A 52,845-nucleotide genomic window follows, 5' to 3' on the forward strand; every position below is an offset into this window, starting at 1 on the left:
GGCGGGCTCGCGCTGTCCGGTGGCGGCCCAGCGAGCGCGGCGCCGCACCGGACCGGCCCGTTCTTCGACGTGCGCGAGTTCGGCGCGCGGGGCGACGGCACCACGATCGACTCGCCGGCGATCAACCGGGCCGTCGAGGCCGCCGCCCGCGCGGGCGGCACGGTGTTCTTCCCGGCCGGCACCTACGCGAGCTACTCGGTACGGCTGCGCAGCAACGTCACCCTGCACCTGGACCAGGGAGCGTGCCTGTTGGCCGCGCAACCGAAGGACGGCAAGGGTTTCGACGACCCTGGCGTTGGCGCCGGCAACCCGTACCAGGACTTCGGACACAGCCACTGGCGGGCGAGCCTGATCTGGGGCGAGGAACTGGAGAACATCCAGATCAGCGGACCAGGGCTGATCGACGGCGCCGCGCTGGTGCGGAACATGTCGGCGGACAGCCCATCGGGCACCGGGGACAAGGCGATCGCGCTCAAGCTCTGCCGCAACGTGGTGATCCGGGACCTCACCATAGTGCGTGGCGGGCACCTGTCGATCCTGCCGACCGGGGTGGACAACCTGACCATCCACAATGTCCGGATCGACACCATCCGCGACGGCATCAACATCGACTGCTGCCGCAACGTCCGCATCGCCGACTGCACCGTGAACACCCACGGCGACGACGCGATCGTGCTCAAGAGCTCCTACGCCCTCGGCTTTCCCCGGGCGACCGAGAACGTCACCATCGCCGACTCGATGGTCAGCGGGTACGACGTCGGCACGCTGGTCGACGGCACCTACGGGCGCGACGACCCGGCGGCCGCCGACCGGGACGGCCCGACCGGGCGGATCAAGTTCGGCACCGAGTCCAACGGCGGGTTCCGCAACATCGCGATCTCGAACATGATCTTCGAGCGCTGTCGTGGGCTGGCGCTGGAAACCGTCGACGGCGGGCTGCTCGAGGACATCACGATCACCAACATCACCATGCGGGACGTGTCCAACACCCCGCTGTTCCTGCGCATCGGCGCCCGGATGCGCGGGCCGGCCGGCCGGGAGATCGGCAAGCTGCGCCGGATCAGCATCAGCGACCTCACCGTGCACAACGCCGACCCGCGCTACCCGTCGATGATCGTGGGACTCCCCGGCGAGAACATCGAGGACGTGCGGCTGCACAACATCCGGGTGTACACGCGCGGCGGGCTGTCCATGACCGAGGCCGCCGAACAACCGCCCGAGCTGATCAACACCTTCTTCGCCGAGCCGGGCGCGCGCGAGCCCTACGCGGTACCCGACCGGCCGCAGGCCTACCCGGAGCCGTCGATGTTCGGCATCCTGCCGGCCTGGGCGTTCTACGTCCGGCACGTCACCGGCATCCAACTGGACAATGTGGACTGCCGGTTCGACCGGCCGGACACCCGGCCCGCGGTGGTGCTGGAGGACGTGCGGGACGCCGACTTCCACCGGGTACGCCTGCACAAGGCCGACGGCGCCCCGAGCTTCGTGCTGCGCGAGGTCACCGACTTCGCCGTACACCAGGGCAGACCGGTGGCCGAGGTCCGCATTCCCGGCCACGTCAGCCATCGCGAGTTCTGAACCAGGGAGTCGCTCATGCCTCAGCCGTCCCCATCCCGCAGGACCTTCCTGGGCACGGCCGCCGCGGTGGCCGCGTCCCTCGTCGGGCCGGCGCCAGCCGCGACCGCCGAACACAGTGGACAGACGCGGGCAGCGCCCGGGGTGACCCTGGTCCGGGACACCCAGCTCGATCCGGCCGCGCTGTACTTCGTGTCCTACGACGGCCTGGTGAACAACGAGTCCTTCCAACAGGACGCGATCCTCACCCACGCCGGCTACCAGTACACCACCTGGTACACCGCCGACCGTAGTGCCGTGGTCGCCCGCCGCCGGCTGCCCGACGGCGCCTGGCAGAAAGCCGTGCTACCACACAAACTGACCGCCAACGACTCGCACAACGTGATCTCGCTTGGCATCTCCCCCGCCGACGGCCGGCTGCACATCGCGATGGACACCCACAACACCCCGGTGTTCTACGTCAAGTCCGTCGCCGGCCTGGTGTCCACGCCCGCCGCACACGACTGGTCACCCGCCAGGTTCGGCGCCGTGGCGCGCACTCTCGACGGCGTGGACCTCGGTGGGATCAGCTATCCGCGGTTCATCGTCACGCCGGAGCGACGACTCCAGTTCAGCTACCGCACCGGCGGTTCGGGCAACGGCACCCTGGAGTTGGCCGAGTACGACGCCGGCACCTGGCGCAAGCTCGGCAAGTGGTCCTCGGCCACCGGGACCTGGACCGCGCCCAACGGCGTGGCCAGCACGACCCGCAACATGTACCTGCACGGCCTGACCTACGGTCCCGGCGGCCGGCTGCACGCCGCGTTCACCTGGCGGGAGGGCAACGCCGGGGTGCTGTGCAACGCGGGCGGGTTGACCAACCACGACACCGGCTACGTCTACAGCGACGACCGCGGCCGCACCTGGCGCACGAACACCGGCCAACTCGCCGGCACCACCGGCGCCTCCCCGGTCGCGGTGTCCGCCGCGCTGGTCGTCGACCCGCTCGACCCCAACCACGGCCTGATGAACCAGGAAAGCCAGGCGATCGACTCGACCGGCGCCCCACACGTGGTGATCAGCTACGTGCCCGGCCGGTTCACCCAGTGCGTCACCAGCTACGCCGCCGACCGCACCCGCTGGGCCCGGTCGTTCCACGTCTTCCGTGGTGCCAACGGTTCCTGGACCAAACGCGAGGTCCCGATCCAGCCCAACGCCACCGGACGCACCCGGATCCTGTTCGACCGCGCGGACAACGCCTATCTGGTCATGCCCTTCGGCCGGATCGTCAGCGCGTCGAAAGCCAGCGGGTGGACCGACTGGACCCTGGCGTTCGACCGGCCGAGCATGAACATCTTCGGTGAGGTCACTGTGGACCACACCAGGATGGCCAGCGAGGGCGTGCTGTCGGTGCTCTACCAACAGCGGTCGTCCGGCAGCACGCCCTCACCGGTCCACGTCGCCGATTTCCGGCTCGGCTGACCTCAGCCGGTGCCGCAGGCCTGGTCGTTCAGCGTGAAGCCGCTGACCGCGGTGTTGGTCCCGCTGTAGGTGCCGTTGAAGCCGATGCCGACCGAGCCGCCGGGCGCGATGCGCGCGTTGTAGGCGACGTTGGTCGCGGTGACGTCCGCGCTGTTGGCCGCCTGCGTGTACGTCGCGCCCCACCCCGGCTGGGTCACCCGCTGCCCGGCCGGGAAGCTGAACTCCAGCGCCCAGCCCTCGATCGCGGCCGTGCCGGTGTTGGTGATGGTGATGTTCGCGGTGAACCCGCTTGAGCCGCCCCAGTTGCTCGTCTGGTAGCTCACCCGGCAGTCACCGCCGACCGGGCCGGACTGGGTCGTCACCGACGCCGTGCCGGAGTTCCCGGAGACGTTGCCGGCGGCGTCCTTGGCCCGCACGTAGAACCGGTAGGTGGTCTCCGGGGACAGTCCGGTCGCGGTGTGCGAGGTCGTGCCCGAGGTGCTGACCAACGTGAACGCGCCGCCGCTGGCACCGGTGGCGCGGTAGACGTCGTAGCCGCTCACCCCGACGTCGTCGGTGGCCGCGCTCCAGGTGAGGGTGGCCGAGTTGGCGGTCACCGCCGACACGCTCGGCGTGCCGGGGTTGGTCGGCGGCTCCTCGTCCGGCTCGCCGCCACCGCCGTAGATCGTCGCCTCCCGTGCGGTCGCGCGGATTCCGTTGGCACCGTTGAAGATTCGCTCACCCCACGAGGTGAGGCTCGCCGGGTTGAAGCCGGTGACCATGTCCAGGTACTCGACGCCGCCGCTGTTGCCGCTCCACGACCAGCCGATGTAGCCGAGTCCACGCGACTGCGCCTGCGCCATGATCGTGTCCTCGTCCGGGTTCCCGTCGGAGTGGTTGTGCCCGAACTCGCCGACCACCAACGGCAGCCCGGCGGTGCGGAACGCGTCGAAGTAGGCGTTGATCTCCGCTGCGGTGTCGTACACGCCGTACATGTGGACGGAGAAGACCGTGTTGCGGTCCGGGTCGCTGGCGAACACCGAGGCGGCGTTGTCCCGCATGATGTTGCCCCAGTCCTGTCCCCACATCGGCGCGTCAGCCATGATCAGATGGTTGAAACCGTTGCTGCGCAACCGGTTGATCGCGTTCGAGGTCGCCGTCGCCCAGGTCGCGCTGATCTGGGCGTTGTTGCCGAACGGCTCGTTGCCGATGTTGATGACGACGTAGTCCTCCTGGCCGACCAGCGCGCTCTTCTGGCTGATCCAGTACGAGACCGCCTGGTCGAGCGTCGCCGCCGCGCCCTCCTCGCCGTAACCGGTGGTGTCGTGCACTTCCAGCACGCAGATCAGCCGCGACTGCTTGCACAAAGACACCACGTTGCCGACGTCGGTCGACGGCCCCCAGCGTTGCCCGCTGCCGAGTACGACCCGGACGGTGTTCGCGCCGTGGGACTTGATGCCCGCGAAGGACGCCGTTTCGTTCTGGTACCAGACATGCGCGTGGCTCACCCCGCGCATGACGAACGCCGAGCCGTTGGCCTCGACGACACGGGTGCCGTTGACCCGCAGGCCGGTCGGCGCGGACTGCGCCGGCACCGGCAGGAACAACATCGAGAGCAGGACCGCGAGTAGCGTGGAAATCGCGAAAGTGCGCCGAGTCTTCACGTCTTCCCTCCCACTTGTCAGCCCACGGCGTCGACCACCGCGGGGTACCACCTGTCGGAGATCTTCTGGTCTCCGGCCGCGTTCGGGTGCACGCCGTCGTAGGTGTCGGCGGCGGTGGAGAATCCAGTCCACTGGTCGACGACCGTGATCGGTGACTGGACAGTGCTCTTCGCGCTCGCCCAGCCGGGGATCGCGGCGTTGAGGTTCACCACGCGGGCGGCGCATTCCTGGCAGGAGCCGGGACTCATCGGAATGATCTGCGCGACGATGATCTTCATCGCGGGGTTGTTCGCGCGCATCTGGTCGACCAGCGTGCTGTACGCGTCGAGAATGGCCGAGGTCGCGCGGTTGCTCCAGACATCGTTGGTGCCGAAGTGCATCACCACGACGTCCGGACTGGTCGCCGACAGCCAGCCGGTCAGTTGGTTCTGTGCGGCGACATTGGTGACCAGCGCGCCGCCGTGACCCTCGTTGTCGCCGTCGTAGGGCACCCCGCAGCCCTGCGGGCCCAGCGTGCCGACGAAGTCGATGTCGGTGTATCCGTTGTCCTGCAAGCTATTCCACAGCAGTGATCGCCAACATCCTGGCGAGCCGGTGATCGAGTCACCCAGTGGCATCACGCGCACGGGTGCTGGTTGCGCGGAGATCGTCTGACCGGCGGCGAAACCGCTCGCGGCGACGATGAGCACGGCGAGAACCATGCGGAGAACGACTCTGTTCATGGGAAACCAATCCCTCTGCTCGCGGCCCTGGGAGCGCTCCCAGGGTAGCTTCGCAAGAATTTCCCCGCAACAGCGCCATTCGGGTGGTCCGCTACCGGGAGCGCTCTCAGGCCGACGACAGGCTGGACCGGCGGACGATCAGCTCCGGAGTGAACAGCACCTGCTCGTGCCGGTGGTTTTGATCGTTGGCCTCCGACAACAGCAACCCGGCCGCGGTACGGCCGAGCTGGCGCCGTGGCTGGCGCACCGAGGTCAACGGAATCGCCGACGCGGCGGCGAAGTCGATGTCGTCGTAGCCCACGATCGCCAGATCCTCCGGCACCCGCAGGCGAATGCTCACGCACTGCTGCAGCAGGCCGAGCGCGAGCAGGTCGTTGGCGCAGAACACCGCCGTCGGGCGCACCCGCGCCGACAGCCCGGCCAGCCGCTCCCCCGCGTTGCGTCCTTCCGCGACAGTCAGCGCGGTGGTTTCCAGGTGGGTCAACCGTTCCGGGTCGAGCCCGGCGCGGGTCAGCGCGGCGAGCGCGCCGTCGCGGCGGTCGCGGACCTGGCCGAGCGCGAGCGGACCGCCGATGAACGCGATCCGCTCATGACCGAGCTCGAGCAGGTGGTCCACGGCGAGCTCACCGCCGAGCACGTCGTCCACGGCGACCGAGCAGTGGGTGCCGGCCGCCCGGGTGCGGTCGACGATGACCAGCGGGGTGCCCCGGCGGGGCAGCTCGTCGAGGATCGCGGCGTCCGCGTCGGCCGGCGTGATCAGCACGCCCTGCACCCGCTGCTGTTCGAGCCGGCTGAGGTAGGTCAGCTCGCGCTCGACCCGGTTGTCGCTGTTGCACATGTACAGCGACAGGTCGTTGGCCTCCGCCTCCTCCTCGATCCCCTTGGCGACGTCGGTGAAGAACGGGTTGCTGCCGTCGAGCATGACGTAGGCCATGGTCCGGCTGCGGCCAGCGCGCAGTTGGCGGGCGGACTCGTTGCGCACGAAGCCGAGCTGGGACATCGCCGCCCGGACCCTGGCCAGGGTGGTGGCGCTGACCGTCTCCGGCCGGTTGAGCACGTTGGAGACCGTGCCGAGGGAGACCTCGGCGAGCGCGGCGACCTCGCGGACGCTCACCGACCGCTGCGGCTCTGCGGTCACGGAACCCCCCGAGCTGAAACGTTACCTGGATGGCCGAAGTGTAGCCCCTGGTGACGGGTGTCTTGACGCCTGGGAACGCGGCCGATACGTTCCCCGACGACGGACCTTGAAACCTTTCATTCCGGGAGGTGCCCGCGATGACGCAGGCCACCACGCCGCTGTTGGAGGTCCTCGACGTCGCCAAGTCGTTCGGCAGCGTGGCCGCCGTTCGGGGATGCTCGCTGCGGTTGCTCGCCGGCGAGGTACACGCGCTGGTCGGGGAGAACGGCGCCGGCAAGTCAACGATCGTGAAGATGCTGGCCGGGGTGCACCGGCCGGACACCGGCAGCCTGCTGGTCGACGGCGAGCCGGTCGAGTTCGGTGGGCCTGGCGATGCCATGGACGCCGGCATCGCGGTCATCTACCAGGAGCCGACCCTGTTCCCGGACCTGTCGGTGGCCGAGAACATCGCCATGGGGCGCCAGCCGCGCGGCCGGTTCGGGATCATCGACCGTGGCCGGATGCGCCAGTCGGCCACGGAGTTGTTCGATCGACTGGGGGTGCACCTGGACCCGGCGCGGCCCGCGCGCGGGCTGTCCATCGCCGACCAGCAGATCGTCGAGATCGCGAAGGCGATCGGCGGCCGGGCCCGGGTGCTGATCATGGACGAGCCGACCGCCGCGCTCTCCTCGGTCGAGGTCGCGCGGCTGTTCGCGGTGGTCCGCGCGCTGCGGGACGAGGGAGCCGCGGTGCTGTTCATCTCGCACCGGTTCGAGGAGATCACCGCGCTGTGTGATCAGGTGACGATCATGCGTGACGGTGGGCACGTGTCGACCGACCCGATCGGTGAGCTGACCGTCGAGGAGATGGTGCGGCGGATGGTCGGCCGGGACCTCGACGCGCTGTTCCCCAAGCAGGAGGTCGAGCCGGGGGCGGTCGTCCTGGAGGTCGACGGCCTGACCCGGGCCGGGGCGTTCCGGGACGTGACGTTCGAGGTGCGGGCCGGGGAGATCGTCGCGCTCGCCGGGCTGGTCGGCGCCGGCCGGTCGGAGGTCGTCCAGGCGGTGTTCGGAGTGGACGGTCGGGACGCGGGGACCGTGCGGGTCAACGGGAAGCGGGTCCGGCCGCGGTCGTCTCGGGCGGCCATGGCCGCCGGGATGGCGTTGGTGCCGGAGGACCGGCGCCAGCAGGGGCTGGTGATGGACCTGTCGATCCAGCGCAACGTGACGCTGCCGCGCGCGGGTGCGCTGGCCAGGCTGGGACTGCTCGGCGGGGGTGCCGAGCGGCGGGAGGCGGCGCGCTGGACCGAGCGGTTGCGGACCAGGTACGGCAGGCTGGCCGATCCGGTGCGCACGCTGTCGGGGGGTAACCAGCAGAAGGTCGTGCTGGCCAAGTGGCTGGCGACCACGCCGGGGGTGCTGATCGTGGACGAGCCGACCAGAGGCATCGATGTCGGCACGAAGGCCGAGGTGCACCGGCTGATGTCGGCGCTGGCCGAGGAGGGGGTGGCGGTGCTGATGGTGTCCTCGGAACTGCCGGAGGTGCTCGGCATGGCCGACCGGGTCCTGGTCATGCGCGAGGGCCGGATCGTCGCCGAACTCCCCCGCGCCGAGGCCACCGAGGAGTCCATCATGTTCGCCGCCATGGGCCAGGGAGCAACCCCATGACCCCCCCTCCTCGCACTCGACGCAGCGAAGGGTCCCTTCACTGCACTGCACGCAGCGAAGGAGCCCTTCGCTGCGGGGCGGCGGGCGTGGCGTGAGCACGGTGAGGGCGCCGGTGGCTGGGCCGGACACGGAGGCTGTGACATCGGGTGGGCGGCTGGGGGCGCTGCTGCGGGTGCGGGAGCTGGGGATCGTGCTGGCGTTGGCGGTGTTGGTCGGGTACACGGCCTTCGCCAACCCGCGGTTCCTGTCCGCGCAGAGCATCCGGGACATCCTGCTCGGCACGTCGATCCTCGCGGTGCTCGCGGTCGGCCAGGCCATCGTGATCGTCACCAGGAACATCGACCTGTCGGTCGGCTCGGTGCTCGGGCTCACCGCCTTCGCGGTCGGCACGGTCATGCAGGACAACCCCGGTCTCCCGGTGTTCGTCGCGCTGCTGGTCGGGATCGCGATCGGCGGGGTCTGCGGGCTGATGAACGGCGTGCTCGTGCGCTACGGCCAGGTCCCGGCCCTGGTGGTCACCCTCGGCACCCTCTACGTCTTCCGCGGCATCACCTACAGCTGGGCCGGCGGCCAGCAGATCACCGCCGACGAGCTCCCCCGCCGGTTCCTGTCCTTCGCCGGCGAGTCCGTGCTCGGGATCCCCTGGCTGGTGATCATCGCGCTGGTGGTGGTCGCGGCCGCCGGCGTCATCCTGCGCAACTACCGGGTCGGCCGGGAGCTGTACGCGATGGGCTCCAACCCCGAGGCCGCCTCGCTCGCCGGCATCCGCGTCGGGCGCAACACCCTCGGCGCGTTCGCCGTCAGCGGGGCGCTCGCGGGCCTGGCCGGCGTGCTGTTCGCCGTCCGGTTCGGCACCATCGACGCCGCCGCGGGCACCGGCTACGAGCTCAACGTGGTCGCCGCGGCCGTGGTCGGCGGGGTCGCGGTGTTCGGCGGCAGCGGCACCGTGTGGGGCGCCGCGCTCGGCGCGCTGCTGCTCACCGTGATCGGCAACGCCCTCGCGGTGCTGGACATCAACCAGTTCTGGCAGCAGGCCATCGTCGGCGCGCTGATCCTGCTCGCCATCGGGGTCGACCGGCTGGTCGCCGTGCGCACCGCGCGGGCGTTGAAGAGAAGTGGGGCCGCCCGATGACCGAGCTTGCGAGCAACCGCACTTTCCGCGCACCTCGGCTGGCCAGCTGGGACGTCGCGGTCATCCTGGTCGCCGTCCTGGCCCTGGTGGTGGCCAGCGGCGTGGTGGAGAACTTCGCCACCACCCGCAACGTCGGCTTCCTGGTGCTCGACCTGCTGCCCATCGCGCTGCTGGCGCTGCCGATGACCTTCGTCATCATCACCGGCGAGATCGACCTCTCGGTCGCCAGCACGCTCGGGCTCACCTCCGCGGCCCTGGGCTCGATGTGGACCAGCGGGATGGCCATCGAGACGATCATCCCGCTGTGCGTCCTGCTCGGCGCGGTGCTCGGCGCGGTCAACGGCGTGTTCGTCACCGTCTTCCGGCTGCCCTCGCTCGCGGTCACCATCGGCACGATGGCGCTGTTCCGCGGGCTCGCGTTCGTCGTGCTCGGCGACACCGCGGTGGCCGACTTCCCCGCCGCGTTCACCGGCTGGGCCACCGGCACGATCGGCGATGGGCCGGTGCCCAACGTGTTGCTCCCGCTGCTGGTCCTCGCCGCGCTGTTCGTCGTCGTGCTGCACGCGACGCCGGTTGGCCGCGCGGTGTTCGCCGCCGGCGCCAGCGAGCAGACCGCGCGGTTCTCCGGCGTCCGGGTCGACCGGCTGAAGTTCTGGCTGTTCGTGGTCAGCGGCGCGGTCGCGGGACTGGCCGGCGTGCTGTGGACCCTGCGCTACTCCAGCGCCCGCGCCGACAACGGCCTCGGGCTCGAACTGGCCGTGGTGGCCGCGGTGCTGCTCGGCGGCGTGTCCATCTTCGGGGGCAAGGGCGCCATGCCGGGCGTGCTCGCCGGCGTGCTGCTGCTGGCCACCGTGCAGAACGCGCTCCGGCTGGAGGACGTGACCAACGAGGCGCTCAACATCGTCACCGGCGCGCTGCTGATCGTGTCGGTGCTGCTGCCCAACATCGGCCGCTCGGTGCGCGCCGCCACCCGCCGCAGACGCCTGCGCACCCCAGAACGACAACCGCAGTGATCTTCCCGAGAGAGGCGACATCGATGTCCCGAAACCGAACGTTACGCGTGCTCACCGCCGCGGCCCTCGCGCTCACCCTGGCCGCGTGCGGCGGCACGACCAGGGAGGACACCGCCGACGAGCCGGGCGGCGCGGAGGCCACCGGCACCGCCGACCCGGAGGCCGCCCTGCAGGAGGGCGTCAAGATGGCGTTCCTGCCCAAGCAGCTCAACAACCCCTACTCCGACATCGAGGTGAGCGGCGGCGAGGAGGCCCTCGGTGAGCTGAAGGGCGAGTACAAGCTGGTCGGCCCGAACGACGCGAGCGCCTCCTCACAGGTCAGCTACATCAACACGCTGATCCAGCAGCAGCACGACGTGATCGGCATCGCCGCCAACGACCCCAACGCGGTGTGCCCGTCGCTCAACCAGGCCCGCGACGCCGACATCAAGGTGGTCTCGTTCGACTCCGACGCGGCCAAGGAGTGCCGCGACGTGTTCATCAACCAGGCGTCGACCCAGGGCATCGGGGAGAAGCTGGTCGAGATGACGACCAAGCTCGCCGGCGGCTCCGGGGAGATCGCGATCCTGTCCGCGACGCCCAACGCCACCAACCAGAACGCGTGGATCGAGGTGATGAAGACCGAGCTCGCCAAGCCGGAGAACGCGCAGCTCAAGCTGGTGAAGATCGCCTACGGCAACGACGAGGACCAGAAGTCCTTCCAGGAGGCCCAGGGCCTGCTGCAGTCCTACCCGAACCTGAAGGTGATCGTGTCGCCGACCACGGTCGGCATCGCCGCGGCCGCGCGCTATGTCAGCTCGTCGAGCTACAAGGGCAAGGTGGCGATCACCGGTCTTGGCACGCCCAACCAGATGCGGGAGTACATCAAGGACGAGACGGTCGCCGAGTTCGCGCTGTGGAACCCGGCCGACATCGGCTACCTGGCCGCCTACGCCGGCGTCGCGCTGGTGTCCGGGCAGATCACCGGCAAGGAGGGCGAGACCTTCACCGCCGGCAAGCTCGGCGACTACGAGGTCGGCGCGGACGGCGAGATCGTGCTCGGCCCACCCACCGTGTTCGACGCGAACAACATCGACGACTTCGACTTCTGACCATGAGGTACTGCTTCCGACTGCAGGTCCGGTCAGACCGGTTGGCCGAGTACACCGAACGGCACCGATCGGTCTGGCCGGACATGCTCGCGGCGCTGCGCGACGCCGGCTGGCGGAACTACTCGCTGTTCGTGGACACCGACGGCCTGCTCGTCGGCTACGTCGAGGCCGACTCGCTGGACGCGGCGCAGGCGGCGATGGCGGCCACCGACGTGAACCGGCGCTGGCAGGCCGAGATGGCGGAGTTCTTCACCGGCATCGACGGCCGGCCGCCGGACGAGGGGTTCCGGCTGCTGACCGAGGTGTTCCACCTCGACGACCAACTCACCCAGGAAACGTGATTCCAGTGTCTGACCTGACCGCCGTGCGGCGAGCACTCGCAAGCCAAGAGATCGAGACCCCGTCCTGGGCGTTCGGCAACTCCGGCACCCGGTTCAAGGTCTTCGCCCAGCCGGGGGTGCCCCGCTCGCCCCAGGAGAAGATCGCCGACGCGGCGACCGTGCACCGGTTCACCGGCGTCGCGCCGTCGGTGGCGCTGCACATCCCGTGGGACACAGTGGCCGACTACGCCGACCTGACCAGCTACGCCGGCGAGCTGGGCGTGCGGATCGGCGCCATCAACACCAACGTGTTCCAGGACGACGACTACAAGCTCGGCTCGGTCACCAACCCGGACCCCGGCATCCGGCGCAAGGCGACCGACCACCTGATCGAGGCGATCTCGATCATGGACGCCACCGGTTCGCGCGACCTGAAGCTGTGGTTCTCCGACGGGATCAACTACCCCGGCCAGGACGACCTGCGCGACCGGCAGGACCGGCTGGCCGCCGCGCTGCGGGAGACCTACGACCGGCTCGGCGACGACCAGCGGATCGTGTTGGAGTACAAGCTGTTCGAGCCCGCGTTCTACGCCACCGACATCCCCGACTGGGGTACCTCCTACGCGCACTGCGTCGAGCTGGGCCCCAAGGCGACGGTGTGCATCGACACCGGCCACCACGCGCCGGGCACGAACATCGAGTTCATCGTGGCGTTCCTGTTGCGGCAGAAGAAACTCGGCGCGTTCGACTTCAACTCCCGGTTCTACGCCGACGACGACCTCATGGTCGGTGCCGCGGACCCGTTCCAGCTCTTCCGGATCATGTACGAGATCGTCCGCGGCGACGCGCTGCACCCCGACCGGGGGATCGCGTTCATGCTCGACCAGTGTCACAACATCGAGCAGAAGATCCCCGCGGTGATCCGCTCGGTGATGAACGTCCAGGAGGCGACCGCCAAGGCGCTGCTGATCGACCGGGACGCGCTGGGCGCGGCCCAACGCGCGGGCGACGTGCTGGAGGCCAACGCGGTGCTGATGGACGCCTACAACACCGACGTGCGCCCGCTGCTGGCCGAGGTGCGCGCCGACGCCGGCCTGGACCCCGACCCGATCGCCGCCTACAAACGCAGCGGCTACCAACACGAGATCGAAACCACCCGAGCCGACGGCCAACAGGCAGGATGGGGCGCATGACCGGAAGCGCACGCAGCGAAGGGTCCCTTCGCTGCGTCGAGTGCGGTGAAGGAGCCCTTCGCTGCGTTGAGTGCGGTGAAGGACGCCTTCATCGCGTGGCGGGGCGGGGGTGGGCGTGAGTACTGCGGGGGAGCTGGTGGCGCGGAGCAACGAGCTGGGGGGCGATCCGCGGAACACGAACTTCGCGGGGGGCAACACCTCGGCGAAGGGCACGGCCGTCGACCCGGTGACGGCCGAGGCGGTGGAGCTGTTGTGGGTCAAGGGGTCCGGGGGTGACCTGGGCACGCTCACCGAGGCCGGGCTGGCGACGCTGCGGCTGGACCGGCTGCGCGCGCTGGTCGAGGTGTACCCGGGCGTCGACCGCGAGGACGAGATGGTCGCCGCGTTCGACTACTGCCTGCACGGCCGGGGCGGCGCCGCGCCGTCGATCGACACCGCGATGCACGGCCTGGTCGACGCCGCGCACGTCGACCACCTGCACCCCGACTCCGGCATCGCGCTGGCCACCTCGGTCGACGGCCAGGCGCTGACCAAGGCCTGCTTCGGCGACCGGGTCGCCTGGGTCGACTGGCGACGGCCCGGCTTCCAGCTCGGACTGGACATCGCCGCGGTCAGGGCCGCCAACCCGCGGGCGATCGGGGTGATCCTCGGCGGCCACGGCATCACCGCCTGGGGCGAGACCTCCGAGCAGTGCCGGGACCACTCGCTGGAGATCATCCGCACGGCCGAGCGCTTCCTGGCCGAGCGGGGCGACGCGGCGCCCTTCGGCGCGGCCGTGCCCGGCTTCGCCGCGCTGCCCACCGACGAACGGCACGCCAGGGCCGCCACGCTGGCACCGGTGATCCGCGGCCTGGCCTCCACCGACGCCCGCCAGGTCGGCCACTACACCGACACCGACGAGGTCCTCGACTTCCTCGCCAGCGAGAAGCTCGGGCCGCTGGCCGCACTCGGCACCTCCTGCCCGGACCACTTCCTGCGCACCAAGGTCCGCCCGCTGGTCGTCGACCTGCCGGCGACCGCGCCGGTCGAGGACGTGGTCGCCCGCCTGGCCGAACTGCACCAGGCCTACCGCGCGGACTACCGCGCCTACTACGAGCGCCACGCCGACCCCGACAGCCCGCCCATGCGCGGCGCCGACCCGGCGATCGTGCTCGTGCCGGGGGTCGGCATGTTCTCCTTCGGCAAGGACAAGCAGACCGCGCGGGTCGCCGGCGAGTTCTACGTCAACGCCATCAACGTCATGCGGGGGGCGGAGTCGGTCTCCCGCTACGCGCCGATCGACGAGCGGGAGAAGTTCCGCATCGAGTACTGGTCCCTCGAGGAGGCCAAGCTCCGCCGCCAGCCGGCGCCCAAGCCGCTGGCCGGGCGGGTCGCGCTGGTCACCGGCGCCGGCTCGGGCATCGGCCGGGCCATCGCGCTGCGGCTGGGCGCCGAGGGCGCGTGCGTGGTGGTCGCCGACCTCGACGCGGCGGCCGCGGCGACGGTGGCCGCCGAGATCGGCACCACCGACCGGGCGGTCGCGGTCACCGCGGACGTGACCGACGCCGACGCCGTGCGGGCGGCGCTGGACGCGACCGCGCTGGCGTTCTGCGGGGTGGACCTGGTGGTGAACAACGCGGGCCTGTCGATCTCCAAGTCGCTGCTGGAGACCACCGAGCGGGACTGGGACCGCCAGCACGACGTGATGGCGAAGGGCTCGTTCCTGGTCGCCCGCGCCGCCGCGAAGACCATGATCGACCAGGGGCTCGGCGGCGACCTGATCTACATCTCGTCGAAGAACGCCGTGTTCGCCGGCCCGAACAACGTGGCCTACGGGGCCGCGAAGGCCGACCAGGCCCACCAGGTCCGGCTGCTGGCCGCCGAGCTCGGTGAGCACGGCATCCGGGTCAACGGCATCAACCCCGACGGAGTGGTGCGCGGCTCCGGCATCTTCGCCAAGGGCTGGGGCGCACAGCGCGCCGCGGTCTACGGCGTGCCGGAGTCCGAGCTTGGCGCCTTCTACGCCAAGCGCACGCTGCTCAAGCGGGAGGTGCTGCCAGAGCACGTCGCCGCGGCGGTGTTCGCGCTCACCGCGGGCGACCTGTCGCTGACCACCGGCCTGCACATCCCCGTCGACGCCGGAGTCGCCGCCGCCTTCCTCCGCTGACCCACCGCTGAAAGGGGAGAACCATGACCGACACCCTGGACCGGCAAACCGGCCTCGGCATCACGAGGATCACCCCGCGTAAGACCAAGATCGGGCTCGTGGCCGGCGGGCTTGGGGCCTACTGGCCGCAGTTCCCCGACCTGCTCCCCCAACTGCGGCACTCCGCCGAGCGGGTGTCCGCGCGCCTGCGCGGGCTGGACTGCGAGGTGGTGGACGTCGGGTTCATCTCCGACGAGCGCGACGGCGCGGCCGCGGCGCAGCGGCTGCGGGCGGCCGACTGCGACCTGATCATCGGCTTCCTCACCACCTACATGACCGCCTCGATGCTCGCCCCGGTCGCCCAGCGCACCGGCGCGCCGGTGCTGCTGATCAACCTGCAGCCCACCGAGGTGATGGACCACGCGACCTTCGACACCGGCGCCTGGCTCGCCTACTGCGGCGCCTGCCCGCTGCCGGAGATGGCCAACGCGTTCCGCCGCTGCGGCGTGGAGTTCCGCTCGGTGTCCGGGTATCTCGGCGACGAGCGCGCGTGGGCGCGGATCGAGCGCTGGATCGCCGCGGCGGGGGTGCGGGCCGCGCTGCGGCACGGGCGCCATGGGCTGCTCGGCCACCTCTACCCGGGGATGATGGACGTCGCCAGCGACCCGACGCTGGTGACCGCGCAGTTCGGTGGGCACGTGGAGATCATGGAGATCGACGACGTGCGGGTGCGGGTCGAGCAGGTGACCGACGCGCAGACCTCGGCCAGGATCGAGCTGGCGACGTCGATGTTCACCCTGGACTCCTCGGTGGTCGACGAGGACCTGGCGTGGGCGGCCCGGGTGTCGGTCGCGCTGGACCAGCTGGTCGACGACTTCTCCCTGGACTCGCTGGCCTACTACCACCGGGGCCTCGACGGCGAGACCCACGAGCGCGTCGGCGCCGGCCTGATCCTGGGCGCGTCGCTGCTGACCGCGCGCGGCATCCCGGCCTGCGGCGAGTACGAGCTGCGCACCTCGCTGGCGATGCTGATCATGGACCGGCTCGGCGCCGGCGGCTCGTTCACCGAGTTCCAGGCGCTCAACTTCCGGGACAACGTGGTCGAGATGGGCCACGACGGGCCGGCACACCTGGCGATCAGCGCGCACAAGCCGCTGCTGCGCGGCCTGGACGTGCTGCACGGCAAGCGCGGCTGGGGTGTGTCGGTGGAGTTCGACGTGGCGCACGGGCCGGTGACCGCGTTCGGTCTCGGTCAGCGGCGCGACGGCACGTACACCATGGTCGCCGCCGAGGGCACGGTCGTGCCCGGCCCGCTGCTGCGGATCGGCAACACCACCTCGCGCGTGGACTTCGGCTGCGACCCCGGTGAATGGACCGACGCGTGGTCGGCCTCCGGCGTCGCGCACCACTGGACGCTGGGCACCGGTCACCGGGTGGCCGAGCTGACCGCGGTGGCCGACCTGCTCGGCCTGGAGCTGACGGTCGTCGCCCCGTGACCGTGACCGAACGCGGCGAAGGGTCCCTTCGCTGCGTCCAGTGCAGCGAAGGGTCCCTTCGCTGCAGGGCGGGCGGCCGGAGGGTGCGGTGACGGTCCTGCGGCTCGCGGCGGTTGATCTCGGGGCCAGTAGTGGGCGGGTGATGCTCGGCGAGGTCGACCGGGACTCGGTGGTGCTGCGGGAGATCCACCGGTTCGACAACGGCCCGGTCGAGGTCGGCGGCACGCTGCACTGGGACGTGCTCGGCATCTACCGTGAGGTGCTGGCCGGGCTGCGGGCGGCCGGGCCGCTCGACGGCGTCGGCATCGACTCCTGGGCGGTGGACTACGGCCTGCTCGACGCCGACGGCGTGCTGCTCGGCAACCCGGTGTGCTACCGGGACTCCCGCACCGACGGGGTGGCCGACGCGCTGCGCACCGTGGTGCCGGCGACCGAGCAGTACGCGGTGACCGGGCTGCGGGAGCTGCCATTCAACACGGTCTACCAACTGGTGTCCGAACTGGACAGTGCGCGGCTGCGCGCGGCGGCCACCATGCTGCTGATCCCCGACCTGCTCGGCTACTGGCTCACCGGCGAGCGCGGAACCGAGCGCACGAACGCGTCGACCACCGGCCTCTACGACGCCACGCGCGGCGAGTGGGCGACCGGCCTGGCGCGCCGGGTCGGCGTGCCGACCGGGCTGCTCGCGCCGCTGCGGTCGGCCGGCGAGGTGCTCGGCCCGACCACGCCGGCGGTGACCGCCCAGCTGGGGTTCACCGTGTCGGTGGTCTCGGTCGGCTCGCACGACACGGCCTCGGCGGTGGTCGGTGTGCCGGCCGCGCGGGAGGTGCCGTTCGCGTTCATCTCGTCCGGGACCTGGTCGCTGGTCGGGGTCGAGCTGCCGGCGCCGGTGCTCACCGAGCCCGCGCGGGCCGCCGGGCTCAGCAACGAGTCCGGAGTGGACGGCACGACTCGCCTGCTGCGCAACGTGACCGGGCTGTGGGTGCTGACCGAGTCGGTGCGCGGGTGGGACTCGGTCTCGCTGGCCGACGCGCTGGCCGCGGCCGCCGGCGCGCCCGCGTTCGGCTCGCTGGTGGACATCGACGACCCGGTGTTCCTGCCGCCGGGCGACATGCCGGCCCGCATCGCGGCCGCCTGCCGGGCCACCGGCCAACGCCCGCCAACCGGCGTCGCCGAGATCACCCGCTGCGTGTTGGAGAGCCTGGCACTGGCCTACCGGCGCGCGATCCGCCGGCTCGGCGAGGTGACCGGCCAGCGGGCCGAGGTCATCCACCTGATCGGCGGCGGCGCGCACAACGAGCCGCTGTGCCAGCTCACCGCCGACGCGTGCGGCCTGCCGGTCGTCGCCGGCCCGGTGGAGGCGACCGCGCTGGGCAACGTGCTCGTGCAGGCCCGCGCGCTCGGCGCCGAGCTGCCCGACCGCTGGGCGATGCGCGCGCTGGTGGCCCACGCGTTCCCCACCCGCACCTATCGGCCGGGCCCCGCCGCGACGACGTGGGACGACGCCGAGGCCCGCTGCGTGGCGCTGGGGGTATGGGGCTAGCGCACGCCCAGTTCCAGCGCACGCAGCCGGTCCGGGTCGGCGATCATGTCGATCTCGCTGATCCGGTCGCCGGTGAAGGTGAACGCGAGCACCGCCGCCAGCCTGCCGTGCGGCGCCATGACGATTCCGTACGAACCGTCCACAAGGGCCACCACGGAGACCGCGGCCCGCTCGCCGGAGCGCACCGCGGTCTTGCCGACCGCGCGGACACCGCGCAGTGTGATCGGCTTGGGCGAGGGCACGACCGCCGGGTCGGCGCGCAGCACGACATCCGGGGCGAGCAGGGTGAGCAGTGCGTCGAAGTCGCCGTCGCGGGCGGCGGCGAGATAGGCCTCGACGACGGGCCGCTGGCGGGCGAGGTCGGCGTCGGGCACCCGCGTGGTGCCCCGGACCCTGCGCCGGGCGCGGCTGGCCAGTTGCCTGGTCGCGGCCGGGGTCTTGGCGATCATGGGGGCGATCTCGTCGAACGGCACGGCGAACATGTCGTGCAGGACGAAGGCGAGGCGTTCGGCCGGGGTCAGCGTGTCGAGCACCACCAGCATCGCGAGCCCGACCGAGTCGGCCAGCTCCGCCGCCCGCGCCGGGTCCACAGCGGACTCCGGCACATCCGTCCCGAGTGGCTCCTCGCGCCTGGTCTCCCTGGCGCGCAGCATGTTCAGGCACACCCTGGCCACCACGGTGGTCAACCAGGCGGCCGGGTTCACCACCTCGGCGGTGTCCGCGTGGTTGAGGCGAAGCCAGGTCTCCTGCACGGCGTCGTCGGCCTCGGTGGGCGAGCCGAGCATCCGGTAGGCCACCGCGTGCAGCCGCGCCCGGTGCTCCTCGAAGTCCACCCCACCCGTCACCTGGCCAGACAACCACATCGCCATCGGCGGCGTGGAGGGGCCCGTGGCCCCTCCACGCCGCCCTTCAGCGGGTCAGAGCGCGTTCTGACCCGACGCGAGCCGGTCGACCCAGCCGCCGAAGGAACTCCAGCCGGACCACCCGCTGTTGGGCGCGGTCTGCCAGATGTGCCACAGCGCGCTGTCCGAACCGCTGACGAACACCTCGAGGCGGCCGTCGTTGTTCCGGTTGACGTTCAGCAGGTTGATCCAGCCACCGAGGGAGTTCCAACCGGACCAGCCGTTGTTCGGCGCGGTCTGCCAGACGTGCCACAGGGCCCCGTCCGAGCCTCGGGTGAACACCTCGAGCCGGCCGTCCTGGTTGTTGCCGACCGCGAGCCGGTCGATCCAGCCACCGAGGTGGCCCCAACCGGACCAGCCGTTGTTCGGCGCGGTCTGCCAGATGTGGTACAGCGACTGGTCACCGCCCCGGACGAACACCTCGATCCGACCGTCCTGGTTGGTCGCGGCCTCGAGGTCGTCGATCCAGCCACCGAGGTGACCCCAGCCCGACCAGCCGTTGTTCGGCGCGGTCTGCCAGATGTGGTACAGCGACTGGTCACTACCCCGGACGAACACCTCGATCCGACCGTCCTGGTTGCGCACGGCGTCGAGATCGTCGATCCAGCCACCGAGGGAGTGCCAGTTCGACCACCCGTTGTTGGGCGCGGTCTGCCAGATGTGCCACAGGGCCCCGTCCGAACCCTGGGCGAACACCTCCAGCCGACCGTCGGCGTTGTTGGTCACGGCCAGCTTGCCCACCGAACCACCGAGGTTGTGCCAGTTCGACCAGCCGTTGTTCGGCGCGGTCTGCCAGATGTGCCACAGGGCCCCGTCCGAACCGCGGACGAACACCTCCAGCCGGCCGTCGAGGTTACGGCCGACCTCGATCTGGTCGACCGAGCCGCCGAGGGATCCCCAACCGGACCAGGTGCTGTTGGGCGCGGTCTGCCAGATGTGCTCCAGGTCCTGACCAGCGCCGCGGACGAACACCTCCAGCCGGCCGACCGAGGTGTCCGGCTGGGCCGGCGCGACGGCCGGCACGGCACCAGCGGTGGTGTTGACCATGGCGAAAGAGGTGGCGAGGAAGGAGAACACCAACGCCGCGACGACTGTTCGTAGTCGCCGAGTCGATCTGTATGCGATCATTTATCCAATCCCGATTCTACGTGTCTGGAGTTTCTTCGAAGAATTTCCGCCGGCGAAAACCGATATTCTGTGCTCATCGTCAATTCCTGTTCGTCGGGCCGCTGGTACCAGTCGATGTTGCGCGCGACCACCAACTTTGGGGGCACGGGCACCGGCGCACAATCCCCGTTCCGGGTCAACGCAAACCTCTATCGAGTGAGGAATTCGTTACTGGCCCGCTGCCGCGCGCCCGAACGGGTCGCCGGCGGCGGTGTTGTGCGGGCAGCCAAAAATCCGCGGCGCCCGGTCAGTGTGACCGGGCGCCGCGGATCCTGGTCAGGATCTCAGCGGAACAGGCGGGCCGGAACGGCGTCGGCCAGCGCCTGATAACCGGTCGGGTTCAGGTGCAGGTGATCCCCGACGTCGTAGGCCGGATTGAGCTGCCCGGAGTTCGCGGGGTCCCGGGACACCCGGTCGAAGTCGATCACCTCGGCGAACTGGCCGCTCGTGCGGATCCACTCGTTGACCGTCTGCCTTGCCGCCTCACGGTGGCCAGCGGGGTCGCCGTAGTCGTGGCCGCCGAAGGGCAGCAACGTGGCGCCGTAGACCGTGATGCCCATCGCCTGTGACCGCACCACGATCTGCTCGAAGCCGGCGATCAGGTCCCGCGCCACCTGCTTCTGCGCGGCCTCGGTCGCGGGCGCGACGCCGATGTCGTTCACCCCGTGGAACACGATCAACCACCGGACCCCGCTCTGTGCCAACACATCCCGGTCCAGCCGGGCGAGCACGTTGGGGCCGAGGCCGTCGGCGAGTACCCGGTTGCCACCGGCCGCCTGGTTGAGCACGGCCACGTCGGCGGTGCGCCGGTCGGACCGCAGGCGGTCGACCAGCCGGTCGGGCCAGCGGTCGTTGCCGTTGGTCGTCGAGCCCCGGCCGTCGGTCAGCGAGTCGCCGAGCACCGCCACCGCGTCGGCGGTGTGCCGGGTCGAGACCTCGACGCCGCTCAGGAAGTACCAGTGGTCGGTCGGCGTCGCCCCCGGCAGGCGCTCGTCGGCCACGTGGTTGCCGGCGAGCAGGTGCGAGGTGGTCCGGGAGCCGGGATGGGAGGTCACGGCCGTCGACGCCTGACCGTCGGCGAGGTAGACGGTCACCGTCAGGTTCGTCGCCGGCGCCAGTGAGAAGCTCAGCGGATCGGACACCATCTGCGCGCCGACCGGGATGTCCACAGCGGACCGGCCGGCGAAGGTCACCGGCCGCGCGGTGCCCGGCTCGATCCCGTCGACCCCGGCCTGGCCGGCCGCCGGTGCGGCCACCGACACCGCGGTGATCGGCAGTACCGCGCCGCCGAACGCGTTGGAGAACCGCAGCCGCAACCGGCTGCCGCCGACCGAGACCCGCACGGTCTGGCGCAGCGTGCTGTCGGCGAGCACCACGTCCGGTCCGGTGAACGGGGGCGGGGGCATGTTGTGCGGCTCGGTCAGCTGCGGCATCGCCGTCCAGGTGTTGACCCAGTGGTCGACACGCCCGTGCTCGCGCAGTTCGACCATGGCCGGTTCGGCCGCGTCGCGCCGGTCCCCCTCGGTGCCGACCGCGTTCGACATCGTCCCCACGGCACCGGTGAGGACGACCACCGCGACCAGGATCAGGACCGATGTTCTTCTGCGCATGGCCGCATCCTCCGCTGGGTCCGCAGGATCCGAAAATTTCGGAATTTCCTCGGTAGTTTCATCAAATTAGAGGGTCCCACACCACGGGTCAAGGAATTGTCGGAGGTGTAGGCCAGAATGCCGGGCGTGAGTGTGCCTGAGAGCAAATTCCTGCGCATGGTCAACCGGCTCGCCGAGGTCGAGCAGGCGCGGACCCCGGACTACACCTCCTTCAGCGTGCGCGGCAAGCGGTTCGGCTACCACTGGCCGCGCACCAGGACCGCGGGCCTGAAGCAGACCCTGACCGAGCAGGCCGCGCTGGTCTACGAACGACCCGACGTGTTCGAGGTGCAGTTCACCGCGGGCGGCTTCGGCTGGGTGGTGGTGCACCTACCGAAAATCGACGCCGCCGAGTTAACGGAACTGCTCTACGAGGCCTGGCGGCTGTCCGCGCCGGAATCGCTCGCCGAGGAACACCCGCTCCGGTAACGCGGCCGGCGCTTGACCCTCGCCGAACCGCGATCGTATGGTCGGTGTTCCACTGTACGAACTCCGTTCCGTCTCACGGCACACGCGGACTCTCGGCGGGGGGAACACGATGACGCTCGCGCTGGAGCATCTGACGATCATCGATCTCACCCAGGTGATGGCCGGACCCTTCTGCTGCCAACTGCTCGGCGACCTCGGCGCGGACGTGATCAAGGTCGAGCCGGTCGATCGCGGCGACGCCACCCGCGAGGCGACCGGGCACCGGCTGGCCGGCGGCGAGAGCTCGGCGTTCCTCGCGGTGAACCGGAACAAGCGCGGCATCGCGATCGACCTGCGCAGCACCGCCGGGCTGGCCGCCTTCCACCGGCTGGTCGGCTCGGCCGACGTGGTGGTCGAGAGCTTCCGCCCCGGGGTCGCGGCCCGGCTGGGGGTGGACTACCCGGCGCTGCGGCGGATCAACGAGCGCGTGGTGTACGCGTCGATCTCCGGCTTCGGCCAGACCGGGCCCTACGCCGGCCGCCCCGGCTACGACCTGATCGCCCAGGCCATGTCCGGGATCATGAGCGTCACCGGCGACCCGGCGGGCGAGCCGGTCAAGAGCGGCGTGCCCGTCGCCGACCTGTCGGCCGGCCTGCTGTGCGCAGTGGGCATCCTCAGCGCCTGCCTGTCCCGCACGGTCACCGGCCGCGGCCAGGCGGTCGACACCTCGCTCTACGACGCCGCGCTCGCCATGTCGGTCTGGGAGACCGCCGAGCTGTGGGCGACCGGCAGGCCGCCCGGCCCGCTCGGGTCCGCGCACCGGGTCAGCGCGCCCTACCAGGCCTACCCGACCCGCGACGGTCATCTCACCATCGGCGCCAACAACCCCCGGCTGTGGCAGCGGTTGTGCGCGGTGCTCGACCGGCAGGACCTGCTCACCGACCCGCGCTTCGCCACGAACGACGACCGGCTCACCCACCGCGCGGACCTGGCCGCCGAACTCGGCGACACCCTGTCCACAGGGGACACCGACGACTGGGTCGACCGGCTGCTGGCGGCCGGAGTGCCGGCCGGGCCGATCCGGGACTACCAGCAGTCCTGCGCGGATCCGCACACGCTGGCCAGGGAGATGGTCGTGGACATGGACCACCCGGTGGCCGGCACCGTGCGCGCCCTGGGCATCCCGGTGAAGCTCAGCGAGACGGCCGGCACGATCCGGCGGGTGCCGCCAGGGCTCGGCGAGCACACCGACGAGCTGCTGCGCGCGGTCGGCTACTCCGCCGACGAGATCGACCACCTGCGCGACGAAGGGGCGGTGGGATGACCGAGGACCTGCACACCGACATCACCGGCGCGGTCGCCACGGTCACGGTGAACCGGCCGGGTGCCCGCAACGCGATGACCATGGCCATGTACGAGGCACTGGCCGACTTCTGCACGCTGGTCGACCAGACGCCCGAGGTGCGGGTGGCCGTGCTGCGCGGGGCCGGAGGCAAGGCGTTCATCGCCGGCACCGACATCAGCCACTTCCGCGACTTCCACGGCGCGGCCGACGGCATCGCCTACGAGAAACGGGTCGAGGCGCTGCTCGGCCGGCTCGAGCGGGTGCGCGTGCCGACGATCGCGGTCGTCGAGGGCTACGCCACCGGCGGCGGGTTGACCATCGCCGCGGCCTGCGACCTGCGGCTGTGCACGCCGGGCGCCCGGTTCGGCCTGCCGATCGCCAGAACGCTCGGCAACTGCGTCTCCATGGCGACCTACGCCAGGCTGGTCGCGCTGATCGGCGCGGCCAACACCCTGCGGCTGGTGCACCTCGCCGATCTCGTGGACGCCGCCGAGGCGCTCCACATAGGACTCGCCACCGAGGTGGTCGAGGACGCCGGCCTCGACGAGCGGCTCGCCGAGCTGTGTACCCGCCTCGCCGGGCACGCCCCGCTGACCATGCTGGCCACCAGGACCGCGCTGCGCAGGCTGCGGGAACAGGCGCTGCCGCCGGACGAGGACCTCATCGCGATGTGTTACGGCAGCGCCGACTTCGCCGAGGGAGTGGCCGCGTTCCTCGACAAGCGCCCGCCTCGCTGGCAGGGCCGGTGAGGCGGCGATGGCGGCGGCCAGGTCAGCTCCCGGCAGGCGGCGGCCGGTAGCCAAGGGTCGCGCTGACCCGGTTGGCGGCCTCGGTCACCAGCACGCCGTAGGTCTCCCGCAGGTCCGCCGGCATCCGGCTGCCGGGCGCGGACACCGACAGGCTGGCCGAGACCAGCCCTTCGTGGTCGAAGATCGGCGACGCGACGGCCGTGACGTCCGCCCGCCACTCCCCCACGTTGGTCGCGAAACCCCGGCCGCGCACGCGATCCAGCTCGGCGAGGAACTCCTCCCAGTCCACAATGGTCCGATCGGTGTGCCGCGCGAGCCGGTCGCCGACGATCGCCCGCACCTCCGTCGGCGAGCGGTGGGCGAGCATCGCCTTGCCGTTGGACGAGCCGTGCAGCGGCACCGCGCTGCCCAGCGGGATGACCGCGCGGATCGGGTGCTCGGTCTCGAGCCGCTCGATCAGCACCGCCCGGTTCTCCTGCAGCACCATCAGGTGCGCGGTCTCCCCGGTCTCCCGGCGCAGCTCACGCATCATCGGCAGCGCGGCGTCGCGCACGCCGATGTCGGCGATGGCCCGCTGCCCGATGTGCAGCGCCCTGGTGGTGAGCACCCAGCGCGTGGTCTCCGTGCCGTCCGGGCAGATCCAGCCGGCCGTCCACAGTGTCTGGAGGGCGCGCTGCACCGTGCTCTTGGGCATCACCAGCTTCCTGGACAGCTCACCGACGCCGGCCGGCTGGGCGTAGGCGACCTCCTCGAGCACCCGGAAGGCGGCGAGCACGGTGCGCATTCCCTCACTCATTCCGGCAGTGTAGGCAGCATCGGGTCACAGCCAGCCCGGCAGGACGAAGATCATCCAGGACAGCACCGGGGCGACCACGATCATGCTCAGGCCCCAGATCATCAGGCCGCGGAACACCCGGTCCCGGACGGCCTCCGGACTGCTGGCCACGGTCAGCGCGCCGCTGGTGGAGAACGGCGAGGAGTCCACGACCGAGGACGAGATCGCCAGTGCCACGATCAGCCCGACCGCGCCGACCTGACCGGTGAGCAGGAACGGCACGGCCAGCGGGATGAGCGCGCCGAGGATGCCGGTGGTGGACGCGAACGCGGACACCGCGGCGCCGATCAGGCAGATGACGAACGCGGCCAGCAGTGGCACGCCGATGTTCGCGACGCTGTCGCCGAGCATGTCGATGGTGCCCTGCCGTTCCATCAGCGCCACGTAGGTCACGATGCCGCAGATCAGCAACACGGTCGGCCAGGCGATCGCGGCGACGCCCGCCTTGGTGTCCTTCGGGAACAGCACGCAGATCACGGTCGCGATGCTCAGCGAGAGCAGCCCGACGTCGATGTCGAACCCGAGGGTCACCACCACCAGCACGACCAGCCCGACAAGAGTCACGACGCGCTGGGGGTTGAGCGTGGTGACCTCGGTCAGGGTGTCGGTCCTGGTCGCGGTGGCCGCGCCGCCGGCGGTGGCCGGCGCGGGCTCCGGTGCGGTGCCCGATATTTCCTCGACCCGCCGGTTGAGCAGTTCCCGGCCGCCGAAGAGCACGAACACAGCGATGCTGAGCACCAGGTTGAACAGGAACGAGCCGAGCCACAACAGCAGCGGATTTCCCGGCAGTTCGCTGCGCTCGACGACCCCGTTGGTGATCACGCCGAACACGCCGATCGGCGAGAACCCACCGGCACTGCCACCGTTGATGATCAGCAGGCCCATCAGCATCGGGTTGATCTGATGGCGCACCGCGAAGGTCATGCCCACCGGGGCCATGATCGCGACCGCGCCGGGCACCACCGCGCCCACCGAGGTGAGCAACGCGGTGACCGCGAACATCACCCAGGGAATCAGCGCGATGCGGCCTCGTACCGCACGGACGCCCATCTGGATGAGCCAGTCGACGGTGCCGTTGGCCTTGGCCAGGCCGAACAGCAGGGTGACCCCCACCAGCACGACGAACAGGTCGCCGGGGAATCCGGAGAACAGCTCGTCCTCGGACTCACCGAAAACGATGGTGCCGACACCGAAGGCGCCCAGGAATGCGACCGCCCCCATATTCACGGAGCGCACCGTGGCCAGCAGTACGATAAGCACCAACACGATTATCGAAACTATTTGTCCGGTCATAGGGAACTCCCCGAGGCGACGGCGGCTCGCGAGAACGGAACGTAGTATGACCTGAATCACAAACGTTAGTCAACAGTTCCCCATAACCGACAGGAGTTGGCGATGCCATACCCGGCCGGACGGCATTTCCTGCAAATTCCCGGTCCGACGAACGTGCCGGACCGGGTGCTGCGCGCGATTTCCGCCCCCACGATCGACCACCGAGGAGCGGAGTTCGCCGCCAGCACCCGCGACGTGCTGGCCGCGCTCGCACCCGTCTTCGGCACCACCGGGCCGGTGGTCGGCTACCCGTCCTCGGGCACCGGGGCGTGGGAGGCCGCACTGGTGAACACCCTGAGCCCCGGCGACCGGGTGCTCGCCTACGAGACCGGCCACTTCGCCACCCTCTGGCGCGAACTCGCGCTCGGCCTCGGCCTCCAGGTCGACTTCCTGCCGGGTGACTGGCGGCACGGGGCCGACCCGGTGGCCATCGGCGAGCGGCTGGCACGGGACACCGCGCACGACATCCGCGCGGTCTGCGTGGTACACAACGAAACCTCCACCGGCGTGACCAGCCAGATCGCCGACATCCGGCGGGCGATCGACGACGTCGGCCACCCGGCGCTGCTGCTCGTGGACACCGTCTCCTCGCTCGGCTCGATCGACTACCGGCACGACGAGTGGGGCGTGGACGTCACGATCTCCTGTTCGCAGAAGGGGTTGATGCTGCCGCCGGGCCTGGGCTTCAACGCGGTCAGCCAGAAGGCCCTGCGGGCAACCGAACACGCCACCCTCCCCCGGTCCTACTGGGACTGGCGGCCGATCCTGGCCGCCAACGAGCGCGGCTTCTTCCCCTACACCCCACCGACGAACCTGCTCTACGGACTGCGCGAGGCGTTGGCCATGCTCAACGAGGAAGGCTTGGACCAGGTGTATGCCCGCCACCAGCGCCACGCGCGGGCCACCAGGGCGGCGGTCCTCGGCTGGGGCCTTGAGGTGCTCTGCCTGGACGAGCACGCGCACTCGGCGTCACTGACCGCCGTGCTGGTGCCGGCCGGCACGGACGCGGACGCGATCCGCGCGCTCATCCTCGACCGGTTCAACCTCTCCCTGGGCACGGGCCTTGGCCGGCTGGCCGGCCGGGTCTTCCGCATCGGCCATCTCGGCCACCTCAACGACGTCTCGCTGGCCGGCACCCTCGCCGGGGTGCAGCTCGGCCTGGAACTGGCCGGCGTGCCGGTCGACCAGAGCGGGATCACCGCCGCGCTGCGCGTGCTGGCGGCCGGGTGATGCGCGACCTCGAACACCGGCTGCGCACCGACCTGGCGGGCGAGGTCGCGTTCGACGACTACACCCGCCAGCTCTACGCCAGGGACGCCAGCATGTACGCGATCACCCCGCTGGGCGTGGCGTTCCCGCGCGACGCCGACGACGTCGCCGCGGCCGTCGCCGCCGCGCGCGCGCACGACGTGCCCGTGGTCGCGCGCGGCGCCGGCACGAGCCTGGCCGGGCAGACGGTCGGCCCTGGCCTGGTGCTCGACCTGTCCCGGCACCTGAACCGCATCCGCGTGCTCGACGGGGAGGCCAGGGTGGCCCTGGTCGAGCCGGGCGTGGTCCAGGACCAGCTCAACCGGGCCGCCGCCGCGCACGGCCTGATGTTCGGGCCGGACACCTCCACCAGCAACCGGGCCACCATCGGCGGCATGATCGGCAACAACTCCGCCGGCAGCGGTTCGGTGCGCTACGGGATGACCATCGACCACGTCCGCGAGCTCGACGTCGTGCTGTCCGACGCCTCGCGGACCACCCTCGGCGCCACTGAACCGTCCACATCGGACACCCTGGCCGGACGGATTCCCGAGCAGTTGCGGCGCATCCTGGAGACCGACCGCGACGCCATCGACACCGGGTTCCCCCGGTTCTGGCGCCGGGCCGGCGGCTACCGGCTCGACCGGCTGGCCGGCGACTTCGACCTCGCGAAGTTCGTCGTCGGCTCGGAGGGCACGCTGGTGGTGGCGACCAGCGCGCTGGTCGACCTGGTCGACCGGCCGAGGCACACGGTCATCGCGGTCGGCCACTTCACCTCGACCCAGGCGGCGATCGCGGCCACCGAGGACGCGCTGGCCTGCGACCCCGCCGCGGTCGAGCTGATGGACCGGACCATCCTGGACCTGTCCCGCGAGCGGATCGAGTACGCCGCGCTGGGCACGATCCTGCACGGCGACCCGGACGCGCTGCTGTTCGTCAGCTTCACCGGCGACGACCAGCCGGCGCTGACCGGCCAGCTTGACCGGCTGACCTCGTTGTGGCGCAAGCACAACCACGGCTACCACACGCTGGCCGCGGTCACCGGACAGCAGCAGAGCGCGCTGCTGAAGGTGCGCAAGTCCGGCCTCGGGCTGCTGATGGCGGCCAGCGTCGGCGCCCGCAGGCCGCTGGCGTTCGTCGAGGACACCGCGGTCGACCCGGCGCACCTGCCCGAGTACACCGCGCGGTTCGCCGAGATCCTGGCGCGGCACGGCCTACGGGCGGGCTTCTACGGGCACTGCTCGGTCGGCTGCCTGCATGTGCGGCCGTTCGTCGACCTGACCGAACCCGGCGGCGTGGCCACGATGCGCGCGGTCGCCGAGGAGATCCGGGACCTGGTCGGGGAATACGGCGGGGTCAACTCGAGCGAGCACGGCGACGGCCTGGCCCGCAGCGAGTTCAACCGGACGCTGTTCGGCGACGAGCTGTACGAGGCGATGCGCCGGGTGAAACGGCTGTTCGACCCGGACAACACGCTGAACCCCGGCAAGATCGTCGACGCGCCGGCGATGACCGACAACCTGCGCGACCCCGCGCTGCCGCCGGCGCGCCCGATCACCACCCGGCTCACGTTCGAGGTGGTCGGCGGGATGCGCGGCGCGGCCGACCGGTGCATGAACATCGGGCTGTGCCGCAAGGAGGGCGCCGGCGCCATGTGTCCGTCCTATATGGCCACTAGGCGGGAGGAGGACAGCACCCGCGGCCGGGCCAACGCGTTGGTGCACGCACTGTCCCAACCGGACCCGAAGACCGCGCTCGGCGACGAGCGGCTGCACGAGGTGCTCGACCTGTGCCTGATGTGCAAGGCGTGCAAGAGCGAGTGCCCGCTCGGCGTCGACATGGCCAAGCTCAAGAGCGAGACCCTCGCCCACCACCACGACCTGCACGGCGTGCCGGCGCGGTCGCGGGTCTTCGCCGGCATCCGCGCGCTGAACCGGCTCGGGTCGGCCACCGCGCCGCTGTCGAACCTGCCCAACCGGCTGGCTCCGGTGCGCGCGCTGCTGGAACGCCGGCTCGGCATCACCGCGCGGCGCCCGCTACCGCGTTTCGTGCGGCGCAACCTCGCCGCCTGGTTCCGCCGGCACCGGCCGGCCCGACCGGACGCGCCGCGTGGTCCGGTGACCATGCTCGCCGACTCGTTCACCACCTACACCGAGCCCGGTGTCGGCCAGGCGACCGTCGAGCTGCTCGAACGCGCCGGCTACCGGGTCCGGCTCGCCGCGAACGGGTGTTGCGGGCGGGCGAGCCTGTCCAAGGGACTGCTGGACGACGCCCGGCGCAAGGCAGCCGCGCTGGTGACCGTGCTGGCCGGGTCCGAATCGCCGATCGTGGGCTGCGAACCGTCGTGCCTGCTGACCCTGCGCGACGAGACGCGGTCGCTGCTGGGCGACCATCCGCACGCCGGCCAGGTCGCCGACCGGGTGCGACAGGTCGAGGAGCTGCTCACCGAGGCCATCGACGCCGGCGACCTGCGGCTGGCCGAGGACTCGCCGGTGGCCGGGCGGCGGATCCTGTTCCACGGCCACTGCCATCAGAAGGCCGACGTCGGCACGGCCGCGACGATGGCGTTGCTGCGCCGGATTCCCGGCGCGGAGGTCGTCGAGCTGGATGCCGGCTGCTGCGGCATGGCCGGCTCGTTCGGGTTCGAGGCCGAACACTACGAGGTGTCCATGACCGTCGGCGAGGACCGGCTGTTCCCCGCCGTGCGCGCGGAACCGGCCGGCACGCTCATCGCCGCCACCGGGGTCTCCTGCCGCCAGCAGATCGGGCACGGCACCAGCCGCCACGCCCACCATCCGGTGGAGTTGGTGCTCGCCGCGACCGGCGACCCACGGTCTACCGTGGACTTCGCCGACGTTGATCACCGACGGTAACCGACCCGCACAGGATTTCCTCAGGTTCGCCAGGCACACTGGTGGCCGATGACGTCCATGCTCGAGCGGCCACCTGTGCCATCGACGGTCACCCACAGGCCCGGCAGGCGGGTCCCCGCGACCATCGCCGCGCTGGCGCTGCTGGTGGCCGCCACCGTGCTGGTCAACTTCGTGCTCCCGACCTGGGCCTATCCGGTGTGTGGGCTGGTGGTCACCGTGGGGTTGATCGCGGTGGCGCGCTGGACGGGGTTGCGGGCGCGATGCATCGGGTTCGACCGCCAGCACCTGCGCCGCGCGGCGTTCTTCGGCCTGGTCGGCCTCGCCGCGATCGCGGTGGCCTTCGGCGTGGCCGTCGCCGTGCCGGCGCTGCGGGACCTGTTCGGCGACGGCCGGCTGGACACGCTGGGCGTCGGCTCGTTGCTGTGGGTGACGCTGATCCGGATCCCGCTGGGCACCGTGCTGCTGGAGGAGATCGCGTTCCGGGGCGTGCTGCCGGCGCTGCTCGGTGCGAGTGACCGGTGGCGGTGGCGCCCGATCCTGGTCGCGGCCGCCCTGTTCGGGCTGTGGCACGCGCTGCCGTCGCTGGCGCTGATGGAGAACGCGGCCATCGACTCCGCGCTCGGCGGAGTGCCGACCTTCGTGGTGTCCGTGCTCGCGATGCTGGGGGCCGCGCTGGCCGGGGTGCTGTTGCACTGGTGGCGGCACACCGGACGCGGGCTGCTCGCGCCGATGCTCGTGCACCTGGCGACCAACTCCGGTGGCGTGCTCGTCGCGTGGTGGTTGCTGACCAGCGGCTGAGTCCCTCAGCGGAACAGGCGCGGCGGTACGGCCGCCGCCATCGCCGCCATGCCGGCGTCGTTGGGGTGCAGGTGGTCGCCGCTGTCGTAGGCGGCGAGCAGTCGTCGCGGGTCGGCGGGATCGCGCAGGGCGGCGTCGAAGTCGATGACCGAGTCGTACTCGCCGCTCGTCCGGATCCAGGTGTTCACGGCCTGGCGTTTGGCCTCGTTCTCCTTGGTGTAGAAGCCGAGCGTGTCGTCCTTGAACGGCAGGATCGTGCCGCCGTGGATCTCCAGCCCGGCCGCGTGCGCGCGGACGACGAGCTGGCGATGGGCGGCGATGAGCTCGGCCGCGGTCACCGTCTCGCTCGGCGGGGCGGTGGTGCCGGGGTGGCCGAGGTCGTTCACCCCGAGCAGCACCACGACGTCCTCGACGCCCGGCTGGGCCAGCACGTCCCGGTCGAACCGGCGCAGGGCGCCGTGGCCGAAGAAGGCGGCGAAGTTCTCCGCGTCGGTGCCCGGCGGCGGGTTCGGGTCGTGCAGCAGGCGGTTGCCCGCGACGCCGAGGTTGAGCACGCCGGTGTCCCGCAGCCGGTTGGCCAGCAGGTCCGGCCAGCGGTGGTTGGCGTTGAGGTCGGTCTCGAAGCCGTTGGTGATGGAGTCGCCCAGGGCGACGACCGCGCCGGTGTCCCCGGTCGTGCGCACGCTGATCGCGGACAGGAAGTACCAGGCGGTGATGGTGCTGGTCGCGGTGACCGTGCGGTCGGCGGTGACGTTGCCGGCGGCGAGCACGTTCTCCTGGTAGGCGAAGTTGTGCAGGCTGGTGACCGGGGTCGGGTCGGGAACGTAGATGCTGACCACCAGGTCGGCGCGGGCCGGGATGGCGAGCCGTACCGGGTCGCTGACCAGCGGGGCGCCCGCCGGGACGGTCGCGCTCCGATGCCGGCCGAAGGTGACCGCGCGGTCGGTGGCCGGGACGATGTCGGTGCCCGTGGCCCCCGCGCGCCGGGCGAGGCGCACCTCCCCGATCCGCAGCGGGGTCGTGCCGAACTCGTTGGTGAGCCGTAGCCGCAGCGCGTCGCCGCCGACGCTGGTGTGCACGACCTGGCGGACGGTCTCGTCGACCATCGTCGGCGTGGCGGTCGCCGGCGTCTCGGTCGGCACGTTCGCCCAGGTCCCAACCCAGGCCGAACTCCCGGCCGGACGCCCAGCGGGCCCAGTGGCCGCGCCGGTAACCAACCACGCACCGACCAGTACCACGGTGACCAGCAACGCGGCCAACACCTGACCGGCGCGAGCGGGAGTCGATGACATGAGGCCTCCTGGACCGGCTACGTCAGGCGCGAACCGCGGGTCGGGAGTGTTGGACTCGCGGAGTTGCTGCGGTCGGTGGGGTGGTCAGGTGGAGGGTTTCTTCTTCGCGGCGTCGGCGGCGGCGCCGCAGATGATCACCGCGGCGCCTACCGGGATGAACAGCCACCACATGCCGGCGAGGATGGTCAGCACGAGCGCGGTCGGCATGCCGATGATCAGGCTCAGGCCGGCGATGGCCTCCAGGGCCACCACGCCGGGGGTCTTGGCCGCCAGTTCCGCCTTGCCGCGGGGATTGGTGACCAGTTGGCCTGCCTTGCGCACCAGCTGGGTCGGTGAGGTGGCCGAGCTGAGATCGGGATGCGGCGCCGGTAAGTCGGTGAACAACGCCTCCAACTCGCCCCGGGTGCGGGCGGCCACGGCTCGCGTGCACCGCTCCTCGTACTCCGGGAGTTCGAGCCGGCCGGTGGACAGGTGCTCGCCGAGGGTCGAGACCGCCTCGTCACGTTCAGTGTTGCTGATCCGGATGTCGGCCTCGCCCGCCTGCGCCATGGGGCAGATTGTATGGCCACAGACGGGTTCTGGAGCCCACGAGATCTCTTTTGTTGTTGATCAACAAAAGTGTGTTCAGTTTGCGAGAAAGCGTGCGATACTCCTGACCGAAGTCTTCACACAGCTGTCACAAACAGCCAACACCAACCCTCCTCCCTCCCAGCCTGCCCATCGGACAGGCGGTCGCGGCGTGCGCCGCGCAAGAAAGGTGCGGAAACCCCATGGCAGACAACAGCGAAGACAACAGAGACGACGTCCAGGACAGACCCGCCGGGATGACCAGGCGCGACGTCTTCAAGGCCTCCGCGAGCGCCGCGGCCATGCTCGGCGCGGCCGGCTTACCGGTGCTGACCACCGCGACCCCGGCCCTGGCCGCCGGTGGACACGGCGACGGACACGGCGGCGGGCACGGCGGGCGCGGCCTGCGCGTCGAACCGCTGATCCCCCACCGCAACCGGGGCATCATCCTCTACAGCGTGCGCGACCGGATCACCGCCGCGCCCGACGACAGCGGGGTGCCGTACGGGTTCGAGCGCGTGCTCGCCCGGCTGGCCGAGATCGGCTACCAGGAGATCGAGTTCGCCGGCTACACCCAGCACACCTCGATCCTCGGCCGCCAGATCACCCCCCGCGAGATCCGCAAGATCCTCGACGACAACGGGTTGGTCGCCAACGGCACGCACACCCAGATCAACCCGGACACCTTCGAACAGCAGCTGGACATCGCGCAGGAGCTCGGCATGCGCAACATCGGCACCGGCTCCGACCCGACCAACAGCTCCTACCGCGCCGACTGGGACGCCGCCGCCGACACCTGGAACGACCTCGGCCGCCGCGCGCGGTCTCGCGGGCTGCGCCTGTACACCCACAACCACGACGTCGCCTACAGCTTCCTGCTCGACGCCGGCCCGACCGACGCCGACGGCCGGCCGACCCGCTCGTCGGGGACCCGGCGGCTGGAGTACTTCTTCGACCAGACCGACCCCCGGTACGTGTTCTTCGAGATGGACGTGTTCTGGGCCTACGTCGCCCGGTTCAAGCACCAGACCTACACCGACCGGCACGGTCGGCAGCGAACCGACCTGTTCGACCCGATCCTGACCGTCGCCCCGCGCACCACCCGGTTCCCGCTGTTCCACGCCAAGGACGGCAACAAGAACCCGGCCGTGCCCAACGGCCACGACATGGTCCCCCTCGGCGTCGGCGACCTCAACTTCCAGCAGTTCTTCCAGACCATCGGCGAGCAGGACTTCCACCACGCCAACTGGGAGCAGGACAACGCCCCCGGCGGCACCGCCGTTCCCGGCCAGTCACTGGACTTCGCCGCGCAGAGCTACACCTCCATGTCCGAGCTGACCATCTACCGACGCTGATCAGCGATCCGCCGGACCCCCTGGAGGTGCGAGTTCCATGAGACCCACCGTAGGACGCCGGTTGCTGATCGGCGCCACCAGTCTTGTCCTCGTCGCGGCCGCCGCGCTGCCCGGAGTCGGCGCCGGTGCGGCCGCCGAACCCGGCGCGGTGGCCGCGGCGCCGAGCTATCAGGTGCTGGTGTTCACCAAGACCGCCGGCGACCGCCGACCGTCCATCAGGGACGGTGTGGCCACGATCCGGGAACTGGCCCGCAACAACGGTTTCCGAGTCACGGTCACCCAGGACGCGGCCGCGTTCACGCCGGCGAACCTGGCCAACCACCGCGCGGTGGTGTTCCTCAACACCACCGGCGACGTGCTCAACCCCGTACAGGAGAACGCGTTCGAGGACTACATCCGCGCGGGCGGGGGCTATGTCGGGGTGCACGCCGCCGCCGAGACCGAGCCGGACTGGGACTTCTACCAGGACCTGGTCGGCACCACGGTGGCCGGCGTGTCCGGGGTGAGCCGGGGCAACGTCGCGGTGGCCGACCGGGCCCACCCGTCGACCGCGTCGGTGCCCAGGACGCTCACGCTGACCGAGGAGTGGTACAACTTCGCGGCCAACGTGCGCGGCGCGCAGCACGTACTGGCCACTGTGGACGAGAAGTCGTTCACCGGCGGCACCATGGGTTTCGACCATCCGATCGCCTGGTGCCAGGACCACGTCGGCGGGCGCTCCTGGTACACCGGCCTCGGCCACTCCATCGAGTCCTATCGCAACCGCAACGTCCGCGAACATCTGCTCGGTGGCATCGAGTGGGCGGCCGGCGCGACCGACGGCGACTGCGGCGCGACCGTGCTCGGCAACTACGAAAAGGTCACCCTCAACGACGAGCCGGGCGAGCCGATGTCGCTGGCCGTCCTGCCCGACGGCCGGGTGCTGCACAACACCCGCGGCGGCGAGATCCGGCTCTACGACCCGGAAACCGGCGCCAGCCCGGTGATCACCACGGTGCCGGTCTACGCCCACGACGAGGACGGCCTGCAGACGATCTCGCTGGACCCGGACTTCGCGAACAACGGCTGGGTCTACGTCTACTACGCGCCACCGCTGGACACCCCGGTCGACGACCCGGCCACACCGGGGGTCAACGAGGGTGACGCACCGGCCACCAGCACCGACCCCGCGGCCTGGGACCCGTTCAAGGGCTACAACCAGCTCTCCCGGGTCAAGTTCGTCGAGTCGCCGACCCCGCACCTCGACCTGAGCACCGAGCAGCAGATCCTGCGGGTGCCGGTGGACCGGGGAATCTGCTGTCACGTGGCCGGCAAGGTGAAGTTCGACGGCAAGGGCAACCTGTACCTGATCACCGGTGACGACACCAACGCCGGCGGCTCCGACGGCTTCACCCCGATCAACGACTCGCCCAACCAGGGCCCCGGCTTCGACGCCCAACGTTCCTCGGCCAACACCAACGACCTGCGCGGCAAGGTGCTGCGGATCAAGGTGCGCGCCAACGGGACCTACACCAGCCCGAAGGGAAACCTGTTCCCCGAGGCGCAGGACCACGACGACCGGACGCGGCCGGAGATCTTCCTGATGGGCCTGCGCAACCCGTTCCGGTTCGATGTGGACAGTGCGGGCCGGGTGTACGTCGGCGACTACTCCCCCGACGCCCGCACTCCCGACCCGACCCGGGGACCGGAGGGCACCGGCCGGTGGTTCGCCACCAACAAGGCCGGCAACTACGGCTGGCCGTACTGCGTCTCGCCCAGCCTGCCCTACATCGACTACGACTTCGCCACCAGGACGTCCGGGGAGCGGTTCAACTGCGGCGCACCGGTGAACGACTCCCGGCACAACACCGGGCGCCGGGTGCTGCCGGCGGTCCAGCAACCGCAGTTCTGGTACACCTACCAGGACCGCACCCCGTGTGCCGGCGCGTACCTGGAGACGCCACCGGCCACGTGTGACTTCACCTGGCCGGTGATCGGCACCGGCGGGGTCGGCCCGCACGGCGGCCCGCTCTACACCTACGACCAGGCCAACGCCTCGGAGACGAAGTTCCCGGCCTACTACGACGACGCCGTGGTGTTCGGCGAGTTCACCAGGGACAAGCTGTTCATGATGCGCACCGACGGCCGGGGCAACCTGGTCGGCGTCGAGCAGTTCCTGCCCGGCGTGGTGTTCGACAACCCGATGGAGATGGAGTTCGGCCCGGACGGCAGCCTCTACGTGCTCGAGTACGGCGACGGGTTCTTCCGCCCGAACCCGGACGCGCAGCTCGCGGTGATCCGGTACGTGAAGGGCACCCGATCGCCGGTCGCGGTCATGGACGCCACCCCCACCTCGGGCACCGCGCCGCTGACCGTCCAGTTCGACAGTGCCGGCACCCACGAGCCGGACCCCGGCGAGACCATCACCCTGGCCTGGGACTTCACCAACGACGGCACCACCGACTCGACCGAGCCGGCGCCGGCGCACACCTACACCGCCAACGGCACCTACGCCGCGAAGCTCACGGTGACCGACTCCAGCGGGAAGAGCTCCGTGCTCACCCGCACGATCACCGTGGGCAACACGGCACCGACGGTGACGGTGACCGCACCGGTGGCCGGGTCGTTCTTCGACTGGGGTGAGTCGGTGCCCTACAACGTCACGGTCACCGACCCCGAGGACGGCACGATCGACTGTTCGCGGGTGACGGTCACGTTCGTGCTCGGGCACGACGAGCACGGGCACGGTCAGGGCTCGACCACCGGCTGTACCGGCACCCTGCCGACCCCGGCCGACGGCGGCGACCATGCCGGCGGCTATCTGTGGGGTGGCATCAGTGCCTCGTACACCGACCTCGGTGGGGGTGGACAGCCCGCGCTGACCACCATCGGCCAGACGGTCATCCAGGTGCCGCGCCAGCAGGCGGAGCACGCCAGGGTACGGCAGGGGGTCGACCTGACCGTGTCCACCGACACCGGTGGTGGGCTGCACGTGTCGGGGATCGACCAGGGTGACCATCTCGCGTTCGACCCGATCAACCTCGGGGCGGCCGACGCGATCACCTTCCGGTACTCGGGTGGCTCGGCCGGCACGGTCGGGCAGCCGAGGGCGGCGGTGGAGCTGCGGTTGGACTCGCCGACCGGTCCGCTGGTCACCACCGCCACGTTGGCGGCCACCAGCGGCAACAACGCGTGGGCCAGTCAGACCGTGCCGGTCGACCAACCGGCCGGTGGACATCGCCTCTACCTGGTGTTCACCGCGGTTCCCGGCGGACCGAGCACCGCTCTGGTCAACCTGAACTGGGTGGAGTTCACCAGGTCGGGATAACCACCCGGTGCGTTCACCCCAGTTCGCTGGGTGACGACTGAAGAGCCCTGAATGCCTCATTGAGGACGTTGAGCGTCCCCAATGAGGCATTCAGGGTGTTTTCGTTGTGTGACAAGCACGTTTCCACAATGTTCAGCCGACTCTTGACCTCCCGTGCGCACAGACCCTAAGGTTCTGCCAGTCATAGGACGTCCCATGTCCTATCTCGTGGCACAGGAGGCGCGGGTGTCCAGATTTCGATCCGGATTCGGTCAGGCAGTAAACCGGCGGGAGATGTTGCGCCTCACCGGGATCGCCGGTGTCGCGGCCGCCTTCTCGTCAACTCTCGCCGCGTGCGGCGGCCCCGCCTCCACGAACTCGACCGGCGACACCGCCGACTCGATCACCGCGGTGGTCGGCTACGGCAACAACCAGACCTGGGACCCGCTGCAGACGGCGTCCGCCTTCTCCATGGCCGCCATCCTGCACTGTTACGAGTCCCTTGTGGAGGGTGACCCGCTCACCCGCGAGCCATACGCCGGCCTGGCCAAGGAACTGCCAGCGGACGTCACCGGCACCAGCTTCACCATCGAGCTGCGCGACGGCGCGAAGTGGCACGACGGCAAGCCGGTGACCACCGACGACGTCGTGTTCACCTACGCCAGGGCACTCGACCCGAACGAGAACGTGCTGGTCCGCACGTTCTTCGACGGCTGGCTGCAGGAAGTGCGCAAGGTCGACGACAAGAAGGTCGAGTTCGTCCTCAGCAAGCCGTTCCCCTATGTACTGCAACGCATCCAGACGGTCAAGATCGTCCCCAAGCACGTCTTCGACGGCAAGTGGGCCGACGCGATCGCCGGCAAGGTGGTCGGCTCCGGCCCGTACAAGATCACCGAGCAGGCCCCGCTGTCGCACACCCGCTTCGAGCGGTTCGACGACTACAACGGCCCCCGGCCGGCGATCTACAAGTCCATGCTGTGGAACTCGATCGTCGACGCCGCACCCCGGGTCGCCAAGATCTCCGGCGCCGAGCCGGCCGCGCAGATCGTGGAGAACATCCCGCCGGCCAACGCCGACCAGCTCGAGAAGGACGGCCGGACCGTCGAGTTCGCCGACGGCGGCAACAACCTGTGGCTGATGTTCAACACCACGCACGCGCCATATGACAACAAGCTGGTCCGCCAGGCGCTGCACCACGCGATCGACAAGGACAAGATGATCGAGGTCGGCCTGAAGGGCAAGGGCACGGCCGGCCTCTCGTTCATCAACCCCAACCTGGACACCGCCCAACCAGCGGCCAACGACCTCGCCTACGACCCGGACAAGGCCAAGGAACTGTTGCAGCAGGCCGGTGTCAGCGGCCTGTCGGTCACCCTGTCCACCACGAACACCACGCTGGTCATGGACTGTGTGAACGTGATCAAGGAGGGCTGGGACGCCATCGGCGTCACGACCACTTTGGACACCCAGGACACCAAGGCGCTGTTCTCCAAACTGGACAGTGGGGCCGACTTCCACGTCGTGGCCACCACGCAGAACGCCGAGCAGTTCGGCAACGACCCCGACCTGCTCATCCGCTACTACTACTCGGGCGCCGGCGTGTCCGCCAAGTACTCCAAGTGGACCGGGGCCAAGGCGTTGCTGACCCAGCTCGACCAGGCGACCGCCGAGGCCGACGACGCCGCGCGCGAGCCGCTGACCAAGAAGGTGCTGGACACGCTGGCCGACGAGGCGGTCGTGTACCCGATCGTCTTCACCCACAACGGAACCGCGTGGGACCCGAAGGCGCTGTCCGGGGTGCGCGCCCAGGGCTATCCCGGCATCAACCTGAACCAGGCCGAGCCGGTCGCGTGACGGGACCAGTCTGGTGATCGTCCTGCGGATGCTGCTCGGTCGCATCCTCTCGCTGATCCCGCTGCTGCTCGGTGTCACGCTGTTCGTGTTCATCGTGATGCGGTTCGCGCCGACGGACCCGGCACTGGCCGCGTTCGACGGCGCGAACGCGACCGATGAGCAGCTCGACCAGTTCCGCCGGGAGAACGGGCTGTTGGACCCATGGCCGGTGCAGTACGGCCGGTTCATCTGGCAGCTCATGCAGGGCGACTTCGGCACCAGCCTGATCGGCAAGCAGCCGGTGGCCGACATCATCACCACCGCGCTGCCGCTGACCGTGCAGCTGACGTTGATGGGGCTGGTCATCGCGATCGTCGTGTCGCTGGTGCTCGGGGTGGTCTCCGCGGTCTTCCGGGACCGCTGGCCAGACCAGCTCATCCGGGTGGTCTCGCTGGCCGGGGTGGCGGCCCCGGCGTTCTGGATCGCGCTGCTGCTCGTGCAGTGGCTCGCCGTCGGCGAGGGGTTGTTCCCCACCAGTGGTTACGTCAGCATCAACGACTCGTTCTCCGGCTGGCTGAACTCGATGACCCTGCCGGCGGTGTCGCTCGCGATGCCGGTCGCCGCCCAGCTGACGAGGATCATCCGCACGTCGATGGTCGAGGAGCTGGACAAGGACTACGTGCGCACCGCGCGCGGCGGCGGCCTGCCGCCGGTGGTCGTGGTCGGCCGCAACGTGCTGCGCAACGCCCTGGTCACCCCGCTGACCGTGCTCGGGCTGCGGTTGGGCTACCTGCTCGGCGGCGCGGTCGTCATCGAGACGATGTTCGCGCTGCCGGGGATGGGGCAGAACATGATCCAGGCGGTCAACGACGGCGACAGCGCGAAGGTCCAGGGCTTCGTGATCACGATCGCGATCGGCTTCGTGCTGGTCAACCTGATCGTCGACATCCTCTACCTGCTGGCCAACCCCCGCCTCCGGAGCCACTCGTGATCCGCAACCGCAGCGAAGGGTCCCTTCACTGCGTCCAGTGCAGCGAAGGGACCCTTCGCTGCGTTCCGACCGGGACCCGTGAGGGGGTGGCTTGATGCGGCGGGGGTTGACTGAGCGGTTGAGTCGGGGCGGCGGGGTTCGGTTCCGGCGGTTGGGGGTCACGTCCTGGATCTCGCTCGCGGTGTTGGTGCTGCTCGCGCTCGCGGCGGTGTTCGCGCCGCTGATCAGCGCGCACGACCCGTACCTGCTTGGCTCCGATGTGGACGGTCCGACCGGGGACCACTGGTTCGGCACCGACTCCTCCGGGCGCGACATCTTCTCCAGGGTCATGCACGGCGCCCGCTGGTCGCTGGCGATCGGCCTTGGCGCCACGGTGCTCGCGCTGGTCGTCGGCGCGCTGATCGGCGCGATCGCGGCCACCTCCGGCCGCCGGGTCGACGAGACGATCATGCGGATCCTCGACGTGGTGATGGCCTTCCCCGGGATCGCGCTGGCCGCGGTGCTGGTGGCGGTGTTCGGCCGCGGCATCCTGGTGCTGATCCTCGCGCTCGGCTTCCTCTACATGCCGTCGGTGGCCAGGGTCGTGCGGGCCAACGTGCTCGCGCAGTACAGCGAGGACTACGTCGACGCCGAGCGGATCATCGGCGCCAAGCGCGGCTACATCCTCAGCCGGCACGTCGCGGTCAACTGCGCGGCCCCGGTGCTGGTGTTCTGCACGGTGATGGTGGCCGACGCGATCGTCTTCGAGGCGTCCCTGTCGTTCATCGGCGCCGGCATCCAGCAGCCGGACCCGTCCTGGGGCTCGGTGCTGGCCAACGGCAAGGAGCTGGTGCTCACCGGCGGCTGGTGGGCGACCCTGTTCCCCGGCCTGATGATCCTGGTCACCGTGCTCACGCTGAACGTGCTCTCCGAAGGGATCTCCGACGCGTGGGCGCGCCCGTCCGCGCGCCGGGCCCGCGCCGGCAAGGCCGCCAAGGAGGCGGCCGAGGCACCGGCGGCCATCGAGGAACGCGTCGCACCGGTACTGCCGATCGAGGGCCTGCGGGAAGCGGGCCAGCGGCTCGGCGCGCGCACCCGCGATCTGTCCGGAAGGGACACCGTGCTCGACGTCGAGCACCTGGCGATCTCGTTCCGGGACCGGCACAACGGCGTCCGCGTGGTCGACGACGTGTCCTTCTTCGTCCGTTCCGGCGAGGTGCTCGGCCTGATCGGCGAGTCCGGGTGCGGCAAGACGTTGACCTCACTGGCGATCATGGGGCTGCTGCCGGACACCGCGCAGGTCGCCGGCCAGGTCCGGTTCGCCCAACGGGACCTGCTCGCGCTCAGCCCGCGCCAGCGCCGCCGCTACTTCGGCCACGACCTGGCGATGATCTACCAGGACGCGCTCAGCTCGCTGAACCCGGCGATGACGATCCGCTCGCAGCTCAAGCAGTTCACCCGGCGCGGCGGCACCCGCACCCCGGCCGAGCTGCTCGAGCTGGTGAACCTCGATCCGGAGCGCACGCTGCGCGCCTACCCGCACGAGCTGTCCGGCGGACAGCGCCAGCGGGTGCTGATCGCGATGGCGCTGTCGCGCGACCCGCGACTGATCGTCGCCGACGAGCCGACCACCGCGCTGGACGTCACCGTGCAGGCCCAGATCATGCAGTTGTTGTTGCGGCTGCGGGAGGAGCTGGGGTTCGCGCTGGTACTGGTGTCCCACGACCTCGCGCTGGTGTCCGAAGTGGCCGATCGGGTCGTGGTCATGTACGGCGGGCAGGTCGCCGAGACCGGCACCATCGCCCAGGTGGTCGGCGCACCCCGCCACCACTACACCCGCGGTCTGCTGAGCGCGGTGCTGTCGTTGGAGGAGAACAAGGCCACGCTCACCCAGATCAAGGGTGTGGTGCCCTCCCCGGCGGACTTCGCGCCGGGCTGCCGCTTCGCCGACCGGTGCCCGGCCGCGCGTGACATCTGCCGCCACGAGCAGCCGATCGCCGACGGCGACACGTTGACCCACCGGGTCGCCTGCCACTTCCCGGCCGAACAGCCCGCGGAGGTGGTCGCGCCATGACTCCCCAGTCGACTCCCCTGTTGGAACTCGACGACGTGCACGTGGTGCACCGGATCCGGGCCGCGCGGCTGTTCGGCCACGACAACGTCTACGCGCTCACCTCCGCCGGCCTGGTGCTGAATCCAGGTGAGACGGTCGGCGTGGTCGGCGAGTCCGGGTGCGGGAAGTCCACTTTGGCCAAGGTGATCGTCGGCCTGCAGCGCCCGACCAAGGGATCCGTGCACTACCAGGGCGAGTCGCTGTGGGGGATGACCTCGGCGGAGCGGGCGAGCAGCTTCGGCCGCAACGTCGGGATGATCTTCCAGGACCCGACGACCGCGCTCAACCGGCGACTGTCGGTGGAGAAGATCATCCGGGACCCGCTGGACGTGCACCGCGACGGCACCCCGGCGCAGCGCGCCGACCGCGTCCGTGAGCTGATGTCGTTGGTTGGCCTGCCGGACAGCGTCGCGGACGCGGTTCCCGGTCAGCTCTCCGGCGGACAGCGCCAACGCGTCGCCATCGCGCGGGCGCTCGCGCTGCGGCCGGCGCTGCTGGTGGCCGACGAGCCGACCTCCGCGCTGGACGTGTCGGTCCGCGCGCAGATCCTGAACCTGCTCATCGACCTGCGGGAGCGGCTCAACCTCGCGATGGTGTTCGTGTCCCACGACATCCAGACCGTGCGCAAGATGAGCGACCGGATCATCACCATGTACCTGGGGCGCATCGTCGAGGAGGCGCCGGCCACCGCCGTGCCGGACGGCACGCACCACCCGTACATGCGGGCGTTGTTCTCCGCGACGCCGAGCCTGCTGCACGACGTCGAGCCGATCATCCTCAGTGGACCGGTGCCATCGGCGACCAGACCGCCGAGCGGCTGCGGGTTCCGCACCCGCTGCTGGAAGGCCACCGACGAGTGCGCCACCGAAGTTCCCCCGCTGGCCACCGCGGCCGAGGGCCATACCTACCACTGCATCCACCCAGAGTCGTAGAGGAAGTGCTCGTGAGAGCTCCACTGCTCGTCGGCGCGCTGTGCGCCGTGCTGGTCGGTTCGCTCGCCCAGTCCACCGCCCAGTCCTCGGCCGAGACCGCGCCAGCGCCGTTCATCGAACAGCAGGTCCTGTTCAACGCCGCCAACGAGCAGGGCTACGCCTGCTTCCGCATCCCGGCGATCGTGCGCGGTCCACAGGGGACACTGCTGGCCTTCGCCGAGGGCAGGGTGGACAACTGCGGTGACACCGGCGACATCGACGTCGTGCTGAAGCGGTCCACCGACGGCGGCCGGACCTGGTCACCGCTCTCGCTGGTGAACGAGGGCCTCGGGGACACCCACGGCAACCCGGTGCCGATCGTGGACGAGGTCACCGGCCGGATCTTCCTGTTCACCACCTACAACGCCGGCCGGGACGACGACGGGCCGTGCGCGACGCCCTGCGCCCGCACGCCGCACCTGCAGTACAGCGACGACGACGGTCGCACGTGGACCGAGCCGGTCGACATGAGCGAGCACGTGACGCTGCCCGAGTGGGACTGGTGGATCGCCACCGGTCCGGTGCACGGCATCCAGCTCACCCGGGGCCGGCACGCCGGCCGGCTCGTGTTCGGGGTCAGCGGCGAGGCGAGCAACGGCACGCAGGCCTACGCCAACGACGGCGCGCTGGTCTACAGCGACGACCACGGCGAGAGCTGGCAGGTCGGCGCGGTCGGCCGCACCGAGTTCACCCCTGGCGGCACGTTCACCCAGAAGCCGCAGGAGATCACCGTGACCGAGCTGGCGGACGGCTCGGTGTACGCGAGCGCCCGCGAGCAGGGTGGCACGGCCGTCGGCAACCGGTCCTTCGCGGTCAGCCGGGACGGCGGCGAGTCGTTCAGCACCGACTGGACCGCGATCCCCGACCTGATCACCCCGACCGTCCAGGGTGCGGTGCTGCGCCTGCGGCGGGCGGGGCGCGGGGACCGGATGCTGTTCTCCGCGCCGTCGGACACCGACCGGCGGCGGTGGATGATGATCCGCTCGTCCTACAACGGCGGACGCACCTGGGACAGCGCCGAACAAGGCACCAAGATCACCAACGACTGGTCCGGCTACTCCGATCTGGTGCAGATCACCGACCAGCGGGCGCGGTCGACCGAGATCGGACTGCTCTACGAGGGCGGCCCGGTGGACGCCCGCGACGAGATCCGCTTCACCAGGTTCAACGAGGAGTACCTCGGCTGGCGTGAGCCGGTCGGTCCGACCACTGTGGACACTTCGCGGAACCGGACACCGAGCTACGTGCTCGGGGACGCGCGGACCACGGCCGGGAAGTTCGGCCGGAGCCTGGAGTTCGACGGTGTCGACGACTACCTTCGGGTGCCCTACCACCCCGCGCAGCTGCCAGGCGACGGCGACCTGACGATCAGCATGTGGTTCCGCTACGGCATCGCCAGGGGCGACCAGTCGCTGGTGTGGCTTGGCGGCATGGGCACCACCGCACCACAGCTGTGGCTGCGCGCCGAGCCGGGCAGCAACCGGCTGCGGGCATTGATGACCACCGCCGAGGGCAGCGCGTCGGTCCAGACCACCGAGGCCTACGACGACGGCCAGTGGCACCACGTCGCGGTGCAGCGCTCCGCCGGACAGCTGCTGCTGTGGGTGGACGGCGAGCGGGTCGCGGCCGGTCCCGCGGTCGCCGGCTCGCTCAGTGAGCGGGTGAACTTCCAGCTGCACCTCGGCCAGCGGCAGGACTACCAACAGCGCCTGCTCGGTGGGCTGGACGAGGTCCGGTACCACGACCGCGCGCTGAGCCCGGCCGAGCTCGACCGGCTTCGACTGTCCAACAGGGACGTATCGGCGGGCGAGGTGCTGCACCTGCCGCTCGACCGGGTCAACCCCATTCAAGGAGGCGTACGACCGTGAGGAAATCCCGTGTGGCGTTAGCCGCGCTGGCCGTCGCGATGCTGGGCGTTCCGCTCGCCCAGCCGGCGGCCGCGACCCCCCGTCCCGGCTGCACCTCGGTGCCCTACACCTCGGGCACCGAGGGCTATCACACCTTCCGCATCCCGGCGGTGGTCCAGGGCAAGGGCGGCACAGTGCTCGCCTTCGCCGAGGGCCGGGTCGAGTCGGCTGGCGACAGCGGCGCGATCAAGGTCGTACTGCGCCGGTCGACCGACGGCGGTTGCTCGTGGGGACCGATGTCGGTGGTGTCCACCAACGGCGACGCCACCGCCGGCAACCCGGCACCGGTGGTGCTCCCCGGCGGCGACATCGTGCTGCTGACCACCACCAACGGCCGGGTCTCCGAAAAGGAGATCATGTCCGGCGAGGTGTCCCCTGAGGACAGTCGGCGGGTCTTCGTCCAGCGCAGCGAGAACAACGGCCGCAGCTGGACCACGCCCAAGGAGATCACCTCCGTCGCCAAGAAGGCGGACTGGCGCTGGTATGCCACCGCCCCCGGCCACGCGATCGTGCTCAAGCACGGCCGCCACGCCGGCCGGATCGTGGTGCCCGCCAACCACTCGGTCGCCCCGCCCGCCGGCTCGTCCGACATCGGCAACGAGGCCAAGTACTACGGCGGCCACGACCTGATCAGCGACGACGGCGGCCGGACCTGGCGGATCGGCTTCACCGAGGACATCGGCGACACCACCATCGCGTCCAACGAGACGACCGTCGCCGAGCTGCCGGACGGCCGGCTGTACTTCAACGCCCGCAACCAGGGCACCGGCACGAACCGCGTCGACGGCTACAGCCTGGACGGTGGCAAGTCGCTCGCCGCGCCCTACGCCCAGCAGCCTGGGCTGAGCATTCCCAAGGTGCAGGGCACCGTGCTGCAGACCGTGCGGCCGCACACACTGCTGTTCTCCGGCCCGGCCAACCCGACCGCCCGCCGCTCGCTGACGATCAGGGCGAGCGCGGACGGCGGGGCGACCTGGCGGACGGCACACGTGGTGTCCGACGCGCCGGCCGCGTACTCCGATCTCGTCCAGCTGTCCGGCTCGAAGATCGGGCTGCTGTACGAGACCGGCGTCAGCGGCAGCTACGAGACGATCACCTTCACTCAGCTCTCCCTGCGCGAGCTGGCCAAGCCCGACGCCGCCAGTTGAGCGACCAGCACATCCCGACCGGCGAGCCGCGCCTCGGTAGGCAGCGGCTCGCCGGTCAGTGCGTCCACCGCACCGGCCGGCAGCGGCACGACCGCGTCGGTGTCGTTGTGGTTCAACAGGAACAGCCAACGGCCGGACCCCTGCCGCTCGACCACCTCGACCCCGGCTGGCACGCCGGGCAGCACGGGTCCGACGCCGGCGTCGGCGAGCACGCGGCCGACCACGACGGCCATGGTCGCCTCGTCCGGCCGGGTGCCGAGATAGCTGGCGACACCGGCGCCGAACTCGTTGCGCAGCACGGCTGGCCGCCCGGCGAGCGTGCCGGTGGCGAACGTGTCCAGCACCTCGGCACCCGCCGCGGTGATCCACTCCGACCAGTGGCTACCGGTGCCGCCAGCGCCGAGCGCGATGGTGCCGGCCTCGGCCAGCGGCCAGAACTCCTCCACGGTGAGGCCGAGCAGTTCGCGGAACGGCCCGGGATAGCCGCCGAGGTGCACCCGGTCGTTGCCGTCGACGATGCCGGAGAAGAACGACATCAGCAGGTGTCCGCCAGCCCGGACGTAGTCCACCAGCCGTCGCGCGACGTCCAGCTCGACCGCGTAGAGGTTGGGCACCACGACCAGCCGGTAGCCGCTGAGGTCGACGGTCGGCGCGACCACGTCGACCGCGACCCGTTCGTTCCACAGTGGACGGTAGTGCGCCAGGTCGGTCTCCTCGAGGGTGAGCGTCGAGGACGGCAGCGCGTTGCCCTGCAGCGCCCAGCCGTTGGCCCAGTCGGTCAGCAGCGCGACCGGCGCGTCGACCGTCGAGCCGAGCAGCGGCTCGAGCCGTGCCAGCTCCGCGCCGAGCGCCGCGACCTCGCGGTAGGTCCTGGTCTCCTTGCCACCGTGGGGAACCATCGCCGAGTGGAACCGTTCGGCACCGCCCCTGGACTGGCGCCACTGGAAGTACATCACCGCGTCCGCGCCGCGGGCGATCGCCTGGTAGCTCCAGCGCCGCAGCTGGCCGGGTTCCTTGGGGGCGTTGCGGGTGCGCCAGTTCACCGCGCTGGGCGCCTGTTCGAGCAGCAGCCACGGCGCGCCGTGCTGGGCACGCATCCGGTCGAACGTCATGGCCGCCTGGACCACGGTCGTCGGGTCGTGCGGGTCGGGGTAGGAGTCGTAGGAGACCACGTCCAGGTGTGGCGCCCAGTCGGCGACGTCGATCCGGTGCCAGGCCCCGACGAAGTTCGTGGTGATCGGCACATCCGGCGTTACGCGGCGCAGAATCCGCTTCTCCAGCAGGAAACAGTCCAGCAGCGCGGCGGAGGAGAACCGCTTGTAGTCGACCACCTGTGCCGGGTTGGGAAACGTCGGCGCGGTGCGCGGCGGGTACACCTGCGCGAAGTCGCCGTAGCGCTGCGACCAGAAGGTGGTGGACCACGCGTCGTTGAGCGCGTCCACCGAGCCGTACCGGTCGGCGAGCCAGCCGCGGAACGCCTCGGCGGAGGTGTCGCAGAAGCATTCCGGTACGTGGCAACCGTATTCGTTGTTCACGTGCCACATGGCCAGCGCCGGGTGGCCGGCGTAGCGCTCGGCAATGGTCTCCACCAACCGGGCGGCGTGCTCGCGGTAGACCGGGCTGGATGGGCAGTAGTGCTGGCGCCCGCCCGGCCAGAGCACGGTGCCGTCCGCGCGGCGGGGCAGCGTTTCCGGGTAGCGGTGGGCCAACCACGGCGGCGGGGACGCGGTCATGGTGGCCAGGCAGACGCCGATCTCGTTGTCCGCCAAGCGATCCAACACGCGGTCGAACCAACCGAAGTCGTGCCGTCCCGGCTCGGGCTCGACGACCGCCCAACTGAAGATACCGGCGGAGACCATGGTCACCCCGGTCTCGCGCATCAGCGCCATATCCTCGTCCCACAACGACTCCGGCCACTGTTCCGGGTTGTAGTCGGCCCCGTACGCGAACCGGCCCAACCGGTTCCGGACGATCGAGCTCATGGTGATGACACCCCTGTTCGGCGTAGGACATTGGACATAGGACGTAGGATGTCGGGTGACCGTATGGCACCCGTTCCCGGTCCGCAAGGGAGACAGTCTTGACACAGCTCGACGGCGGCGTTGTCCCGCCCGTGTGCACCCCGCTGACGCCAGAACGGGAGCTGGACGTGGCATCGCTGGAACGCCTCGCCGCGTTCCTCATCGACGCCGGCGTACACGGCCTGTTCGTCACCGGGTCCACCGGCGAGGTCGCCTACCTCCCCGACGACACGCGGTACCGGGCGCTGGAAGTGGTCGCCGGGGTGGCGGCCGGCCAGGTGCCGGTGCTCGCCGGGATCATCGACACCACCACGCCCAGGGTGATCGAGCACGCGCGCGCGGCCAAGGCGTCCGGCGCGGACATGTTGGTGGCGACCGCGCCGTTCTACGCGCCGACCCACCCATCGGAGTTCCCCGGCCACTTCCGGGCCATCCGCGCGGCGGTCGACCTGCCGCTGTTCGCCTACGACATCCCCGTCTCGGTCGGTTCCAAGCTGCCCACCGACGTCGTCGTGGAACTGGCGCAGGACGGCACCCTGGCCGCGTTGAAGGACTCCAGTGGCGACCTGGACGGGCTGCGCGACGTGCTGTCGGCCACCGACCGCGCCACGTTCCAGTGCTACTCGGGTTCGGAGACCCTCGCCGACCTCGGGCTGTTCATCGGCGCGCACGGGTTGGTGCCGGGGGTGGGGAACTTCGACCCGCACGGCTACGTCCGGCTCTACGAGGCGGCCCGTCAGCAGGACTGGGAGACCGCCCGCGCCGAACAGGCCCGGCTGCGGCGGCTGTTCGAGGTGATCCGGGTCGGCGGCAACCGGATCGGCCGGTACTCCTCGGCGATCGGCGCGTTCAAGGAGGCGTTGGTCGCCCGCGGCGTGATCGCCAACGCGACCACGAGCCTGCCGATGATCGCGTTGACCGACGCGGAACGCGATGCAGTGCGGCTCCACCTCGCCGACGCCGGTCTGCTCTAAGGTTCCACGCGGGAGGTCCTCGTGACGCAGCACACGCCGGCCAAGTTGGCCACCAGAATGGGTCGGGCGATCAGAGATGAGATCACCGGGCTGATTCTCAGCCGTGGCCTGAAGTCGGGTGACCCGCTGCCCACCGAGACCGAACTGGTCGAGACGCTCGGGGTCAGCCGCAACTCGGTCCGGGAGGCGCTCAAGGCGTTGCAGGCGCTGGACATCGTGGAGATCCGCCACGGCTACGGCACCTATGTCGGCCGGCTGTCGCTCGACCCGCTGGCCGACGGGCTCACCTTCCGCGCGCTGCACGACATCGGCCGCGACCTGCGTTCGATGGAGGAGATCCTGGAGGTGCGCGAGGCGCTGGAGAACGCGTTGATCCGGCGCGTCGCGGCCACCGTCCCGGACACCGACCTCGCCGCGCTCGACGAGGTCACCCGCAGGATGAGTGACCGCGCCAAGTCCGGCGAGACCTTCGCCGACGAGGACCGGGAGTTCCACGAGATCCTGTACCGCTCGCTGAACAACGCGTTGGTGACCCAACTGCTGCGGGCGTTCTGGGACGTCTTCCACCGGGTCAACCACCGGCTCGGCGTCACCGATCCGCATCCCCTGCAGACGGTGCGCCGGCACCGGGCGATCGTCACCGCGCTGCGCAAGCACGACGTGGCCCGCGCGGAGATCGCGATGACCGAGCACTTCCGCAACCTGGACGTCCGAGTCTCCCAACTCCGCTCCCCCTAGCTCGCGTTAGGTCAGCAATACCGCGATGCCGGCGAGTACTGGTACTGAGCCCAGGGTGCTGAGCAGCACCACGTCGCGGGCCAGCGCGGTGCCGCGGTCGTAGGCGGCGGCGTAGACGAACACGTTCTGCGCCGTCGGCAGGGCCGAGGTGACGGTGACCGCGAGCAGGGCGAGCCCGTGCAGTCCGGCCACCCACCGCCCGAGCGCGTAGGCGAACACCGGCTGGGCCAACGTCTTGAGCACCACGGCGAGCCACACCTGCCCGGCCGCGTCGCCCGCGGCCGGGCGGGGCGCGCCGTTGAGGTTCATGCCGTAGGCCAGCAGCGCGGCCGGCACCGCGAGCGCGGCCAGCAGCTCGACCGGCTGGGCCACCACGGTCGGCAGCCGCCACCCGCTGGCCCCCACCGCGAGCCCGAGCACGCAGCCGACGACGATCGGCGTGCGCAACGGCCCGGTGAGCTGCCGCAGGCGGGAGTCGCCTGCCCGCGAGCCGGCGAGCACGCTCAACCCGACCGGCGCGAGCACCAGCACCTGGAACAGCAGCACCGGCGCGACATAGGACGCGTCGCCGAGCACGTACACCGAGATCGGCAGGCCGAGGTTGGCGGCGTTGACATAGGAGGACGCGAGCGCGCCGGTCGCCAGGTGTGCCGGCGACGACCGCCAGCGCCACCTGGCGAACACCATGTAGAGCAGCGCGCACACCAGCGCGCTGCCCCCGGTCGCGATCAGCGCCGGCGAGGCCAGCACGCCGGGGTCGGCGTCGGCCAGGGTGAGCAGCAACAGCGCCGGCGTCGCCACGAAGTACGACAGCCGTGACAGCACACCGGCCGCGTCGTCGCCGAGCACCCGGACCCGGCCGGCGACCCACCCGACGGCGATGACCGCGACCAGGGCGCCGAACCCGGCGAGCACCGACGTCAGGGCAGCTCCAGCACGCCGTCGACGCGGCGCGGGATGGCCCCGTAGTCGTCGGCCAGTTCGGCCGGCAGTACGTCGGCCGGCGCGTTCTGCCAGGTCACCGGGCGCAGGAAGCGCCGGATGGCCGTGGTGCCGACGGAGGTGTGCTGGGTGTTGGTCGACGGCCACGGGCCACCGTGGTGCTGTGCCCAGGACACCGCGACGCCCGTGGGGTAACCGTCGTAGACCAGCCGCCCGGCCCGCGCCAGCAGTCGCTGCGACAGCGCCAGCGCGGTCTCGCCCGCGCCGCGCAGCACGCTCGCGGTCAGCGACGACGGCAGCCGCGCCAGCGTCGCGAACAGCTCGTCGTCCCCGGCGTAGCGCACGACGACGGTGACCGGGCCGAAGCACTCCTCGGTGACCGCCGCCGGCAGCCGGCCGGCCGACGTGCCGAGCAGCAGCGGTGTCGCGGTGAACCCGGAGCCATCCGCGTCCACCCCGCGGGCGAGCACCTCGACCCCCGGCGCGTCGGCCAGTTCGGCCGCGCCGCGACCGAACGAGTCGGCGATCCCCTCGGTGAGCAACACCTGCTGGCCGGTCTCCCGTACCGCGCCGGCCATCGCGCCGACCACACCGTCGCCCGCGTCCCCGGCCGGCACCAGCACCAGGCCCGGTTTCGTGCAGAACTGCCCGGCGCCCAACGTGAACGAGCCGACCAGCTCACGGCCGATCGTCTCGGCGCGTTCGGCCGCGGCCGCCGGGGTGACCACGATCGGGTTGAGGCTGCCGAGCTCACCGAAGAACGGCACCGGCTCCGGCCGCTGCTCGATGATCGCCAGCAGCGCCCGCCCGCCGGCCACCGAGCCGGTGAAGCCGACCGCGCGGATGGCCGGGTCGGCGACCAGGTCGGCACCCGCGCGCACCCCGTGCACCAGACCGAGCGTGCCATCGGGCGCGCCCGCCTCGCCGGCCGCCAGGGTGAGGATCTCGAAGCACAGCTGGGAGGTCGCCGGGTGCGCGCCGTGCGCCTTGACCACCACCGGGCAGCCGGCGGCGAGCGCGGCCGCGGTGTCCCCGCCGGGCACGGAGAAGGCCAGCGGGAAGTTGCTCGCGCCGAAGACCGCGACCGGGCCCAGCGGCACGAGCATCCGGCGCAGGTCCGGGCGCGGGCCCATGGGCGTGTCGCCGGCGTGGTCGATCGCGGCCTCGAGGTAGCCGCCGTCGGTGAGCACGTCGGCGAACAGCCGTAGCTGGTAGGCGGTTCTGGTCAGCTCGCCGTTGAGCCTTGGCTGGCCGAGCGCGGTCTCCCGGTCGGCGACGGCGACCACGTCCGCGCGCCGGGACTCCAGCCCGTCGGCCAGCACGC

General features: G+C 70.8%; 40 protein-coding genes. 27 read left to right on the plus strand and 13 right to left on the minus strand.

Annotation, left to right across the window (positions count from 1 at the left end; all coding sequences use genetic code 11):
• Together ACYVIP_RS24285 and ACYVIP_RS24290 are read left to right on the plus strand one after the other, a co-directional pair.
• The coding region (locus ACYVIP_RS24285; RefSeq protein WP_460400156.1) for a rhamnogalacturonidase at nucleotides 1-1,578 on the plus strand (1,578 nt) is incomplete at its 5' end.
• A gap of 15 nt (nucleotides 1,579-1,593) precedes the next feature.
• Nucleotides 1,594-3,036, plus strand: coding sequence for a BNR repeat-containing protein (locus ACYVIP_RS24290; RefSeq protein WP_460400158.1), 1,443 nt, complete (start codon nucleotides 1,594-1,596; stop codon nucleotides 3,034-3,036).
• A gap of 2 nt (nucleotides 3,037-3,038) precedes the next feature.
• On the opposite strand, the gene ACYVIP_RS24295 is transcribed toward ACYVIP_RS24290, so the two are convergent.
• From ACYVIP_RS24295 to ACYVIP_RS24305, 3 genes are all read right to left on the minus strand, one after another.
• Nucleotides 3,039-4,679: a cellulase family glycosylhydrolase gene (locus ACYVIP_RS24295; RefSeq protein ID WP_460400160.1), complete on the minus strand. Its 1,641-nt coding sequence runs from the start codon at nucleotides 4,677-4,679 to the stop codon at nucleotides 3,039-3,041.
• A 17-nt stretch (nucleotides 4,680-4,696) separates the two neighbouring features.
• Nucleotides 4,697-5,401, minus strand: a complete 705-nt coding sequence (locus tag ACYVIP_RS24300) for an SGNH/GDSL hydrolase family protein (protein ID WP_460400162.1) — start codon at nucleotides 5,399-5,401, stop codon at nucleotides 4,697-4,699.
• Between the two features lie 106 nt (nucleotides 5,402-5,507).
• A complete protein-coding gene (locus ACYVIP_RS24305; protein ID WP_460400164.1) occupies nucleotides 5,508-6,539 on the minus strand; it encodes a LacI family DNA-binding transcriptional regulator in 1,032 nt (343 codons plus the stop codon).
• A gap of 137 nt (nucleotides 6,540-6,676) precedes the next feature.
• Between ACYVIP_RS24305 and ACYVIP_RS24310 the strand changes: the two genes are divergently transcribed.
• The 9 genes from ACYVIP_RS24310 to ACYVIP_RS24350 all read left to right on the plus strand — a co-directional run bounded on the left by ACYVIP_RS24310 (nucleotide 6,677) and on the right by ACYVIP_RS24350 (nucleotide 18,098).
• Nucleotides 6,677-8,185 (plus strand): sugar ABC transporter ATP-binding protein, encoded by a 1,509-nt coding sequence (locus ACYVIP_RS24310; protein ID WP_460400166.1) that lies wholly within the window; start codon nucleotides 6,677-6,679, stop codon nucleotides 8,183-8,185.
• 136 nt (nucleotides 8,186-8,321) lie between these two features.
• A complete protein-coding gene (locus tag ACYVIP_RS24315; RefSeq protein ID WP_460400168.1) occupies nucleotides 8,322-9,317 on the plus strand; it encodes an ABC transporter permease in 996 nt (331 codons plus the stop codon).
• Nucleotides 9,314-10,330 carry an ABC transporter permease gene (locus ACYVIP_RS24320; RefSeq protein WP_460400170.1) on the plus strand — a complete coding sequence of 339 codons (1,017 nt, stop codon included), beginning with the start codon at nucleotides 9,314-9,316 and terminating at the stop codon, nucleotides 10,328-10,330. The genes ACYVIP_RS24315 and ACYVIP_RS24320 overlap by 4 nt, the downstream gene beginning before the upstream one ends.
• Nucleotides 10,331-10,353: 23 nt before the next feature.
• Nucleotides 10,354-11,421: a rhamnose ABC transporter substrate-binding protein gene (gene rhaS / locus ACYVIP_RS24325; protein ID WP_460400172.1), complete on the plus strand. Its 1,068-nt coding sequence runs from the start codon at nucleotides 10,354-10,356 to the stop codon at nucleotides 11,419-11,421.
• Nucleotides 11,422-11,423: 2 nt separating this feature from the next.
• Nucleotides 11,424-11,762: an L-rhamnose mutarotase gene (locus ACYVIP_RS24330; protein ID WP_460400174.1), complete on the plus strand. Its 339-nt coding sequence runs from the start codon at nucleotides 11,424-11,426 to the stop codon at nucleotides 11,760-11,762.
• A complete protein-coding gene (gene rhaI / locus ACYVIP_RS24335) occupies nucleotides 11,759-12,934 on the plus strand; it encodes an L-rhamnose isomerase (protein WP_460400176.1) in 1,176 nt (391 codons plus the stop codon). The genes ACYVIP_RS24330 and rhaI overlap by 4 nt, the downstream gene beginning before the upstream one ends.
• 115 nt (nucleotides 12,935-13,049) lie before the next feature.
• The gene (locus ACYVIP_RS24340; RefSeq protein WP_460400178.1) at nucleotides 13,050-15,080 is read left to right on the plus strand and encodes a bifunctional aldolase/short-chain dehydrogenase; all 2,031 of its coding nucleotides are present in this window, start codon (nucleotides 13,050-13,052) and stop codon (nucleotides 15,078-15,080) included.
• 23 nt (nucleotides 15,081-15,103) lie between these two features.
• A complete protein-coding gene (locus tag ACYVIP_RS24345; RefSeq protein WP_460400180.1) occupies nucleotides 15,104-16,555 on the plus strand; it encodes an arabinose isomerase in 1,452 nt (483 codons plus the stop codon).
• 97 nt (nucleotides 16,556-16,652) lie between these two features.
• Complete coding sequence (locus ACYVIP_RS24350) at nucleotides 16,653-18,098, plus strand: rhamnulokinase (RefSeq protein WP_460400234.1); 1,446 nt, start codon at nucleotides 16,653-16,655, stop codon at nucleotides 18,096-18,098.
• Here the strand turns inward: ACYVIP_RS24350 and ACYVIP_RS24355 are convergent.
• The 3 genes from ACYVIP_RS24355 to ACYVIP_RS24365 form a co-directional block, all read right to left on the minus strand.
• Nucleotides 18,095-18,943, minus strand: a complete 849-nt coding sequence (locus ACYVIP_RS24355) for a sigma-70 family RNA polymerase sigma factor (protein WP_460400182.1) — start codon at nucleotides 18,941-18,943, stop codon at nucleotides 18,095-18,097. The two genes, ACYVIP_RS24350 and ACYVIP_RS24355, sit on opposite strands and share 4 nt — an antisense overlap.
• A 72-nt stretch (nucleotides 18,944-19,015) precedes the next feature.
• Nucleotides 19,016-20,128 (minus strand): PLL family lectin, encoded by a 1,113-nt coding sequence (locus tag ACYVIP_RS24360; protein ID WP_460400184.1) that lies wholly within the window; start codon nucleotides 20,126-20,128, stop codon nucleotides 19,016-19,018.
• A 323-nt stretch (nucleotides 20,129-20,451) separates the two neighbouring features.
• Nucleotides 20,452-21,777, minus strand: coding sequence for an SGNH/GDSL hydrolase family protein (locus tag ACYVIP_RS24365; protein WP_460400186.1), 1,326 nt, complete (start codon nucleotides 21,775-21,777; stop codon nucleotides 20,452-20,454).
• Nucleotides 21,778-21,894: 117 nt separating this feature from the next.
• Between ACYVIP_RS24365 and ACYVIP_RS24370 the strand changes: the two genes are divergently transcribed.
• The 3 genes from ACYVIP_RS24370 (at nucleotide 21,895) to ACYVIP_RS24380 (ending at nucleotide 24,318) form a co-directional block, all read left to right on the plus strand.
• A complete protein-coding gene (locus ACYVIP_RS24370; RefSeq protein ID WP_460400188.1) occupies nucleotides 21,895-22,245 on the plus strand; it encodes an MmcQ/YjbR family DNA-binding protein in 351 nt (116 codons plus the stop codon).
• Between the two features lie 109 nt (nucleotides 22,246-22,354).
• Nucleotides 22,355-23,548: a CaiB/BaiF CoA transferase family protein gene (locus ACYVIP_RS24375; protein WP_460400190.1), complete on the plus strand. Its 1,194-nt coding sequence runs from the start codon at nucleotides 22,355-22,357 to the stop codon at nucleotides 23,546-23,548.
• Nucleotides 23,545-24,318, plus strand: coding sequence for an enoyl-CoA hydratase/isomerase family protein (locus ACYVIP_RS24380; RefSeq protein WP_460400192.1), 774 nt, complete (start codon nucleotides 23,545-23,547; stop codon nucleotides 24,316-24,318). The genes ACYVIP_RS24375 and ACYVIP_RS24380 overlap by 4 nt, the downstream gene beginning before the upstream one ends.
• A gap of 22 nt (nucleotides 24,319-24,340) precedes the next feature.
• On the opposite strand, the gene ACYVIP_RS24385 is transcribed toward ACYVIP_RS24380, so the two are convergent.
• A complete protein-coding gene (locus ACYVIP_RS24385; protein WP_460400194.1) occupies nucleotides 24,341-25,114 on the minus strand; it encodes an IclR family transcriptional regulator in 774 nt (257 codons plus the stop codon).
• A 24-nt stretch (nucleotides 25,115-25,138) separates the two neighbouring features.
• A complete protein-coding gene (locus ACYVIP_RS24390; protein WP_460400196.1) occupies nucleotides 25,139-26,446 on the minus strand; it encodes an SLC13 family permease in 1,308 nt (435 codons plus the stop codon).
• 102 nt (nucleotides 26,447-26,548) lie between these two features.
• Here ACYVIP_RS24390 and ACYVIP_RS24395 point away from each other — a divergent pair, with 102 nt between their 5' ends.
• The 3 genes from ACYVIP_RS24395 to ACYVIP_RS24405 are packed head-to-tail and all read left to right on the plus strand — an operon-like array spanning nucleotide 26,549 to nucleotide 31,404.
• Nucleotides 26,549-27,715, plus strand: coding sequence for a pyridoxal-phosphate-dependent aminotransferase family protein (locus tag ACYVIP_RS24395; RefSeq protein ID WP_460400198.1), 1,167 nt, complete (start codon nucleotides 26,549-26,551; stop codon nucleotides 27,713-27,715).
• Nucleotides 27,715-30,606 (plus strand): FAD-binding and (Fe-S)-binding domain-containing protein, encoded by a 2,892-nt coding sequence (locus ACYVIP_RS24400; protein WP_460400200.1) that lies wholly within the window; start codon nucleotides 27,715-27,717, stop codon nucleotides 30,604-30,606. The genes ACYVIP_RS24395 and ACYVIP_RS24400 overlap by 1 nt, the downstream gene beginning before the upstream one ends.
• A gap of 48 nt (nucleotides 30,607-30,654) precedes the next feature.
• Nucleotides 30,655-31,404, plus strand: coding sequence for a CPBP family intramembrane glutamic endopeptidase (locus ACYVIP_RS24405; RefSeq protein WP_460400202.1), 750 nt, complete (start codon nucleotides 30,655-30,657; stop codon nucleotides 31,402-31,404).
• Nucleotides 31,405-31,409: 5 nt separating this feature from the next.
• On the opposite strand, the gene ACYVIP_RS24410 is transcribed toward ACYVIP_RS24405, so the two are convergent.
• Both ACYVIP_RS24410 and ACYVIP_RS24415 read right to left on the minus strand, forming a co-directional pair.
• Nucleotides 31,410-32,696, minus strand: coding sequence for an SGNH/GDSL hydrolase family protein (locus ACYVIP_RS24410; RefSeq protein ID WP_460400204.1), 1,287 nt, complete (start codon nucleotides 32,694-32,696; stop codon nucleotides 31,410-31,412).
• An 84-nt stretch (nucleotides 32,697-32,780) separates the two neighbouring features.
• On the minus strand, nucleotides 32,781-33,245 hold the full coding sequence (locus tag ACYVIP_RS24415; protein WP_460400206.1) for a DUF1707 SHOCT-like domain-containing protein: 465 nt from the start codon (nucleotides 33,243-33,245) through the stop codon (nucleotides 32,781-32,783).
• 221 nt (nucleotides 33,246-33,466) lie between these two features.
• Here ACYVIP_RS24415 and ACYVIP_RS24420 point away from each other — a divergent pair, with 221 nt between their 5' ends.
• The 8 genes from ACYVIP_RS24420 to ACYVIP_RS24455 all read left to right on the plus strand — a co-directional run bounded on the left by ACYVIP_RS24420 (nucleotide 33,467) and on the right by ACYVIP_RS24455 (nucleotide 46,846).
• Nucleotides 33,467-34,618, plus strand: a complete 1,152-nt coding sequence (locus ACYVIP_RS24420) for a sugar phosphate isomerase/epimerase family protein (protein ID WP_460400208.1) — start codon at nucleotides 33,467-33,469, stop codon at nucleotides 34,616-34,618.
• 37 nt (nucleotides 34,619-34,655) lie between these two features.
• On the plus strand, nucleotides 34,656-37,925 hold the full coding sequence (locus tag ACYVIP_RS24425; protein ID WP_460400210.1) for a ThuA domain-containing protein: 3,270 nt from the start codon (nucleotides 34,656-34,658) through the stop codon (nucleotides 37,923-37,925).
• Nucleotides 37,926-38,120: 195 nt separating this feature from the next.
• Entirely contained in the window at nucleotides 38,121-39,758 is a 1,638-nt protein-coding gene (locus ACYVIP_RS24430; RefSeq protein ID WP_460400212.1) for an ABC transporter substrate-binding protein, read from the plus strand.
• 13 nt (nucleotides 39,759-39,771) lie between these two features.
• The gene (locus ACYVIP_RS24435) at nucleotides 39,772-40,728 is read left to right on the plus strand and encodes an ABC transporter permease (RefSeq protein WP_460400214.1); all 957 of its coding nucleotides are present in this window, start codon (nucleotides 39,772-39,774) and stop codon (nucleotides 40,726-40,728) included.
• Nucleotides 40,729-40,822: 94 nt separating this feature from the next.
• Nucleotides 40,823-42,781, plus strand: a complete 1,959-nt coding sequence (locus ACYVIP_RS24440) for a dipeptide/oligopeptide/nickel ABC transporter permease/ATP-binding protein (RefSeq protein ID WP_460400216.1) — start codon at nucleotides 40,823-40,825, stop codon at nucleotides 42,779-42,781.
• Nucleotides 42,778-43,752, plus strand: coding sequence for an oligopeptide/dipeptide ABC transporter ATP-binding protein (locus tag ACYVIP_RS24445; protein ID WP_460400218.1), 975 nt, complete (start codon nucleotides 42,778-42,780; stop codon nucleotides 43,750-43,752). Before ACYVIP_RS24440 ends, ACYVIP_RS24445 begins: the two co-directional genes overlap by 4 nt.
• Nucleotides 43,753-43,763: 11 nt before the next feature.
• On the plus strand, nucleotides 43,764-45,659 hold the full coding sequence (locus ACYVIP_RS24450) for an exo-alpha-sialidase (RefSeq protein WP_460400220.1): 1,896 nt from the start codon (nucleotides 43,764-43,766) through the stop codon (nucleotides 45,657-45,659).
• Nucleotides 45,656-46,846: a sialidase family protein gene (locus ACYVIP_RS24455; RefSeq protein WP_460400222.1), complete on the plus strand. Its 1,191-nt coding sequence runs from the start codon at nucleotides 45,656-45,658 to the stop codon at nucleotides 46,844-46,846. The genes ACYVIP_RS24450 and ACYVIP_RS24455 overlap by 4 nt, the downstream gene beginning before the upstream one ends.
• Here ACYVIP_RS24455 and ACYVIP_RS24460 read toward each other — a convergent pair.
• On the minus strand, nucleotides 46,801-48,828 hold the full coding sequence (locus ACYVIP_RS24460; RefSeq protein WP_460400224.1) for a beta-galactosidase: 2,028 nt from the start codon (nucleotides 48,826-48,828) through the stop codon (nucleotides 46,801-46,803). The two genes, ACYVIP_RS24455 and ACYVIP_RS24460, sit on opposite strands and share 46 nt — an antisense overlap.
• A gap of 98 nt (nucleotides 48,829-48,926) precedes the next feature.
• Here ACYVIP_RS24460 and ACYVIP_RS24465 point away from each other — a divergent pair, with 98 nt between their 5' ends.
• On the plus strand, nucleotides 48,927-49,841 hold the full coding sequence (locus tag ACYVIP_RS24465; RefSeq protein WP_460400226.1) for a dihydrodipicolinate synthase family protein: 915 nt from the start codon (nucleotides 48,927-48,929) through the stop codon (nucleotides 49,839-49,841).
• 21 nt (nucleotides 49,842-49,862) lie between these two features.
• Nucleotides 49,863-50,579 (plus strand): FadR/GntR family transcriptional regulator, encoded by a 717-nt coding sequence (locus ACYVIP_RS24470; protein WP_460400228.1) that lies wholly within the window; start codon nucleotides 49,863-49,865, stop codon nucleotides 50,577-50,579.
• A gap of 6 nt (nucleotides 50,580-50,585) precedes the next feature.
• Here the strand turns inward: ACYVIP_RS24470 and ACYVIP_RS24475 are convergent, their stop codons facing one another.
• The gene (locus ACYVIP_RS24475) at nucleotides 50,586-51,494 is read right to left on the minus strand and encodes an AEC family transporter (protein ID WP_460400230.1); all 909 of its coding nucleotides are present in this window, start codon (nucleotides 51,492-51,494) and stop codon (nucleotides 50,586-50,588) included.
• A gap of 5 nt (nucleotides 51,495-51,499) precedes the next feature.
• Nucleotides 51,500-52,845 (minus strand): aldehyde dehydrogenase (NADP(+)) (locus ACYVIP_RS24480; RefSeq protein ID WP_460400232.1); only part of this gene is annotated, 1,346 nt, incomplete at its 5' end.

This window comes from Actinophytocola sediminis (genome assembly GCF_054779715.1).

What these genes read in the sequence shown, in the direction of transcription:
- ACYVIP_RS24410 (WP_460400204.1), bottom strand. Translation starts at nt 32,696, where the DNA reads ATGTCATCGACTCCCGCTCGCGCCGGTCAGGTGTTGGCCGCGTTGCTG.
- ACYVIP_RS24375 (WP_460400190.1), top strand. Translation starts at nt 22,355, where the DNA reads ATGACGCTCGCGCTGGAGCATCTGACGATCATCGATCTCACCCAGGTG.
- ACYVIP_RS24385 (WP_460400194.1), bottom strand. Translation starts at nt 25,114, where the DNA reads ATGAGTGAGGGAATGCGCACCGTGCTCGCCGCCTTCCGGGTGCTCGAG.
- ACYVIP_RS24310 (WP_460400166.1), top strand. Translation starts at nt 6,677, where the DNA reads ATGACGCAGGCCACCACGCCGCTGTTGGAGGTCCTCGACGTCGCCAAG.
- ACYVIP_RS24320 (WP_460400170.1), top strand. Translation starts at nt 9,314, where the DNA reads ATGACCGAGCTTGCGAGCAACCGCACTTTCCGCGCACCTCGGCTGGCC.
- ACYVIP_RS24290 (WP_460400158.1), top strand. Translation starts at nt 1,594, where the DNA reads ATGCCTCAGCCGTCCCCATCCCGCAGGACCTTCCTGGGCACGGCCGCC.
- ACYVIP_RS24425 (WP_460400210.1), top strand. Translation starts at nt 34,656, where the DNA reads ATGAGACCCACCGTAGGACGCCGGTTGCTGATCGGCGCCACCAGTCTT.
- ACYVIP_RS24445 (WP_460400218.1), top strand. Translation starts at nt 42,778, where the DNA reads ATGACTCCCCAGTCGACTCCCCTGTTGGAACTCGACGACGTGCACGTG.
- ACYVIP_RS24430 (WP_460400212.1), top strand. Translation starts at nt 38,121, where the DNA reads ATGTCCTATCTCGTGGCACAGGAGGCGCGGGTGTCCAGATTTCGATCC.
- ACYVIP_RS24300 (WP_460400162.1), bottom strand. Translation starts at nt 5,401, where the DNA reads ATGAACAGAGTCGTTCTCCGCATGGTTCTCGCCGTGCTCATCGTCGCC.
- ACYVIP_RS24370 (WP_460400188.1), top strand. Translation starts at nt 21,895, where the DNA reads ATGCCGGGCGTGAGTGTGCCTGAGAGCAAATTCCTGCGCATGGTCAAC.
- ACYVIP_RS24360 (WP_460400184.1), bottom strand. Translation starts at nt 20,128, where the DNA reads ATGATCGCATACAGATCGACTCGGCGACTACGAACAGTCGTCGCGGCG.
- ACYVIP_RS24365 (WP_460400186.1), bottom strand. Translation starts at nt 21,777, where the DNA reads ATGCGCAGAAGAACATCGGTCCTGATCCTGGTCGCGGTGGTCGTCCTC.
- ACYVIP_RS24390 (WP_460400196.1), bottom strand. Translation starts at nt 26,446, where the DNA reads ATGACCGGACAAATAGTTTCGATAATCGTGTTGGTGCTTATCGTACTG.
- ACYVIP_RS24330 (WP_460400174.1), top strand. Translation starts at nt 11,424, where the DNA reads ATGAGGTACTGCTTCCGACTGCAGGTCCGGTCAGACCGGTTGGCCGAG.
- ACYVIP_RS24415 (WP_460400206.1), bottom strand. Translation starts at nt 33,245, where the DNA reads ATGGCGCAGGCGGGCGAGGCCGACATCCGGATCAGCAACACTGAACGT.
- ACYVIP_RS24440 (WP_460400216.1), top strand. Translation starts at nt 40,823, where the DNA reads ATGCGGCGGGGGTTGACTGAGCGGTTGAGTCGGGGCGGCGGGGTTCGG.
- ACYVIP_RS24400 (WP_460400200.1), top strand. Translation starts at nt 27,715, where the DNA reads ATGCGCGACCTCGAACACCGGCTGCGCACCGACCTGGCGGGCGAGGTC.
- ACYVIP_RS24460 (WP_460400224.1), bottom strand. Translation starts at nt 48,828, where the DNA reads ATGAGCTCGATCGTCCGGAACCGGTTGGGCCGGTTCGCGTACGGGGCC.
- ACYVIP_RS24405 (WP_460400202.1), top strand. Translation starts at nt 30,655, where the DNA reads ATGACGTCCATGCTCGAGCGGCCACCTGTGCCATCGACGGTCACCCAC.
- ACYVIP_RS24380 (WP_460400192.1), top strand. Translation starts at nt 23,545, where the DNA reads ATGACCGAGGACCTGCACACCGACATCACCGGCGCGGTCGCCACGGTC.
- ACYVIP_RS24345 (WP_460400180.1), top strand. Translation starts at nt 15,104, where the DNA reads ATGACCGACACCCTGGACCGGCAAACCGGCCTCGGCATCACGAGGATC.
- rhaS (WP_460400172.1), top strand. Translation starts at nt 10,354, where the DNA reads ATGTCCCGAAACCGAACGTTACGCGTGCTCACCGCCGCGGCCCTCGCG.
- ACYVIP_RS24395 (WP_460400198.1), top strand. Translation starts at nt 26,549, where the DNA reads ATGCCATACCCGGCCGGACGGCATTTCCTGCAAATTCCCGGTCCGACG.
- ACYVIP_RS24420 (WP_460400208.1), top strand. Translation starts at nt 33,467, where the DNA reads ATGGCAGACAACAGCGAAGACAACAGAGACGACGTCCAGGACAGACCC.